This is a genomic window from Bradyrhizobium sp. IC4060 (genome assembly GCF_020193715.1).
Taxonomy (GTDB): Bacteria; Pseudomonadota; Alphaproteobacteria; order Rhizobiales; family Xanthobacteraceae; genus Bradyrhizobium; species Bradyrhizobium yuanmingense.
Window position 1 is genome coordinate 1 of the sequence record NZ_JADYVJ010000022.1, and the last position, 57671, is coordinate 57671.

At 59.6% G+C, this 57671-nt stretch carries 42 protein-coding genes and 2 pseudogenes; 27 read left to right on the plus strand and 17 right to left on the minus strand.

All coding sequences use genetic code 11. The features are described 5' to 3' along the window. Positions 1 to 1198: 1198 nt before the first annotated feature. Positions 1199 to 1402: a hypothetical protein gene (locus I6F16_RS34950; RefSeq protein ID WP_157784024.1), complete on the minus strand. Its 204-nt coding sequence runs from the start codon at positions 1400 to 1402 to the stop codon at positions 1199 to 1201. Positions 1403 to 1865: 463 nt separating this feature from the next. On the opposite strand from I6F16_RS34950, the gene I6F16_RS34955 reads away from it, so the two are divergent. Then, positions 1866 to 3122, plus strand: a complete 1257-nt coding sequence (locus I6F16_RS34955) for an aminotransferase class I/II-fold pyridoxal phosphate-dependent enzyme (protein ID WP_081494543.1) — start codon at positions 1866 to 1868, stop codon at positions 3120 to 3122. A gap of 715 nt (positions 3123 to 3837) precedes the next feature. On the opposite strand, the gene nodU is transcribed toward I6F16_RS34955, so the two are convergent. Then, a complete protein-coding gene (nodU, locus tag I6F16_RS34960; protein WP_225174453.1) occupies positions 3838 to 5550 on the minus strand; it encodes a nodulation protein NodU in 1713 nt (570 codons plus the stop codon). Between the two features lie 1363 nt (positions 5551 to 6913). After that, positions 6914 to 7313: pseudogene (locus I6F16_RS34965) on the minus strand (transposase); the annotation flags it as partial. Between the two features lie 970 nt (positions 7314 to 8283). On the opposite strand from I6F16_RS34965, the gene I6F16_RS34970 reads away from it, so the two are divergent. From I6F16_RS34970 to I6F16_RS35010, 9 genes are all read left to right on the plus strand, one after another. Then, positions 8284 to 8595, plus strand: a complete 312-nt coding sequence (locus I6F16_RS34970) for a hypothetical protein (RefSeq protein WP_036008294.1) — start codon at positions 8284 to 8286, stop codon at positions 8593 to 8595. 104 nt (positions 8596 to 8699) lie between these two features. After that, complete coding sequence (locus I6F16_RS34975) at positions 8700 to 10085, plus strand: sugar ABC transporter substrate-binding protein (RefSeq protein WP_225174454.1); 1386 nt, start codon at positions 8700 to 8702, stop codon at positions 10083 to 10085. Positions 10086 to 10169: 84 nt separating this feature from the next. Further along, the gene (locus tag I6F16_RS34980) at positions 10170 to 11105 is read left to right on the plus strand and encodes a sugar ABC transporter permease (protein WP_225174455.1); all 936 of its coding nucleotides are present in this window, start codon (positions 10170 to 10172) and stop codon (positions 11103 to 11105) included. Between the two features lie 45 nt (positions 11106 to 11150). Further along, on the plus strand, positions 11151 to 11978 hold the full coding sequence (locus I6F16_RS34985; RefSeq protein WP_225133364.1) for a carbohydrate ABC transporter permease: 828 nt from the start codon (positions 11151 to 11153) through the stop codon (positions 11976 to 11978). A gap of 14 nt (positions 11979 to 11992) precedes the next feature. Next, the gene (locus I6F16_RS34990) at positions 11993 to 12913 is read left to right on the plus strand and encodes a ribokinase (protein WP_225174480.1); all 921 of its coding nucleotides are present in this window, start codon (positions 11993 to 11995) and stop codon (positions 12911 to 12913) included. After that, entirely contained in the window at positions 12913 to 13683 is a 771-nt protein-coding gene (locus tag I6F16_RS34995; protein WP_036008286.1) for an SDR family oxidoreductase, read from the plus strand. The genes I6F16_RS34990 and I6F16_RS34995 overlap by 1 nt, the downstream gene beginning before the upstream one ends. Beyond that, on the plus strand, positions 13676 to 14503 hold the full coding sequence (locus tag I6F16_RS35000) for an HAD-IIA family hydrolase (protein WP_036008283.1): 828 nt from the start codon (positions 13676 to 13678) through the stop codon (positions 14501 to 14503). Before I6F16_RS34995 ends, I6F16_RS35000 begins: the two co-directional genes overlap by 8 nt. Then, positions 14503 to 15612: a sn-glycerol-3-phosphate ABC transporter ATP-binding protein UgpC gene (gene ugpC / locus I6F16_RS35005; protein ID WP_225174456.1), complete on the plus strand. Its 1110-nt coding sequence runs from the start codon at positions 14503 to 14505 to the stop codon at positions 15610 to 15612. The genes I6F16_RS35000 and ugpC overlap by 1 nt, the downstream gene beginning before the upstream one ends. 132 nt (positions 15613 to 15744) lie before the next feature. After that, entirely contained in the window at positions 15745 to 17424 is a 1680-nt protein-coding gene (locus tag I6F16_RS35010; protein ID WP_240538136.1) for a phosphoenolpyruvate hydrolase family protein, read from the plus strand. A gap of 11 nt (positions 17425 to 17435) precedes the next feature. Here I6F16_RS35010 and I6F16_RS35015 read toward each other — a convergent pair whose 3' ends face one another. Continuing rightward, positions 17436 to 17990, minus strand: coding sequence for a hypothetical protein (locus tag I6F16_RS35015; protein ID WP_162131165.1), 555 nt, complete (start codon positions 17988 to 17990; stop codon positions 17436 to 17438). A gap of 157 nt (positions 17991 to 18147) precedes the next feature. Between I6F16_RS35015 and I6F16_RS35020 the strand changes: the two genes are divergently transcribed. The 12 genes from I6F16_RS35020 (at position 18148) to I6F16_RS35070 (ending at position 32866) form a co-directional block, all read left to right on the plus strand. Next, positions 18148 to 19413 (plus strand): Tm-1-like ATP-binding domain-containing protein, encoded by a 1266-nt coding sequence (locus I6F16_RS35020; RefSeq protein ID WP_225174457.1) that lies wholly within the window; start codon positions 18148 to 18150, stop codon positions 19411 to 19413. Further along, positions 19400 to 20230 carry a phosphoenolpyruvate hydrolase family protein gene (locus tag I6F16_RS35025; protein WP_051056930.1) on the plus strand — a complete coding sequence of 277 codons (831 nt, stop codon included), beginning with the start codon at positions 19400 to 19402 and terminating at the stop codon, positions 20228 to 20230. The genes I6F16_RS35020 and I6F16_RS35025 overlap by 14 nt, the downstream gene beginning before the upstream one ends. A 29-nt stretch (positions 20231 to 20259) precedes the next feature. Then, entirely contained in the window at positions 20260 to 22029 is a 1770-nt protein-coding gene (locus tag I6F16_RS35030) for an FAD-dependent oxidoreductase (protein WP_225174458.1), read from the plus strand. 208 nt (positions 22030 to 22237) lie between these two features. Beyond that, positions 22238 to 23869 carry an NADP-dependent glyceraldehyde-3-phosphate dehydrogenase gene (locus I6F16_RS35035; RefSeq protein ID WP_225174459.1) on the plus strand — a complete coding sequence of 544 codons (1632 nt, stop codon included), beginning with the start codon at positions 22238 to 22240 and terminating at the stop codon, positions 23867 to 23869. Positions 23870 to 23883: 14 nt separating this feature from the next. Next, the gene (gene pyk / locus I6F16_RS35040) at positions 23884 to 25296 is read left to right on the plus strand and encodes a pyruvate kinase (protein ID WP_225174460.1); all 1413 of its coding nucleotides are present in this window, start codon (positions 23884 to 23886) and stop codon (positions 25294 to 25296) included. Between the two features lie 217 nt (positions 25297 to 25513). Beyond that, on the plus strand, positions 25514 to 25696 hold the full coding sequence (locus tag I6F16_RS38115) for a nuclear transport factor 2 family protein (RefSeq protein ID WP_276573577.1): 183 nt from the start codon (positions 25514 to 25516) through the stop codon (positions 25694 to 25696). 112 nt (positions 25697 to 25808) lie between these two features. Then, entirely contained in the window at positions 25809 to 25874 is a 66-nt protein-coding gene (locus I6F16_RS38280) for a hypothetical protein (protein WP_346730189.1), read from the plus strand. 503 nt (positions 25875 to 26377) lie between these two features. Next, positions 26378 to 27892, plus strand: coding sequence for an amidase (locus I6F16_RS35050; RefSeq protein ID WP_036008338.1), 1515 nt, complete (start codon positions 26378 to 26380; stop codon positions 27890 to 27892). 218 nt (positions 27893 to 28110) lie between these two features. Then, complete coding sequence (locus tag I6F16_RS35055; RefSeq protein ID WP_036008276.1) at positions 28111 to 29286, plus strand: sugar ABC transporter substrate-binding protein; 1176 nt, start codon at positions 28111 to 28113, stop codon at positions 29284 to 29286. Positions 29287 to 29353: 67 nt separating this feature from the next. Next, entirely contained in the window at positions 29354 to 30316 is a 963-nt protein-coding gene (locus I6F16_RS35060) for an ABC transporter permease (RefSeq protein WP_225174461.1), read from the plus strand. Then, positions 30313 to 31854, plus strand: coding sequence for a sugar ABC transporter ATP-binding protein (locus I6F16_RS35065; RefSeq protein ID WP_051056927.1), 1542 nt, complete (start codon positions 30313 to 30315; stop codon positions 31852 to 31854). Before I6F16_RS35060 ends, I6F16_RS35065 begins: the two co-directional genes overlap by 4 nt. A gap of 40 nt (positions 31855 to 31894) precedes the next feature. Next, positions 31895 to 32866 carry an ABC transporter permease gene (locus I6F16_RS35070; protein ID WP_225133353.1) on the plus strand — a complete coding sequence of 324 codons (972 nt, stop codon included), beginning with the start codon at positions 31895 to 31897 and terminating at the stop codon, positions 32864 to 32866. A 224-nt stretch (positions 32867 to 33090) separates the two neighbouring features. Here the strand turns inward: I6F16_RS35070 and I6F16_RS35075 are convergent, their stop codons facing one another. Together I6F16_RS35075 and I6F16_RS35080 are read right to left on the minus strand one after the other, a co-directional pair. Further along, positions 33091 to 33813, minus strand: coding sequence for an LrgB family protein (locus I6F16_RS35075; protein ID WP_225174462.1), 723 nt, complete (start codon positions 33811 to 33813; stop codon positions 33091 to 33093). Continuing rightward, positions 33810 to 34193: a CidA/LrgA family protein gene (locus I6F16_RS35080; protein WP_225174463.1), complete on the minus strand. Its 384-nt coding sequence runs from the start codon at positions 34191 to 34193 to the stop codon at positions 33810 to 33812. The genes I6F16_RS35075 and I6F16_RS35080 overlap by 4 nt, the downstream gene beginning before the upstream one ends. A 1017-nt stretch (positions 34194 to 35210) precedes the next feature. Here I6F16_RS35080 and I6F16_RS35085 point away from each other — a divergent pair. Together I6F16_RS35085 and I6F16_RS35095 are read left to right on the plus strand one after the other, a co-directional pair. Next, positions 35211 to 35656, plus strand: a pseudogene (locus I6F16_RS35085) (biotin synthase); the annotation flags it as partial. 628 nt (positions 35657 to 36284) lie between these two features. Continuing rightward, complete coding sequence (locus I6F16_RS35095; protein ID WP_225174465.1) at positions 36285 to 36764, plus strand: acyl-CoA dehydrogenase family protein; 480 nt, start codon at positions 36285 to 36287, stop codon at positions 36762 to 36764. 360 nt (positions 36765 to 37124) lie between these two features. Here the strand turns inward: I6F16_RS35095 and I6F16_RS35100 are convergent, their stop codons facing one another. Then, positions 37125 to 37766 (minus strand): hypothetical protein, encoded by a 642-nt coding sequence (locus I6F16_RS35100; protein WP_225174466.1) that lies wholly within the window; start codon positions 37764 to 37766, stop codon positions 37125 to 37127. Positions 37767 to 38605: 839 nt separating this feature from the next. Here I6F16_RS35100 and I6F16_RS35105 point away from each other — a divergent pair. After that, on the plus strand, positions 38606 to 38959 hold the full coding sequence (locus I6F16_RS35105; RefSeq protein ID WP_225174467.1) for a hypothetical protein: 354 nt from the start codon (positions 38606 to 38608) through the stop codon (positions 38957 to 38959). Here I6F16_RS35105 and I6F16_RS35110 read toward each other — a convergent pair. The 3 genes from I6F16_RS35110 to I6F16_RS35125 all read right to left on the minus strand — a co-directional run bounded on the left by I6F16_RS35110 (position 38926) and on the right by I6F16_RS35125 (position 43195). Continuing rightward, on the minus strand, positions 38926 to 40887 hold the full coding sequence (locus I6F16_RS35110) for an EAL domain-containing protein (protein WP_225174468.1): 1962 nt from the start codon (positions 40885 to 40887) through the stop codon (positions 38926 to 38928). The two genes, I6F16_RS35105 and I6F16_RS35110, sit on opposite strands and share 34 nt — an antisense overlap. 244 nt (positions 40888 to 41131) lie before the next feature. Then, entirely contained in the window at positions 41132 to 41557 is a 426-nt protein-coding gene (locus I6F16_RS35115; RefSeq protein ID WP_225174469.1) for a hypothetical protein, read from the minus strand. A 1482-nt stretch (positions 41558 to 43039) separates the two neighbouring features. Further along, positions 43040 to 43195, minus strand: coding sequence for a hypothetical protein (locus tag I6F16_RS35125; RefSeq protein ID WP_225174470.1), 156 nt, complete (start codon positions 43193 to 43195; stop codon positions 43040 to 43042). A 96-nt stretch (positions 43196 to 43291) separates the two neighbouring features. Between I6F16_RS35125 and I6F16_RS35130 the strand changes: the two genes are divergently transcribed. Next, positions 43292 to 43903 carry an N-acyl homoserine lactonase family protein gene (locus I6F16_RS35130; protein ID WP_225174471.1) on the plus strand — a complete coding sequence of 204 codons (612 nt, stop codon included), beginning with the start codon at positions 43292 to 43294 and terminating at the stop codon, positions 43901 to 43903. Between the two features lie 108 nt (positions 43904 to 44011). Here the strand turns inward: I6F16_RS35130 and I6F16_RS35135 are convergent, their stop codons facing one another. The 7 genes from I6F16_RS35135 to I6F16_RS35165 form a co-directional block, all read right to left on the minus strand. Then, positions 44012 to 44692 (minus strand): poly-gamma-glutamate hydrolase family protein, encoded by a 681-nt coding sequence (locus I6F16_RS35135; protein ID WP_225133344.1) that lies wholly within the window; start codon positions 44690 to 44692, stop codon positions 44012 to 44014. A gap of 218 nt (positions 44693 to 44910) precedes the next feature. Next, on the minus strand, positions 44911 to 49731 hold the full coding sequence (locus tag I6F16_RS35140; protein ID WP_225174472.1) for a peptidoglycan-binding protein: 4821 nt from the start codon (positions 49729 to 49731) through the stop codon (positions 44911 to 44913). A 21-nt stretch (positions 49732 to 49752) separates the two neighbouring features. Beyond that, a complete protein-coding gene (locus tag I6F16_RS35145; RefSeq protein WP_225133342.1) occupies positions 49753 to 50919 on the minus strand; it encodes a hypothetical protein in 1167 nt (388 codons plus the stop codon). 2 nt (positions 50920 to 50921) lie between these two features. Next, positions 50922 to 51362 carry a hypothetical protein gene (locus I6F16_RS35150; protein ID WP_225174473.1) on the minus strand — a complete coding sequence of 147 codons (441 nt, stop codon included), beginning with the start codon at positions 51360 to 51362 and terminating at the stop codon, positions 50922 to 50924. Positions 51363 to 51381: 19 nt separating this feature from the next. Further along, positions 51382 to 52641 (minus strand): hypothetical protein, encoded by a 1260-nt coding sequence (locus I6F16_RS35155; protein ID WP_225125295.1) that lies wholly within the window; start codon positions 52639 to 52641, stop codon positions 51382 to 51384. Next, positions 52638 to 55028: a hypothetical protein gene (locus tag I6F16_RS35160; RefSeq protein WP_225174474.1), complete on the minus strand. Its 2391-nt coding sequence runs from the start codon at positions 55026 to 55028 to the stop codon at positions 52638 to 52640. The genes I6F16_RS35155 and I6F16_RS35160 overlap by 4 nt, the downstream gene beginning before the upstream one ends. A gap of 238 nt (positions 55029 to 55266) precedes the next feature. Further along, positions 55267 to 55947: a BTAD domain-containing putative transcriptional regulator gene (locus I6F16_RS35165; protein WP_225156378.1), complete on the minus strand. Its 681-nt coding sequence runs from the start codon at positions 55945 to 55947 to the stop codon at positions 55267 to 55269. Between the two features lie 664 nt (positions 55948 to 56611). Between I6F16_RS35165 and I6F16_RS35170 the strand changes: the two genes are divergently transcribed. Beyond that, entirely contained in the window at positions 56612 to 57634 is a 1023-nt protein-coding gene (locus I6F16_RS35170; protein ID WP_225174475.1) for a hypothetical protein, read from the plus strand. The last annotated feature ends 37 nt before the right edge of the window (positions 57635 to 57671 follow it).

The following is a 57671-nucleotide window of genomic DNA, read 5'->3' on the forward strand; positions in this document are numbered from 1 at the left end:
TCAAGCCGTCGCACCGGCTCCGTGATAGCACTATGCACAGTGTCCATTCTAAGCCTAACGGTCCGAACAAACCGCAGACTCGCAGATCACCCCGTCATCCGGAAGGTGGCCGCTGAACAGCGCTTACTCTGATTTGCCACTTGTGCGTTCGATTTTGCAGTGAGCCGAGGCGGTCTTCACGCAAGACCCAGGATCAAAAATGGGAGTCACGACATCCCAGCAGGTCTTTAATGTCGGCGGCATTTCGTTTTTTTCGAGCAAGCATCGGCAGAGATGACGAGGAAAAGGTGCCGCCGTGTCTCGTCAATACCGAGCAAGAGCAGATCTAGACCGATGAAAGGCACCCAAGACGGTGTGCAGAGAAGGCTAGCGCATGTTCATGCCGTTCGCTCGAACGGTCCAAATGCATCTGGAGCGGTCTCTTCGCGTCACGAAAAGTCGGCCGCGCTCACGCTCACTATTTCGGTCGAACATCGGCTACGCTGGTGACGGGCGGGGGAAGGTCCGAAGGCTGGGACTATCACTGGCAGATGCTTGATGAGGGCTATCTGGTGGACGGAACGACGGCCCGATCAAGGGTGATTCCTGGTGCGCTTGCTTATGTCAAGCACCGTCTCCTACGAACCCTGAGCGAAGGCGACACCGTCAAGTCTCGATGTTCTCGGAAGCCACAAGTCGTCAGGCAGATGATCCAGGCTGCGACGGCAGGCTCTGGTACTTTCCGCTATACCCGCCAGACCTCAACCTGATCGAACAGGCATTCTCCAAAGACCAAACACTGTTTGCGGCAAGCGCAGAACCGCACCATCGAGGACACTTGACGCTACATCGGTCACCTCATCGAGGGTATTCTGTCTCGCGAATGCGCAAGCGACCTCGCCAACGCCGGTTATGCCTCCGTCAAAATGCGAGACACTCTAGAGCTTATCTTGCGCGATGTGGCGATAGCTTTCGGCGGGCGCAGTTAGGAATGGATCGTGTTAGCGGCTCCGGGGGATATCGGTTGAGAAGTCCAATTGCGGCACTGGTGATGTTCTTTTCTCGCATAGGTGAGAAATCGAGATAAGGCAGTCGGACTTGATATACACGAGCGCTGGTCTGAGCCGGGCGGTGGAATGTCGAGCAGATCGGCTTCGTTAATCTTTGGCGCGATGGAGTGAGACCATCCAACTCACGCCATTGTAAGTGTCGTTTCTATTCAACTCGAATATGGCATCTTTGCCATCACCACGACATAGTGTTTGATTGCATCGACCGAAGCGAGCCCTGGACGCACGTCGTCGACGCTGGCCGGATCAACTACTAATAATGGCGATTGATCAGCGGAATAGTGCATGGCATTTCTCAGTGAGACGCAAGACCAGGCACCGTCTACAAGCGTAGCATAGAAGGCGAGCTGCATTGTGTCATCCTCGACGGGCCCTGCCGAGGCGGGGCAGCGTAACCCTGGTAGTTACACAATCCACAAGGTGTTGATGCTGTGTAATCGTGCGCAATCTCATTTGCGCGAAAAGCTCAGCAACTTCGAGGAGGGCAGAACCTTGTTCCTTCGCGGGCGAAGACAGGCTGGCGCTTTGTGCAACGACAGTCGGATCAATGATCACACTATTTAGTGTTCGGCACAATTTGTCTCGCCTGCCTCGGAGAAGTCCGGTGCCGCCGCGGAAAGTTCGTCACGCTGTCTCTCATCTTATCGGACTGTGAGCCGCGACAACAAGGCTGCCGGTGATGGAGGAAAAATGTGCCGTTTTGCGTGAACCTTTCAACCGCACCGAGTGTGGCCGGTTTGCCAAACCACTAAGATAAAGGCGTTCGCGTGTCTTGGTTCACTCCCATCAGTTTCGACGACTGCAGGAGGTCACAGTATGCTGTCGCGCTCGACATCGTTCAGTTCTAGAAAGTATATGCCCGGTGACCAGTACGTGGTTACGGGGTCTGCCGCTATCGGAGGCCGATTCATCGATCTAGGGAATGACGAAATCGTCCAGCCACTCTTATCAGCGCGCGAAAAGACAATGGAGCCGGTCAATTCACGGCCGAGCGGCTACTTCGATCCTACCGGCCTCATGCCGCTCCGGAAAGCTGTCGCCAAAAGGCTCGCCGCCCAAACAGGCATTGAGTGGACAGCGGAAGAGATCGTAATCACTGCAGGTTCAAACAAAGCACTGCTCTATGCTGCCTTGGCCGTCCTGAAGGGGGGCGATGAGGTTATCATTATTCGCCCCTGGCAGCCGGAGGTCCCTCCCCTGATTCTTGCCCTTGGCGCAGTACCAGTATTCGTCGATGCTCAACGACCAAGATATACTCCTGATGTCAGCTCTATTCGAGCTGCTGTCACACCACGAACGAGAGCTATAATTATTCATTCCCCTAACAATCCGACTGGCGCAGTCTACAACCGAACAACACTGCACAATATCGGCGAGCTCGCTATCGAACTCCGGATATGGATCATTTCGGATGAGTGCTACTCTAGTTTCGTATTCACTGGTTTCCATCGCCACGAATCGATCGTCACCGTCCACCCTGGCGTACGGTCGCGGACAATCATCGTCAATCCACGTTCAAAGTGCCTAGCAATGGCTCGATTTCGCTTGGGTTATTTGGCGGCGTCCGCGCCTATCGCGCGAGCTGTGGGAAAGCTTCAGAGTCGTGCAGGGACAACTCCAAGTCCAGCCGTCCAGGAGGCTGCTCTTTACCACCTTAAAGTAACCGAGGGCCATGTTGAGCGGGAGACATACAACTGGCTGGTCAGCGCTCGCGACATTGGTCTTCACATTCTTTCTGATTTACGTGACGTAGCCCCGCCTCGCGCCGATGGTGCGTTCTTCTTCTACCTCGATCTGAATAGGCTTGCATCAGCTTTGCAGGCCGACGGTCGAATTGGAGCGACGAATGATATTGCGCGGCGGCTTCTGAAAGAAACTAACGTAGGATGCGTTGCCGGTGACACGTTTGGCGACGTCAACGGCCTGCGTCTCTCCTTCGGCAGTCCGCCTGAAGCAGTGGCTATCGGACTGAAGCGTATCGTCCAAGCGCTGAATAGCCTTAGGCTTGAAGAACCACAAGTCCGATCTCATCACACGGAAGACATCGATATGAATAACAGCCTCAGGCCATGAAATGGCGGCGTGGGTAGTGCCGGTGGCCTTAAGACCGAGAGTCGCTTGGATTGTGAAATTGAACCCGAGAGCCGCCGCAGCTTCTGGCGATCACGGCTCCTGATCGAGGCTCCAATGAAGCGATCGGTCAGAGATATGACTGGTTCCTGCCACGCGCCAGAGGGCCACTCGGCCATCCCTGTGATGGTCGCGCGTTGCGGACGCTATCGTCCGCACTGAAGTGCTTGCCCCCTCTGTCGATCGAGTGGGCGCATGTCGGCAATGGTAGGTCGGCCGCATTGCGCAAAACTCAAGCCGGGGTCTTCATCTCGGGCCAGATTCTGCATCATCAATCCAGAGCTGCGTCACGCTCCTCCATCATCATCAGGTCACCGGAGGCCGAGGTCATCCAGGCGCGGTTAGCTCAAATGACGCGCCGGCGAGGGTGCCAACGTGCTCCTCTCGGCTGTCCGCAACAACTTCCGCGGCGTTGACGCCTCTCAGAGAATTCCTGGCCGCGCCGTGGGACCCCTACGGCGACCGCATGTCCAGCCAAGCTCAATACGGCTTCTTAACGGACGACTGGCTAGTGCTCTCCAACGAGCGTGAATTCCCTTACTAACTGGCAGGAGCGCGCTTCTGCTGGAACGTCAACAACAATCCGCGTAGTAAGACTTCATGCGTCCGTAAGTCAACCGTTTGGCATGAACAACCTTGTTAGCTCCCAGTGACTCGCCTACGGGGCTTTCGTCCACATCGTACCATCGCACCATACGTGATCAACGCGCCCCCACTCGCAAGCCGCTGCGACACTTGGGAAGAATCCACGTCCATGGTGGTTGGCGCTTGTATTGCAAAGCAGCGGAATGCCAGTCAGCTTTTCGTATTCGATTAGAAGCTCGGCGACTTTGTGCTGAGAGGTTCTGCAAATCGTCTGTAGCCGCGCAGAGCCGTCGAGATGTACAATGGCCGGGATTCTGTCTCGCCACTCTGCTCTCGTCTCGTGATCAAAAAGCATGTAAGGGTCCCGCGTTCCAGGATCAAAGATATCGGGCGCACGATCCTCCAAGCAGATCGGCGCCACTGGTCTGAAGTGTTCGCGAAGTTTGATGTCGTTGAGATGATCTTTCATTCTCGATGATGTTGGGGCTGCGAGAATGCTTCGGCTGCCCAATGCGCGAGGTCCGAGCTCGGCGCGGCCGGAAAGAAAAACCACCGGCTTGTTGCTCGCGAGGATGGTAGCAAGTTCATGCAAGCTGCACGGCGTGGACCTCCATTCGAGTGGTACATCACAATGTTCCAAGGCCGGCCCACTATACACCGACCAATCTAAGGGTGCGAAACCTTTATCCGCCACCATCGCACAGCAAGCCGCACCGATTGCGGAGCCGCTGTCATTTGGGAACGGGGGCACCCAGATAGCATCGAACAGGCCTGCCGCTCGTAACGCGCTATTCCATTTGATATTGAGACCGCAGCCACCAGTAATGCACAGATTGCGTGCTGAAAAGTCCGAATGGCGCTGTATTGCATTCGACATCTCCTGGACGAGCAGACGTTCGAGGAAGCAATGAAAGGATGCGAGCACATCCTCGGGGGACGAAGTCTCCAAGCGACGCGCGCTAGCATCAAAGAACTCATGCGTGGTCGCAAGTGCGGACTCCATGCTCGGAACGTCCGTGCGGTAGCTGGCAAGGTTCGTCTCAGCCGCGAAGACCTTATGATAGAGATCTTGAAAGACCGCGACAATGTCTTCATTAACAGACCCGAGCGCGATATAGGCCATCAGTTTCCCGGCAACACCTAAATTGAGTTTGCCCGCACCGCCGGGGTCTAGCTTGCCGGGATCACCCAAGTCCCAGTTGGCGCGCTTCACCTGCTTGTATGGTCCAAAGTGAAGGCCCGCAGCGGCATAGACGTGCCCGATCATAGGGAAAAGACATTCGACGAATCGAGCGCTCCTGCGTTCTACGTGATAGAGACGTGGAAATGTGCCGCCATCCCATAAAAGGCAGAAAGCGGGCTGCCCAGCTTTGGCAAAGGGGCTGGTGCAATATGCGGCGGCCACGTGGCTCGTCACATGTGGAAAACTTATGTATGGATAGTCCGCGCCGTCGAGTCTAAGACCAAAGCCCTCATGTGAAGCAAGGACGCTCACTGCGTCCTTTTCAACATAGGGACCGCCTTTGAGGGCGATGGGTGCTGTCCCGCTGAGGACCCGGAATTGCGACTCGCGCTTGCCTACCCAGCCGTCGACGACGAACTGATCAACTTTCCCTGGATGCAGGCCGTGTTCCGCCAAGGCAAGGACGATTGCATCGAGATTGTCGATCGTTTGATACCGAGGGTTGTTGTTACGCTTTTCCTGCTCGATACAAAAGATAAGCCGTTCGTCCTCGACGAGAGCGACAGCTCCGTCATGCGTCAGCTTGATACCGCAGATGCGCATAGTGCCTCCATGATTTTGAAGTGATCAGAGCCGCTTCGGAAGTATGCGGGTACGTAGTCACCGCCCAAGGCACTGCTCGCGGGGACTTCCATCAACGCTCGAAACCCCAAGTTCACATCTGTTCCACCGTTAGGGGACGCTGATCTCATCGCAAAGAGCCGATTAGTAGGTGCCGCGCGAGGTGCAGAGCAAAATTGAGGCCAGTCGAGTTGGAGAATTGTTTGCGATTTCACGGCTGCATCGAGTGGTCACAGACAATTTGTAAGAGTTCTGACATCTGGGCGTATGTTTTCGGCGAGAGTTTGCAATACGTTTATCGAGAGGGAACGTTCTGGCACGCAAGGAGCGAGACCGCCGCCGGCATCCGATGTGCCCTCTCAAGTAGAAGCTGGAGAACGCAACGGTCGACTATCGAGAGCGACCGTAGGCTGATCATGGGAAGCGCGTCGCAGGCCATGGAAAACTGGCCCTCGGCATCACGAGAAATTGCCCCTGCTTGGATAGCGCGGGAGAGAGCGAAGGAACGAGAACGAACGACGGAAGGCTCGTCTCGGATTGATCCACCGGGGGAGCTGATGAAGACATCGAATGATGTGGTGGAGATGTTGCGCCAAGTGGCGTGCGGGTGGGGTCTGAAGCGGATTGCGCCACAGCTGGGCGACGGGCATTACGGTGAAGGACTACGTGGCGGCGGGCGGCGGTCGCCTGAGCGCCGGAAATGGCTCCATGGACTCGAGGGTAGGCTGCGCAAGAGGTTCATTCGGCACGGCGGCGATGCGGATCTGGTGCGCCAGGACCTGTTGGTCGGAAAAGGCGTGGCTGTCAGCCCGCGAACGTGGCAACCCTGCCGTGCAGCCCTATCGTTAGGTGCTGAAGGCCGAAGCGCTGGCGACGACGCGGTTTCGAGACGGGCAGCGGCAGATGGACGTCGGCGAGCGTCTAGTCGAGATCGGGGAGGTGTAGATCAAGGCATTCGTATCTGGCGACGCCTGGGCATTCGCGGCGGCTGCATGTCGGTGCGTTTCGAGCCGCGAAGAGTCGATTCAGTTTAGCCGCAAGTTCATCGCGCTCGCGAAGCATTGGGCTTCTGTCCTCGCGCCTGTGCGCCGTGTCGGGCGTACACGAAGGCCAGACGGAGAATGGCATCGGCGACTTGAAGAAGAACGCGCTCGCGGGCGTTCCTTCGCGGGCTAGGAGGCATTCGAGGCGCATCTCGCCAAGTGGGAACGTAAGGTGGCGAACGTGCGTACCTACGACACGACTTGGCGAGGCGCCGATCGCTCGTGTTGGGCGTGACCAGGCAGACCGGTTGAAGCCGCTCTGCGGGCAGCCGTCGCTGGATCGTTGCGCGAACTGACCGCCTGGCGCCGAGCTCTTCGTCGCCGCGGGATGTGGCGCTGGGAGAGCGGTTCAGCCAGGCATGGAAGCCCGAGCGCGAAACCCTCAGCGCATCGCGTAGCCGTTCCACCGGCCAGACCGCCCGGTGCTTTGCGATGAAAACGAACTTCATGTCGCTTCCTCCGCGAGAAGGCTGCGGGCCTTTTTTAGGATATCCCGCTTGGCCTTCAATTTGGCGACCTCACGGCGCAACCGATCGATCTCCTGCTGCCGGCTTCATCTGCCCGTGGCCGGGAAAGGCCTGCACTGGATCGGAGCCCAACGCCTTCACCCGCTCGCGCAGAACGCTCTCATGAACATCCAGGTCGCGCTCAGCCTGCGCCACCGAAACACCCACGCTCCCTGACCAGCTTCACCGCCTCGATCTTGAACTCACGATTGAAACTTCCGTCTTTTCACCGCCCATCTCCGGCTTCAGACACACCTAATCTCGGTGTCTATCCAACCGGCAGCAGCCCGGCATGATGGGCCTGTCGGAAGGAGACACCTGGATAGGCAGCGGCGGTCGCACCTCCCAAAGCCAGCAGGGCACCCCAGCCTGCGCCAACCAACGTGAGCAGCCGGTCGAGCGCCACATCATCGCGCAGCCCCAGGCATGCATCGGTACTCCCCAGTTTGCTGATGAGCAGCTTATAGAATTCCGATCCCGCTCCGTGCCGTGGCAACAAGAGCGTCTCAATCCTCAACTCCCCCCAATGAACCACATTGTGCGCCCTAAATGGATGGTTCTCGGGACAGCGGGGACAACGCGTTCGCTCCAGACCGATTGGATTGGGCTCTGCTACGAAAGCAATATCAATTGCAGGACTGATGAGATCGGAGATCAGTTGGACTCTCGCTCGGTCGACTAGATGAGAATCGAAATTAGCGCCGCCGGTGCTCGAGGAGCGTGGCCCGCAGATTGCCGGCCAAGAGGGAAGTGTGAACGCCGGTGATCAATCGGCCGTTCTCGCTGCGCGAATGGATATTGAGGCGAGCGGTCAGTGCTCCGGATCGTCGACGATACACCGGGCAGCATTGAGGAATTCCTGACCTTGGATAATTGGTCCCGTGCCGCCGTTGGTGCGCTCCAAGAGGGTGCTACCCACGTTGTGTTCGAAGTTGCGCAATCAGCGACTCAGCGTCCACTGTTGGATTCGGAGTGCCCTCGGCTTGGCGCAGGCTTCGATGCTGAGAAACGGTGATTGTCCAGCGTAGATCGCGAAATTCCACCGCCACTCTCGAAGAGCAACCCGAACTCGCGTGGTTCAGTCAAATGCTACCATTCCAAATCGGAGTTGGGTCAATCGCAAATTCAACTTGGCACTGGCATGTCCTTCCGAATTGATCGGAAGCATGTTTCAATCGATGAAAGGGGTAGAACCGGTCGGGAATATTCATTTTGGTGACGCCATCCTTCGCGAGCCTGCCTCAGGCCAGTCGCTTGCCAAACTGCTGTCCAGCGAGAGCGCGCGGCTGAAGGCCGAGGGCGGCGAGTCACTGACAGTTTATGAGCCAAAAGCAAAGGAAGATCTTGAATTATCGGGGCTCTTCCGTTCTTCCAACTATCTGAAGCTGGCGGGTGTCTGCCTTTGTCCCAATCGGCGGCTGCTTTTTAGTGAGGCCAATCTTTTGATCTTACTCAATCTTACCCAAACCTTTGAGTGAAAGGGACGCTCGGACGAAACAATGATGGCTAGCCTTCCCCTGCCGCGGCCTGGAACCGAAGGGGCACGTGGATTTCCGGGCCAAAGAGCCCAGAGGAGGGATTGATGCCAAGGAAGCTCGCCGCTCTTCGCGACCATTCGACGAATTTTGCCAGAAACGCTCTCATCTGCTCGACGCTTTTGGTCGGAGCGGTCGGAACACTCAGCCCAACCAAAGCCGACGACCTCAATTGGCGGCAGTTCGAAGGTACATCGATTGTTTGGGCATACGACATCCATCCATATGCGGATGCGGTCGCGGCCCAGTTGCCCGAATTCGAAAAGCTGACGGGCATCAAGGTGACACCGGAGCTTTATCCGGATGATGCGTACTGGAATAAGCTCACCATTCAACTGAGCACCAAGTCGCCGAGCTGGGATGTTGTGGGGACGGGGATTCAGCCCGCCTGGGATCTCGCACCAGGGCAGTTGCTTGAGCCGCTCGATCGCTATCTGAACGATCCAAACCTAACGGCGTCCAGCTACGACTACAAGGATTTCTTCCCTGCACTGCGGAATGCGCTCACCTGGAAAGTGAAGGAAGGCCAGATCGAGCCGGGAGGCGGTCAGGTATGGGGCATCCCGCATGGATTCGAGAACATCCAGCTATTTTACCGCAAGGACATCTTGGACAAATACGGGATCAAGGTTCCGACAACGCCGCCTGAGATGTCGGCCGCTTGCGAGAAGCTCAAGGCGTCCAATCCTGCCATCACGCCATTGGGCGTACGCGGCGTGCGCTTTTGGAGCAGCATCCACACAGCCGCAATCTCGATCGCCAAGTCCTACGGAGTCCACGATTTTATCCTCAAGGACGGAAAGCTGGAAACGGGTCTCGACTCGCCCGAGTCGATCGCCTTCCACAAAGACTATGTGGACATGATCAAGAAGTGTGCGGCTCCATCCTTCGCCAACGACAACTGGTACCAGGTGGTCGATGGCATCAGCTCCGGACGTACGGCGATGGCAATTGATTCCAATATGTTCGGGTTCTGGAACAACGTGGCTGGCAAGCCCGCTTCGGGCAAGATCGCATTCGCACCTCCATTGCACGCTCCGAACAGCAAGAACTTCGAATCGAACATCTGGATCTGGTCTTTGGCGATGAATGCTGCCTCCCAGAAGAAGGGTGCCGCCTGGCTGTTCATCCAGTGGGCAACGTCGAAGCAGGTAGAGTTGAACGGCGCGGTCGCCGGCAAGCTCGTCAACTCTCCGCGCGCCTCCACATGGAGCGACAAGGCTTGGCTGGAATATGCGGCAAAGCCCGAATTCAATAACTTTGTCGATACGTTCAAGAGCGTGCAGGACAGAGCAGCGCTCGCTTTCACGCCGCGGGTCGGATTCGCCGAAGCAATGAACGCCTGGGCCGTCGCCATGCAGAAGATGGTCAATGGCGCCGATGTGAAAACGACGCTGACCGATCTCGCCTCGGGAATCCGCTCGTCAATGTGAAGCCGAAAAGGGGCGGCAAGGTCAGTTGCAGCCGCCTCGCATCCTAGAGTTAGAGTGATGGATCCTCGAGGGATTAACGGGACCGTGACGCTACAGCCTACGGCCGGTCAACTTGCCTCGTCGAAGGACGAGCCGGTGAAAAGTGCCGGCGAGTGGCGTCTCGACTGGTGGAGCATTGCCGCGGTCGTACCCGCTATCGTCGTCCTGCTCGGCTTTCTTTTCCTGTTCTTCTACGGAATCTTTCAGTCTCTTACAGATTTCCGGTTTGGACGACCGCTGGTCCACTTAGTTGGGTTCAACAACTATGCAGCCCTGATCAAGACTGAAGATTTCTGGAGCAGCGTTCGCGCGACCCTCAGCTACGCGGGATTGGCTGTACTAGTAGAAGCCATATTTGGACTTGCGCTTGCAAAGCTATTCGCCACGGAGGTGTTCCTTGCACGTTTGATGCGGCCTGTCATTCTGCTGCCACTCGTCCTTCCGCCGATGAGCGTTGCTCTCATGTGGACGACGATGATGGACCCGCAAAACGGGATTCTGAATTATTTGCTCTCGCTTGTTGGGATCAGCCGCTTTGCATGGATTTCGGATCCAACGACGGCGATGTTCTCCCTGGTTCTCATCGACGTGTGGACCTACACGTCTTTCTTCGCACTGATCATCTTTGCCGGTCTACAGGGCATCAACGACGAGGTGAGGGAGGCCGCTCGGGTCAACGGCGCGAAAGGTTGGGCAACCTTCCGGTATATCGAGTTACCGCTCGTCGCTCCATATATTCTGATTGCCGCGGTATTTCGGCTGATCGAATCCCTCAACCAGTTCGACATCATTTTTGGGACCACGCAAGGAGGGCCGGGCGATAGCACCGCCGTGCTTTCGGTACGCGCCTACATTGTCGCCTTCCAGAATCTTGCCTTTGGGCGCGGTGCCGCGCTCATGGTAATCAATTGGTTGATAGTGCTCGTCGGAGCGTTTGCCATGGTCAAGCTGTGGCGCTTCGTTAGGCAGCGTGTAAGCTGAACGAGGTCGCCAATGCGTTTGAGACGATCAACCTCTACCAGTCTGATGCTGAATGTCCTGGTCGCTGCTTGCGCGCTGATCCTGACGTTTCCCCTCGTCTGGATCGTGATGATGTCGCTCAAACAGCAGTCCGAGGTCATGACGTGGCCGCCGACGTTCATATTCACGCCAACGCTGGAGAACTTTCGCGTCCTCTTTGACGTCGCCCAGGCCGGCGCGACCAGTTACGGTACCATCAAGGTTGATTTCCTGACACCGATCGCGAACAGCGTAGTGATTGCGTTTGGCGCCGTTACGATCTCTGTGCTCGTCGGAGTGCCCGCCGGATACGTGCTGGCGAGGCGCGACGTACCTTTCAAGGAAGATATCGCTTTCTTTATCCTGGGCTTCCGCTTTGCTCCGGCGTTGCTGGTCGTCATCCCGCTCTTTAGCGTTTTCCAGAGAATTGGGCTGTACGATACCTATTTCGGGATGATCTGGGTTTACCAGGTCGTCACCCTGCCGATGATCGTCTGGCTGAGCCGCTCCTATATCGAAGACATCCCGAAGGACATCGAGGAAGCGGCCGCCATGGATGGTGCAAAGCCGTTCCGCATCGTGCTGCACATCGTGCTGCCGCTCTTAAAGCCGGGTCTGATAGGCGCCTCATTGCTCATTTTTCTGCTCGCATGGCACAACTTCGCGCTCGGTCTGATCTTGAGCTCGACCAGGGCGCCGGTGACGGTAGCTCTTCTCAAGCTGCTCAATCCGGGCGTCCAATTCTACCCCGTCATGGCCGCCGGACTTGTGGTGACCATGGTCATTCCCGTCGTTCTGATCGTCCTCGGCCAGCGTCATCTTGAACGTGGTCTTACCTTCGGTGCCGTGAAATGAGCCCCAGGCCATTGATGTTCTTCGGAACGACCAATCTTGATCTCTGCTTCAATGTCGAGCGGCTTCCGACACCGGGCGAAAGCCTCATGGGAGCCTTGAACCGCAACCCCGGAGGCAAGGGCGCCAACCAGGCTGTTGCTGCTGCTCGGCTTGGACTGCGCCCACACTTTTACACGCGGCTCGGAGACGATGATGCCGGTCGATCGCTGTCGCTGTCCCTGCGGGATGCGGGCGTTCGCGCTGACGCTATCGAAGTGTGCCCAGGAGAAATATCGGGATCAGCTCTCGTTCTGGTCGGTGACGATGGCTCCAACATGATCGTCATAGATCCCGGCGCTAATCTGAACGTCACCCCTGCCATGATCGATAGAGCCGCGGAATTCATTGAGCACGACGCGATCGTTGTTGCCGAGATGGGCATGCCGATTCCCGCTCTTAATCGCCTCTTTGAGATGAAACGGGCAAAGGGATTTGAACTCATTTTCAATCCAGCGCCCGTTAGAGCCGGGCTTTCATCGGCGGCATGGAGAAACGTCAATTTCGTCACTCCGAACCAGACCGAAGCTTTTGAGTTAACCGGGGTCGAGGTGCACGACTTTGAGAGTGCCGCTCACGCCGCCGGAAAACTACTCGACCTCGGTCCAAACGCAGCGCTGATTACTCTCGGCGCGCAGGGGGCCTTTTACGCCGATGCGGAGCGGGCTTTTGCCCTGCGGGCATTTCCCGTGAAGGTCGTTGACACGACCGCTGCGGGCGATGCGTTCAATGGGGGCTTCGCAGCGTCACTCGCCCAGCGGCTGCCGTTGCGAGAAGCCGTCAAAAGGGCGCTGGCAGTGGCCGCATTGTGCGTGACACGACGCGGCGCCCAAAGCTCCATGCCGACCGGCGAGGCCGTCGACGAGTTCCTGAAATCCCAAACGATCTTGGAGTTGTAATGACCGAACAGTTCTCAGTTGCAGACAGGACCGTGCTCGTCACCGGGGCCGGCGGCGGCATAGGCTCCTCCATTGCCAATGCCTTCCGCCAAGGCGGAGCAAACGTCCTCGCGACAGACGCGAACCTGGAGAACCTCCGGGACATTCTGACGAGGTTACCTCACGGGAACGGCATACTGCCAATGGCGATGGATGTGGCGCGCGAGGAAGACGTTGCAAGGGTTCTCGACGAGATCGCCAGGCTGTTCGGCAGGCTTGACGTGTTGATCAACAACGCCGGCATAAAATCGGCCCAGCCGCTTCTCAGCGGCAATGCTGACAAGATAGAGCGCACCATACAGATCAACTCGGTCGCCGTGCTGCGCTGCTCGAAGCTGGTCATCGAGCGTTTTATGAACAGCAAAGGCGGTCGCATAGTCAATGTCGGCTCCTCACTGTCCTCGCAAGGCGCCGTTTTCAACTATCAGGCCGGCGGAGCCGACTATTGCTTGTCGAAGGCGATCGTTCACGACGTAACCAAGCTCCTCGCCTACGAATGCGCTCCTCTCAACATCAACGTCAACGCAATCGCGCCCGGCATCATCGATACACCCATGCACGGCCGTCCGCGGGAGGAGACCGAGGCACGGCATAGTGGCCGAATTCCTTTGGGGCGGGTCGGATTGCCCGAGGATATCGCTGGGCTTGCGGTCTTCCTCGCAAGTCCCGCAGCCTCCTACATGACCGGGCAGATCGTTCATGTGAACGGCGGGATGCTGATGAATGGCTAGCGCAGGCTCTCACCTCAGCTGGCCACCAATCCAAGGCATCATCTCGGATCTGGACGGGGTGGTCTATCGCGGGCACGCAGCGATCGCAGATGCGATAGGAGCATTCGCTCGGTGGCAGACAGCCGGCCTGCGATTTTGTTTCGTGACGAACAATTCGACGCACACGCCAGAGGACGTCGTCCGCAAGCTGGAAGGACACGGTCTTGCAATTGCGCCCGAGCAGGTGGTTACAAGCGCTGTCACGGCCGCGGAGCTCATCCGTGCGAAATACCCAGAATTGAGACGCGTCTATGTTATCGGTGCTCCCTCCCTCGTGAAGGCCTTGGTTGGCGCAGGACTCGAGGTCACCGAGCGAACACCCGAAGCCGTAGTGATGGGGCTCGATCGCGAGATCACGCACGAGAAGATGCGGATCGCGGTTGACGCGATCCTGAATGGAGCCGCTTTTATCGGCACCAATCCGGATCTTCTGCTGCCGACGGCGAGCGGATTCGAACCAGGAGCTGGTGCAGCGATCGCAGCTATTGCTGCTGCCACGCAAGTGAGACCGTTGATCGCCGGTAAGCCCGAACCGCATATGATCGAAACGGCACTTTCTCGGCTTGGTACCGCTCGCGATTCGACTATTCTAATCGGCGATCAAATTCAGACCGATATTCAGGCCGGAAAGAGGGCAGGTCTACCGAGCGTGCTTGTCACGACCGGTGTGCCGGCCCGAGAGGACCCGTCTTTGAAACCGCCCGATTTCATCGTGTCGAGCTTGGGCGAGATCGATGTGACCGCGACTCTCTCGGGGCCGTCACGACAGAGGAGGGTATGATGGCCGATGTGCGCCTGCAAGGCGTTAGGAAGGTGTATGGAACGATAGAAGTCCTGCGCAACATTGACCTGAAAATAGATCACGGCGAGTTCGTTGCCTTCGTCGGTCCATCTGGGTCGGGCAAGTCCACTTTGTTGCGCATGATAGGGGGGCTGGAGCCCATCAGCGGCGGGCGGCTCCTGATCGATAATGAGCTCGTCAACGATATCGACGCGGTGGACCGCAACATCGGAATGGTATTTCAAAGCTACGCTCTCTATCCGCATATGACCGTGAGAGAGAACCTTGCCTTCCCGCTGCGTATGGCCAAGGCTGCGAGGGGCGAGATCGCCACCAGGATAGGGGAGACTGCTTCGCTCTTGCAGGTGGATCATCTGCTGGACCGCAAGCCCCGACAACTCTCAGGGGGACAACGGCAGCGCGTCGCAATCGGGCGCGCAATCATGCGCGAACCAAAGGTGTTCCTGTTCGATGAGCCCCTCTCCAACCTGGACACGGAATTGCGGGTGCAGATGAGGGTTCAGATTGCCAAGCTTCATAAGCAGCTCGGCAACACGATGATCTATGTAACACACGACCAGGTCGAGGCGATGACCATGGCGGACAAGATCGTCGTGCTCAAGGACGGAAATATCGAGCAAGTCGGCAGCCCGCACGACCTCTACCACAATCCGGCATCGCGCTTCGTGGCAGGGTTCATTGGTTCGCCCAAAATGAACTTCCTGGGTGGCGAGGTCGAGGCGGCGCACCAGGGAGGTATGGACGTGCGCCTTCAGACCGGCACCAGCGTCTGCGTCCCGGTCCAACCAGACAAAGAATTGGTCGGCAAGGCGATCACGCTCGGAATTCGGCCCGACGATTTCTCCGCGTCCTCGCAGACGCAGCAGGATATCGCCATCGAGCTCGATGTCGATTTCGTCGAGCATCTCGGCAGCGTTACCTACATCTACGGCAACGCCGGAAACGAAGCTGTCGTCGCCAAGGCGCCAAAAGAGCCGCTCAAGAGGGCGGGGAAGCTTCGTCTTGCTGCTGCTCCCGCGGATTGCCACCTGTTCATGAGCAACGGCAGGGCGCTTCGGCGGTTGCATGCGCCGGCGAATTGGAGCTAGTCTTTCGCTCAAGCCGGGCGATGATGTCGGCCCAGTTTTGGATAGCGGACGGATGAGGTGAAGGGAGCCGGTATCAGGCAGTTCTTCCGAAATTCCCGCTCTTTTGTACTTGGGGCGGGAATCGGTTCAGGCATGACCGCACGAGCGGCCGAACGGGCGGGCGCAGATTTCGTACTTGCGCTCAATGCGGGCCGTTTTCGTGCGATGGGCGGCTCCTCGCCTGCATCCATTCTTCCAATCCGCAATTGCAACGAGTTCGTGGCCAGCTTTGGACGGACCGAAATCCTGCCTAGCACGAAACTGCCCGTATTCTTCGGTGCCTGCACGTTCGATCCGCAGCTCGATCTTGACCGCTGGCTCGATCGGATCATCAGATGGGGGTTTTCCGGAGTCACCAACTTTCCGTCAGTCATACACATCGATGACTACCGGAGGTCGTTGCTCGAGAAGTGCGGCCTTGGTTACGCTCGAGAGACCGAGCTTCTGGTGAAGGCCGCAAAACGCGGCCTGATGACCATCGCCTATACGCGCACCCAAGCCGAGGCCAGGCGCATGGTTGAAGCGGGTGCTGAGGCGATCTGCATCAACTTCAATCTAAACCGCGGTGTCGAGAGCACGTCGGACCCGTCGATCAGCCTGTCGGAGCTTGCAGCACGCACCAGTGCTGTTGCGCGCGTTGCTCAATCCATCGACAAGAGTGCCATTTGCCTGCTTGGCGGCGGACCGATTACAAAGCCCGACGAATTGTTGGATATCTGCCGAGAGACGGGTATCCAAGGTTTCATCGGAGGCTCTTCGCTGGACCGCGTGCCGTTGGAGATGTCCGTCCTTGAGGTGACCTCGGGCTTCAAAACCATCCACTTATTGCGGGAGAAGGTCGATCTGCTTGAACGGCAGCTCCAGCTGAGCGGATTCAGGCACGGGGTCATCGCGCAGGCGTCTTCGATGAAGCGCATCCTCGAGACGACAAAACGCTTGGCCGCCAACCCCAATCCAGTGCTTGTCTGGGGCGAAGCCGGCTCGGGGAAACGAAGAATAGCAGGTCTCGTACTCGCCTTTAGCGATCGCAAGCACGCCAAGGCGGCGCTGTTTCAGTGCCGGCCAGGCCCCGCGATCGATACGCTGGGAGCGTTGTTTGGCGCCGAGCGCGATGAGACCAGAAGGCGCCAATTGTCGCTCCTGGAAACGTCAAGCGATGGTGCGGTCTTGCTGCTGCATGTGGACCAGCTTTCGCGCGAGGGGCAGGAGCGTCTTGCCGATTACCTCGAGACTGGCGGTTTCACACCTTTGAACGGTATCGCGGTTGTCCGCTCCACGGCGCGGATCATCGCGACCGCCACCGTCTCCCGGGGGGCTGGCCTTGAAACTGTGTTATGTCCCCGGCTGCTCGCTTTGTTTGCGGGACTCGATATTGAGCTGCCTTCCTTGCCAGACCGGCTCGAGGATCTTCCGCAGCTGATTCAACACTTCACGGTCGAGGCGAAGGGAGATTCGAGGGCCCAGACGCTTGCAATTGAAAATTCAGCATTCCTGGCGCTCGCCGGTCATGACTGGCCGGGCAATTTGCGGGAATTGCGCCAGATCGTAAACCAGCTCGTGACCCTGCGGCAAACCCACATCACGGCCGATGTGCTAAGACCGCTTCTGGATGCCCAGTCACATGCCAAGCCCTCGGCTTCGCTGTCCGAACGCGAGTGGATCATTGAAGGCCTGAAAAGAAACCGGCTTCACCGAGGCAAGACCGCCCGCTCTCTCGGGCTTTCAAGAAAAACGCTATATAACAAGATCAAGAAGCTGCGGATCCTCGAATAGCGCTGCGCTTCTCACGTTGGAAGTGGCCGCCTTGAAGCGGTTGCCTCTAGGAGCGCGAACTTCGGTACCGGCGACCCCTGAGGTCCAAGGCTTACCAGCCCCATGTCGGTTCCAATCGTCAGAGCGAGCGCCTCCGGGGGCAAATAGACCACGCCATCGAGTTGCGAACCTAACCGCCGCTCCGCCGCCGTGACGTCCGACTCGTTGGCCGCCGCGAACAACGCCTTGAACCCGAGGCTTGCGAACCATTCCATGCGCCGAAGCTCGAGCTCCTGTCCGGTGTCGACGGGCACGCCTCCGCTCGACCGTTCAAGTATCGACGCAGGTGGAAAGTTTATGATCCCGGTGATCTCAGCATTTTTCAACAAGTCGGCGAAATCCTCCCAGCATGCAAAGGGATCGATCATGACGATCGCCGCATAAGCAGGAACGGGCGTCCTCTTTTTGATAATGTGCAAGTCCCGCAATAGGCAGTTGTTCCAGTCGATGACAGGAAGGGTCGCCATGACGAGCATAGCGTCCTCAGGAAGGCTGCGCAGCGACGGGGCATAGATCTGCAGGGACATGCCGCGGCGAACCAAGAGGTCTGTGGCAAGTTTGCCGATAATTGTCGCTCTCACGGCTTCTACCCAATCTTACCCACTTACGCGCTTCGTCGATCTTATACCCGGTTTGGGCCCGGTCTAGACCACCTGCTGTCACAAATGGTCCGGGAGGACAACCGTGTCTCACCATTGCGCGGACGGCGAGAGGTCGGTCCGGGATGGCCATCTATTCGAGCCAGCAACTGCGGCCTTGGGCGCGGTCGCGGTCGTGGCCACAATGGACACCAAGGGGAAGGAAGCCTCTTTCCTTGCGGATGTCATCAAGGGACAAGGCAGAAGTACCGTCCAGATCGATATTGGCACGTCCGCCAATCGGAATCTGGCGCGGCCAGCTGACGGTGCGGGAGCGCGCCTGGCGTCACCAGCCGAGCTCCTGAAAGAGATAGCCGCCACTACGCGCACGCGAGTTGCCGGGCTCCTGGCCTCCGGCGAGATCAGCGCGATCGTGGCGATTGCGGGAGGCAAGGGGAGCGCTGTTTTCGGCGAGATCGCGTCTGATTTGCCTTATGGCTTTCCGAAGCTGCTGGTGACGAGTGCGCGGCCAGCGCTCCTCGCTGAACTCGCGACCCATCACGACATCGTCCTGTACCCAACGCTGGTCGATCTCGTCGGTATCAACGCGTTCACGGCACGAGTGCTGGAGAATGCAGGGCGGGCTATTTCCGCCATGCATTATCAACCCAGCAAACGTGAACGCGAGAGGAAGGTCGTTGCGATCACGGCCTTCGGCGTGACGACGCCTGCAGCAAATCAGTGCGTGTCCCTGCTTGCCGATGCCGGCCTGCACGCGATCGTGTTTCCGGCCAACGGAGCCGGTGGCCGGAAAATGGAGCAGCTGATCGCTGCCGGCGAATTCGATGCCGTGATCGATCTGACTACAACGGAGTTGGCCGATGAACTCGTGGGAGGCACAGCCAGCGCCGGCCCCGATCGGCTCAAGGCGGCCTCGCACCAACAGATCCCGCAAGTCATCGCACCCGGCGCGGTTGACATGGTTAATTTCGGCCCGCCCTCCAGCGTACCCGATCAATTCCGAAACCGCCGGTTCTACTCCCATACTCCTTACACGACACTGATGCGTACGACGCCTGCCGAGAATGCCAGTATCGGCGAGCTTACGGCCGAGCGGCTGTCGCAGGCCCAGGGGCCTGCCATCGTGCTTTGGCCAGCCAAAGGCGTGTCGGACTACGACCGGGAGGGCGGCGTATTTCGTGACACGGAAGCCGACCAGGCCTGGCTGCAGGCAATCAAGACCAGTCTCCGGCCAGAGATCGCGGTCCGCGAACTCAGCTGCCACATCAACGACCCCGAATTTGCCGAGGCCGCCGTGACGTGGATCCTCGAGCACTTGGACCTGGGAGGTCTATTTCGTGCGAATATTTGATCGAGCGGAAATTGTTTCGAGGATCGCAAGCCAAGTCGCGGACCGAAAAGCGATTCTCGCCGCGGCCAGCAGCTGTGGGTTGGTCGCAAAATGTGCTGCGCTCGGAGGGGCCGATATGCTGGTGGTCTACAGCACAGGTCTCTCGCGGCTCATGGGCCTTCCCACCAGTCGCATCGGTGATTCCAATGACCGAACGTTGGAGCTCGCTGCGGAAATCCGCAACGTCGTATCTTCTGTGCCGGTGATTGGCGGCGTTGAAGCTTGGGATCCTCTCCGGCTTGATCTTGATGCTCTTCTGGACAAGTTCTCTGCTGCCGGCTTCTCCGGCGTGATCAACTACCCGACCATCTCCACCATGGGAGAAAAATGGCGTGACCGCCGCGGTCGTGTAGGGCTCGGCTTCGAGCGCGAGGTCGAGATGATTGCGACTGCCCGCAAGAAGAACATCTTCTCGCTCGCCTACGTAGCGAGCCCTGACGACGCCAAAGCCATGGCGAGTAGCGGAGCGGACTGCATTGTCCCTCATGTCGGCGCTACCCGAGGCGGGCTCGTGGGCCACGAGGAAGGACAGTCGATCCAGGAGGCGATCAGGCGCATCAACGAGATCAACGCGGCAGCTAAGGGGGTCCGATCGGATATCATTCTCCTCTGCCACGGTGGGGCAATCGCCGAGCCACAGGATACGTATGAAGTTTACCGCTCGACCGAATGTGTCGGCTTCGTTGGCGCCTCCTCCATCGAACGGATTCCAATCGAACGGGCAGTGAAGGCAGCGGCAGAGGAATTTAAAGCCGTTCCTCTGCCGCAGCAAAACTGATGTTCATCGCAAATAAAAAAGAGGCTGGAATGAACGAGCCAATCAGCCAATCAGGCAAGCAGAACAAGGTGACGCTCTCCCGAGCGGGCAGACCGGCGGATGATAGGGAAGCCGATGTTCTCGTGATCGGTAGCGGGGCAGCCGGTCTGTCAGCCGCCCTCTATGCGGCGAAGGCTGGACTTCGAGTGACCGTCTGTGAAAAATCTCCGCGACTTGGCGGAACGACGGCTCTCTCAAACGGCATGATCTGGATTCCCTGCTCGCCCCAGGCGCGGTCCGCAAAAATCGAGGACTCGTTTGCCAAGGCCCGGACCTATCTTCAGCATGAGCTGGGCAATTACTACCGGCCAGACCTCATCGAAGCCTATCTGGAGGACGGTCCATCCGCGCTTGCTTCGCTCGAGAACGGGACAGAGGTCAAGTTCACACTGGCCTCAGCGCCCGATTATCACTCGAGCCAAGTCGGCGGCGTAGACAAGGGCCGGGCACTCAGCCCTGCCCCCTACGATGCGCGCCTTCTCGGCAAAGACTTCAATCTCATCGGGGATCCCATTCGTGTTGTACTCGGAGGGATGATGATCTCGTCCGGCGAGGTCCGAAGCTTCCTGAATCCGTTTCAATCCTTCTCGTCCCTCAAGCACGTCCTGCGCCGCGTCAGCCGCTACGCACGGGATCGCTTGAGCTATAGGCGCGGCACGGAATTCAGTGGAGGCAACGCGTTGATCGCTCGCTTGCTGGTGAGCTTGCGCAAGCTCAATGTCGAAATATGGCCGGCGTCTACTCTTCTTGAACTCATCAAGGAGGATGGGCGCGTCACGGGGGCAATCATCAAACACGCCGATTCCGAGCTTCGCGTGCGTGCTTCCCATGGCGTCGTCCTCGCAACGGGCGGCTTCGCGCGCAACGCCCAGCTGAGAGCCGAGCTGAGCGGACCGCATCAGCATGACGACACCCTGGCTCATCCCGATGTCACCGGCGATGGCATTGAGCTTGCAACGAAGGTCGGAGCCGCAGTCGATAAGGATGTCGCGTCCGCAGGGTTCTGGACACCAGTATCGATCCTCAAGACCAGGAGCAGCTCACAAGTTGTCCCGTATGGCTGGCTCGATCGGGGGCGTCCCGGCGTCATCGCGGTCGCGCCGAACGGGCGCCGATTCGTAAATGAGTCCAACTCCTACCATGACATTTGCCTGGCGATGTTCGCAAACGGATACCCCGCAGACAAGCGGTTCTATTTCGTCTGTGATTACGATTTCGTTCGCCTCCGCGGCATGGGACATCTGTTGCCGTGGCCATGGACGCTGAGCATCCGGAAATACGCGCGGCTTGGATATATCAAGGTGGGGCGAACAATCCCAGAGCTTGCCAGGGAAATCGGACTCGACCCAGCCGAGCTCGAGAGAACGATCGAGGAGCACAACGCCCACGCCGCCACAGGGATCGATCCACTCTTCAAGCGCGGTGAGTCGGCCTTCAACCGCACGCTTGGGGATCCATCGGTCGGAGCAAAGAACCCAAATCTCGGACCGATCCGAAAGGGCCCCTTCATTGCGCTGCCGATCGTTCCGGCAACGCTCGGCACTGCGTCGGGCCTCGCAACCGATAGCTGCGGTAAAGTTCTGGACGCACAGCGCAAGCCGATCCCGGGTCTCTACGCCTGCGGCAACGACATGACTTCGCCAATGCGCGGAATCTACCCGGGAGCAGGGATCACAATCGGTCCCGCGATCGTCTTCAGCTACCGTGCTGTGGCGGATATCCTCGCCGCCTCCAATACCGAGAAACGAGTGGCTTCCTAAACGGAGGATTGAGATTGCCGCCCTGCGATCGCGGAAATTCTGCTGATGCTTGCGGTTCCGTTCGAGCGGGGCAGCGACGTGCCGAAGGGCGCTATAAGTGTGAGCCGATAGTATTGATGCTAGGCCGTCAGAAAAGGGGGAGGCCGTCGCGGCACTGTGATCTGCGCGACTTCGTTGTCTCTTCGGATACCAGTCCTTGTTGTGAATCATGATGATGAGCCGCGATAATCTCAGCTTGCTCTTTCCGACTGCCGATGACGCGGCTTTGCACGAGGCCGCCATTGCGCCCATTGAACAGCGGAGTGTTCTCGTTAACGGCGAAATGCGGGACTGGATAGGGCCGGTCAAGAACGTTCTGTCTCCCGTGATGGTCCGCGGAAGTAATGGCGGGTTGACGCAGATGCGGATCGGCAGCCATCCGTCCGGCGACGTCGCGACGGCGATAACCGCACTCGACGCTGCGGTCGCTGCATACGACAGCGGGCGCGGCGCGTGGCCCACCATGCGTGTTTCAGAGCGCATCCTGGCGATGCAAAGATTTCTCGCCGGCATGTGTGCGCGCCGCGCCGAAGTCACACGGCTTATCATGTGGGAGATTGGCAAAACGCTCGCGGATTCAGAAAAGGAATTTGACCGCACAGTGGACTACGTCCGGCAAACAATCGACGCGGTGCGCAATCTCGACAATGCCAACTCGCGGTTTGAAATCGTTGAAGGAGTGATTGCCCTGATACGCCGAACGCCACTCGGCGTTGTCCTCTGCATGGGGCCATACAACTATCCCCTGAATGAAACTTTCGCGACGCTCATTCCGGCGTTGATCATGGGCAATTGCGTCGTCTTCAAGCCGCCCCGACACGGCGTTCTCTTGTTCGAACCGCTGCTGGAGGTGTTCCGGGCCGCGTTCCCGCCTGGAGTAGTCAACTTCGCCTACGGTGAAGGCGCGGAAATCGTCCCGACACTTCTTGAGACCGGCCAAATCAATGTCCTTACGCTAATCGGCTCGAGCCGAGTGGCCGACCACCTTAAAAAACTCCACCCAAAAACCAACCGCCTGCGTGCCATTCTCGGTCTCGACGCAAAGAACGCGGCGATCGTTATGCCTGATGCTGATATCGCACTCGCAGCAAAGGAATGCCTACTAGGCGCGCTCTCGTTCAATGGACAGCGCTGTACGGCCCTGAAGATGCTGCTCGTGCACCGCGATGTCGCTGATTCGTTCATATCGGCGCTACAAGCGGAGCTCGCCCAACTAAAAATCGGTATGCCCTGGGCGCCAGACGTGACTCTGACGCCCTTGCCAAGTGTCGAGAAAGTAAACCAGATGAGCGCGCTTCTAGATGACGCCGTAACGAAGGGCGCCCGTATTCTCAACGCCGGCGGGGGTACGGCCGTAGGCACTCTTTTCTATCCCGCAGTCGTCTATCCTGTGGGGCCGTCCATGCGGCTCTTTCGGGAGGAGCAGTTCGGACCACTCATCCCCATGTCGAACTTCGAGGATGTCGACCTCGCGCTTGATTACGTGGCCACCTCTGAACATGGCCAGCAGGTAAGCCTGTTCGCCCGCGACCCCGACGTGATCGGTCGCATGTCGGATGTCCTGGTCAATCAAGTCTGCCGCGTCAACTTGAACTGTCAATGTGAACGTGGGCCGGACGTGTTTCCCTTCACGGGCAGGAAGGATGCAGCCGAAGGCACCTTGTCGGTCACGGATGCGCTACGTTCATTTTCCATTCGATCCATGGTGGCCGCGAAGTATACGAGCCCATCGCGCGAGATTCTGAATACCATCGTCGAGGAACGCCATTCCAATTTCGTTCACACTGGTTTCATCCTCTAACTAGGGGATCCAAGATGCGTCGCTCTCGCTTTGCCAAAATTGTCGCAACGGTGGGGCCGGCGACGGCCGCACCCGAGATGATCCGCTCTCTTTATTTTTCAGGTGCGGACACGTTCCGGCTCAATTTCAGTCACGGATCGCATGATGACCATGCGGGGGTTCTTGCGTCGATCCGGCGGCTTGAACACGAGGTCGGCACGCCAATCGGCGTGCTGCAGGATTTGCAAGGACCGAAGCTTCGCATCGGCTCATTAGATGGCGGCAAGCTGATGCTGAATGCGGGCGAAACGGTCCGCTTTTCGCTCGACGGAGGAGGGGACGGAAAACAATCCATTCCCCTGCCTCATCCCGAAATCTTCGCAGCCGTTCATCCCGGCCAGGACGTCCTGATCGATGACGGCCGAGTACGTCTAAGTGTTGTTAGTCCCGGCGACAAGGAGATCGTCGCGAAAGTTGTCGTGGGCGGCGTGATCCGTGACCACAAAGGGGTAAACCTCCCAGGTGCACTCCTTGATATATCCCCCTTGACCCATAAGGATCGCACCGACTTAGCCTTCGGCCTTGAACTTGGCGTCGACTGGGTCGCTCTGTCGTTCGTTCAAAGACCATCGGACCTCCTCGAAGCACGTTCCCTGATCGGTGAAGCTGCAGGTCTGATAGCCAAGATCGAGACGCCCATGGCGCTCGAATGTATCGGCGATATCATTGCCCTGTCGGACGGCATTATGGTCGCGCGCGGCGATCTTGGTGTTGAGATCCCGCTCGAGGAGGTGCCTCCGCGACAGAAGGAGCTCGTTCGCGCCTGTCGGCTTGCCGCCAAGCCCGTGATCGTCGCAACGCAGATGCTGGATTCGATGACGGCTATGCCGACGCCAACGCGCGCGGAAGCGTCCGATGTCGCGACCGCCATCTACGATGGTGCCGACGCTGTCATGCTTTCTGCTGAATCGGCGAGCGGAGCCTATCCGATCGAGGCGGTTACCATGATGGACAGAATCATCAAAAGCACCGAGCGGCATCATCTCTATCGGTCGCTTCTCGACGCCTCGCAGGTCGGTGAGGAAATCACGCCTCCTCATGCGGTTGCGGCCGCGGGCGCGGATCTGGCCGCCGCGATTGATGCGAGAGCGATCATCGGGTTCACCGCAAGCGGGACCACCGCCGCTCGTATCGCGCGTAGAAGGCCGCTGGTCCCGATTCTCGCTCTTACGCCAGACGAGAGGGTCGCGGGGCGCATGAGCTTGCTGTGGGGGGTACACAGCATTGTTGCAGCCGACCCCTCCAGCTCCGATGACATCACGCAAATAGCGGCCGCGACGGCGCGCAAGGAAGGCTACGCCGAGCCGGGTGATTTAGCGATCGTGATCTCCGGAGTGCCATTTGGACTGAGGGGCGCGACCAACAATCTCCGTGTTGCGGCTTGCTAAGGTCACGTAATGCGATCCGCCGGCAGGCCGGCTTGTCTGCTTCCTCCCTAGACTAAGCCGCTGTTGGAGAAATCCAGCAGCGGCGATCTTTTGAGGCGGCAATCTCAATTGTCGATCGCCAGGAAGTGTCAAAAGCGACTCATCTCGTGTTTTACAGTGTTCCAGCAAGATGTCTTCATCATTTAAGTGGGTATCTAATTTTAATCGAGACGATATGATGCCGGACGTGCGCGCGTTCCTGGTGCTCTGGGCGCAAGCCTTCAACGCTCACGACGTCGACAAGCTGGCGGCCTTGTACGCACGTGACGCGCTACTGTACGGTACATCGAGCTCGAAGCTCTATTCGGGTGCTGAAGAGATTCGAACCTATTTCCGTCGGGCGCATACAGTGGGAATTTGAAGCTTGGCGTTCTGCGAGATTGGCCGCCAACCTCGTTCTGGTGGTGGGCAATTATGTCTTTTCCCAATCTTCCACGGATCACATAGCGGCGACACCGGCTCGTTTCACCTTCGTGCTGAGCCACAAAGACGATGCGTGGCAGATCTTGCATCATCATTCGTCCGCAGCCCCTGACTAGTCGATCTGTAAAATTTGCCCGCGACGAGGATGTGTTCGAACAACACATCCAATCCGCTTTGCGTCATCTCGCCTCGCTTGACGTGCGGGAGTGAACCTCCAGGCAGCAACTTTGGACTCTGCATCAGGGCTACCGCAATCCACGGCTCTTGAGCGAGCGTGGTTGGCTACCTGTCGCGGTGATCTTGGATCGCTTCTATTCCGACAGCTTCTGGATTGTAAACGCGAGAGCCAAATCTCGGTGCCACCAGTTCGCTGTGTTAGTACACAAATGATCTATTCCCCGGTAGGACTAATGATTGTCGCGCTGAATGCGCATTATTCCCGCATAAATTGCTTCTTTTTTCGGCGATTTTTGTAGGATGAATTACTCAAAATTACCCAGTTCTGAGCGCGGGCTCGGTGACTCGGCTGCACCAAGCATATTTTCTTGAAATGTTAGTGACGAGCCACCGCAGAGCGGCCTCACACATACGAATAGCCCACCTCGAGGAGGAAAGCCCAGTGTCAATCGTCCCGCCTACACCAGCGCAGTTGCGAGATGTCGCAGGGCAATGCGGTCTTTCACTTTCCGATGAAGACCTTGTCTCCTTCCGCGGCCTTATCAAGGGGGCGCTTGAAGCCTACAACTATGTCGACGCCGTTCCCGACGAATTGCCTGCGGTGAAGTATCCTCGCACGCCGGGATATCAGCCGAGAGCCGAGGAGAACCCGCACAACGCCTGGTATCGAAAGACGAGGGTGCTGGGGGCGCCTAGTGGGAAGCTCAAGGGAAAGACAGTCGCGCTGAAAGACAACATCATGCTCGCCGGGGTGCCCATGATGAACGGCTCGGCGACGCTCGAAGGATTTGTTCCTGATATCGATGCGACCATTGTCAGTCGGATGTTGGACGCGGGCGCCGAAATTGCAGGCAAAGTCCACTGCGAATGCTTTTGCACATCCGGCGGCAGCCATACCGGTGCGCTCGGACCCGTGCACAATCCTCACAAGATGGGCTACTCCGCAGGAGGCTCGTCTTCGGGCTCCGGGGTTGTCGTTGCCCTTGGCGAAGTCGATATGGCGATCGGCGGCGATCAGGGCGGTTCAATACGCATGCCCTCGTCCTTTTGCGGAATCTACGGCATGAAGCCGACTTGGGGCTTGGTCCCCTATACCGGCATCATGCCCAATGAAATGACGCTGGATCACACCGGTCCGATGACCGCAACAGTCGCCGACAACGCATTGTTGCTTGAAGTGATTGCTGGAGACGACGGTTACGATCCGCGCATCAAGGCGCCGAAGGTCGAAGACTACACCAAAGCGCTCGGCCAAAGTATCAGTGGATTGAAGATCGGCGTTCTGAAGGAGGGCTTTGAGCAACCCGGAGCGGAGGCGACTGTCAACAGAAGCGTTCGTGAAGCGGCCAAGCGCTTCAAAGATCTCGGCGCCTCGGTAGAGACAGTGTCAGTGCCGATGCACCTCCAGGGAGCCGCAATCTGGACGCCGATCGGTACCGAGGGCGCGACACAGACCATGATGTTCGGCGACGGCTATGGTACCAGCCGATCGGACCTCTTTTCACTGTCGCTCATGGACTTTCATCGCGGCTGGCGGCGGAAAGCGAATTCCCTGTCCGAGCAGGCGAAGCTGTTCCTGATGCTCGGCACATTCATCAATAACAATTATGGGCCGCGATTTTACGGCAAGGCGGTCAACATATCTCGCCGCCTGAGGGCGGCATACGACAACACGCTTAAGGATTACGATCTTCTTCTAATGCCAACGACGCCGATGAAGGCGACCCAGCTTCCTCCGCAGGATGTCAGCCGAGAGGACTATATCGCGCGCGCGACTGAGATGTTCACCAATACCGCTCCGTTCAACTTCACGCACCATCCCGCTATGTCGCTGCCCTGCGGAATGGTGGATGGCCTGCCAGTGGGTTTGATGCTTGTTGGTCGTCACTTCGAGGAGACGACCATCTATAGGGCGGCGCATGCGTTCGAGCAGATTGGCGACTGGAAACAAATGTAGAAGCAATGGGACGGGTGACGCCGAAGCTGTCCCGCCATGATCAATACCACAACCTTAGATGTGACGAGGGAAAGTCGCGCGTGCGAGCACGCGGCGTAAGAGATGACTCGTCAATTTTCTCACGCCAAACGCGATATCGAGAGATGACGGCGCCTGCACGCGGATTGCGGACTCTTTGAGAGACGATCGAGGTTTGAAACGAGTAGAGGAGGGAACTAATGCGCAACTTGTCTGCCTACGTTTTTGCAACAGCCGCTCTGTTGGCGTCGTTTACAGCCGCAAGGGCCGAGGATGTCCTGTCCGAGGTCTCCACGCTGGAGAACGAGTATTTCAACAACTGGTCGCAAGGTGCCGAGCAGGCGGCGAAAGCGCTCGGTTTGAATTACCGCATCCTTTCGGGAAAGGGTGATGCCGCCAAGCAAATCGAAATCTACGAAGCTCAGTTCGCGGCGGGCGTCAAAATTACATTCGGCGAGAATCTGGTCGCTGCAAACATCAAGCCCATCGTCGAGATGGCGAAAAAGGCAGGAGCAGTGCACGTTGCTGTCTGGGAATCTCTGCCGGGCTTTCATCCTTTGGACGGTGGGACCGACAACTATGCCTTCGCGACCTTCTTCACGCCGGACGACGTCGACAACAGCTATAGAATAGCAAAGCTGCTTTTCGACAAGATCGGCGGAAAAGGCAACGTCGTTCATATCACAGGCTTTCCCGGGGTCGATGCGGACATCGCCAGAACCGCAGGCTTCGAAAAGGCCCTCGCTGGATACCCGAACATCAAGGTCGTCGCCCGCCAGCCAGGAAAATGGAACCAGGTCGACTCCCGCAAGGTCATGGAAGACCTGCTGGTGGCACATTCCAAGATCGATGCGGTATTCGGTCAGAACGACTCGATCGCACTCGGAGCCATGCAGGCCGTTGAAGATGCTGGTATGCACATCCCGATCACAGGGCTTGACGGCAACGGCGAAACCCTGAAGCTGGTGAAGGAGGGCCGAATTCTTGCTACCATGGGCTTTACGCCACAGTGGCAGGCCGGTTTCGCACTTGTGCGGGCGTACGACGCCTCCAAGGGGTTCAAGCCGAGTCCGTGCGAACGCATGATGTACACGGGGGCGACGCTGATTACGGCTGCGAATGTCGACAAGTATCAGGCGTTTCTTGCAGGGGAAAAGCTGCCCTTCGACTGGAAGAAAATGTCGCGCGCGCTCCATCCCAACGATTGGGACCCTCAAAACTACGTCTGGCCGATCGACGTGAAGACCTATTGGGGAAGCCGTATGCCCGCCGGTTACAACCTTCCGAAGCCATATCAGGAAGCCTTCGACGCGGGTTGTGTGGGGAAGCTGACGGCGGAGTATAAGGACCACTACAAGCAGCGAATTCCCGAGTAAAATGCGCCTGGATGCCTCCCTTCTCGAGGGAGGCATCCCTCCAAGAAATGCTCAATCGGATCGCAAAATGTTGCAGGCATGGCAGGTCGGGCGTGGGGATGGCGAGCTAGCGCGGCGCATCGTAACCATTTCGGTGTTTGCTGTCGCATGCGCGGCCATCGGCTTGGCGGCCCCCTCATTTTTGACCGTGGGAAACCTGAGGGCGATTGAGCTATCCAGTTCTGTCCTCTTGGTTGCATCGGTCGGTGCGACTTTCGTCATTTTGATGGGCTCCATTGACCTTTCGATCGGAGCGATCGCGAGCTTCTGTGGCATGCTGGTTGCGCGGATGGCGCCGGACTTCGGTTTCTGGGCAATTCCCATTGTTTGTCTGGTGGGCCTGTCCTGTGGTGTGATCAACGGGCTCGTCTACGTCTACCTCAGGATCCCCTCCATCCTGGTGACGCTTGCAACCGCAACGACTCTCTCGGGTGCCGTCCTCTTTGTCTCTGATGGCCGTTCGCTGACGGTAACTGATGCCGCCGTGATCGACATCGCTCAGGGCGCATGGCTGAATGTGATTCCCAATGCGGTCCTGATTTCCCTCGTCATCTATATGGCTGCAGTCGTTCTAGGGGCGCGCACTCGGTTTGGCCGTATGACGCTTGCACTTGGAAGTGACGAGCAAACAGCCGCTCTTGTTGGAGTGAAGGTCAATACGATCAAAATACAGGCGTTTGCGTTGTCCGGCCTCCTGGGGGGGGTTGCCGGAGCGTTATTGGCCGCGCGTCTTGGATCCGCCACAGCGACAATGGGCAGCTTCATGACTCTGGACACCATTACCGCGGTGGTCGTCGGCGGTACTGCGATCACCGGAGGATTCGGCAACGTGCGCCTGACGATTCTTGGGGTGCTTTTCACGACGACTCTTTCGAATGGTCTGAACACGCTTGCGCTCGCGCCTCATCTGCAGGCGATCATCCAGGGGGTCGTCATACTGTTCGCTGTTCTCCTCAACACGAAGCGTGTGAGCGCGGAGGACGTGAGATGACGGCAGTACGCAATCCAATCTTCGCGATGCGAGGCGGATCCAAGAGCTTTAACGGCAATTGGGTCGTGGAAGGAGTTGATCTTCAGATTTTTCCAAACGAGATTGTCGGCATCGCAGGTGAAAATGGGGCGGGAAAATCCACGACCCTCAAAATGATCGCTGGCATCCATTCCCCGAATGGGGGCGAGATGGAGTTATTCGGTAAACCGTTCAAGCCCCTCCGTTACACCCAGGCCGTCGAGGCCGGGATCTCGATGGTGTTCCAGGAGCAGGCCCTTATTCCCAGCCTTTCCGTCTATGAAAATATCTTTCTGTCGCTCGAAGTCAATTTTACCAACCGGCTGGCCCTCGTTGATCGAAAAGCGATGATTGCCCACAGCGAACGGCATCTGAAAGACTTGGGTCTTGCGCACATCGACCCACGTCGGCGGACGAGTGACTACGCCTTCCACGACCGGCAGATGATCGAGATTGCCAAAGCCTTTGCATTGGCTGAGTACTTCCACATTGACCACCCTATCATCCTGCTTGACGAACCGACCGCGGCCATCGGTGAGCGCGAAGTCAGGCTTCTCTTCGACTCGATCCGCCAATTCCGTGCGCGCGCATCCTTCGTTCTTATCACTCACAGGCTTTCCGAATACATAGAGCTGTGCGATCGCATCTATGTTTTCAAAGATGGTCGAAACGTGGGTGAGTTTGCCGGAGAACGGATTTCCGAGCAGAACCTCCACATGGCGATGGTGGGGCGAATCCGGGATGAGGAGTACTTCAAGGAAAAGCGCCAGCTGGACGTCACCGAAGCGCCGATTGTGATTTCGGCGAATGGGCTTGAGGGCGATAACGTCAGGAACGTCAGTTTCGATGTTCGAAAAGGCGAGATCGTCGGACTTGGCGGACTGGTTGGATGCGGCAAAGAGGCCGTTGGAAGGGCAGTTGTCGGATTTGATCCGTTTCCGGCAGCCGGCACCGTCGAGGTGAACGGAAAAGTCCTGCCCCTTCGGAGGCGTGGCAAGGCCGCCATCGCAAATGGCGTAGGCTTCGTCCCCAAGGAACGAAAGACCGAAGGCATCGTACCTTACATGTCAGTCGAAGCGAACATTTCTCTGGCTTCGCTGCCCCTCGTCTCCCGGCTGACTGGAATCATATCGGCAGCGCGAGAACGGTCTTTAGCGCAGAAGCACGTCAATGGCTTACGGATTCGATGCAGCGGGCCGACGCAACTCTGCCAATTCCTCTCCGGCGGAAACCAGCAGAAGGTCGTGCTGGCAAAATGGCTGGCGCGAGGGGTACAGGTTCTGGTGCTCGACAATCCTACCCGTGGTGTTGATGTCGGCGCAAAAGAGGAGATCTACAGTGTCCTCAGGGATCTGACGGACCAGGGAGCAGCCATTCTTCTGATATCGGACGATTTGCTCGAGCTCATCGGTCTGTCAAACCGGATTCTGGTGATGCGCGATGGCGAGATCCAGTTCGAGCGGGACGCGCCTGCCAATGATAAACCGACGGAGCAGGAACTTGTCAGGCACATGGTCTGAGACAAAGGCGCGTAGATCGAGATTGCGACTCGAGGCTACAATGGAGATCGCGAGGCAGTTTGTTCAGCGTCACCGCGCGATCATAAATCCAGGTGGCCCCGCGCTTCTGCTGCTGACGATGGTCATCGTTTTCACAGCCATCAATCCTCGCTTCCTGAGCTGGATAAACCTTTTCAATCTGATGAGACAGTCCTCCATCCTGCTCATCGTGGCGACCGGCATCACCTTTGTCATTCTCATGGGAGCAATCGACCTTTCCGTCGGCGCGATCGTGACCTTCGTGGCAATCTCCTCGGCAGTTCTGATCCGGGATTTCGGGTTCAGCGCCGCTGCGATCCTGTTTGCTGCTTCCGTCATCGGGGCGCTTTGCGGCCTTTTCAACGCCATTTTGGTGCTGCGCCTGCGGATCCCGTCCTTTGTCGCCACCCTCAGCACCATGACCATCATTGGGGGCATTTCCACCTGGATCAGTGGCGGTGTGAACGTGTTTTTTCGCAGTCCGGATCTCACATGGGTCGCATCCGGTGCAATGATCGGGCGCATTCCAAACTCGGGAATTCTGGCGCTTCTGATATTTGCGGTCGCCTCTTTTATCGGTGCGAGAAGCCATTTCGGGCGATCTCTGTTTGCAATTGGCGGGGGAGGAGTGACGGCTCGGCTTTCGGGCATCGATGTTCTTCGCACGAAAGCAATCGCGTTCGTCGCATCCGGAATGCTCTGCGGAATTGCAGGCTTGCTGCTTGTCGCGCGAACCTCGACCGGAACCGCCCGGATGGGGGATGACCTTTTGCTTCAGGCGATCGCAGCTGTGGTCATGGGCGGCACCGCTCTTTCAGGCGGTTCAGGAGGCGTGCATCGAACGCTAATCGGGGTGTTGGTGATTGCCGTTCTGCAAAATGGCTTAAACATCGCAGGGGTGCATACCTACATCCAGATCATGGTGACGGGCCTTATCGTCATCCTGGCCGTGACAGTCACGCTCGATCGATCACGGCTTGCCTTCATCAAGTAGACGGGATCTGTTCCGGTATTGAGCGAGTCAATTGGGCGGCTTCCTTGCACAGGCTTCCCTTTCAGGCTTTATCTTGTTTTATGGGAATGCGAGTGGTGTCCGAACAGCGCCCATGGACATCTCGGAACGTAAACGATGGCTATGAAGGTGCTACTGGCGAAGCGGTTCGTCTCTGGACATTCTTCGTCGATGCAGAGTCCAATAGCGGCGAGAGGTCTCGCGCATCATTTTATCAATACCGTTACTGCGAACGGCACCAGGAAGGATGTCACAAGGGCATTCAGGCCCATGCCAAGGCTTGAGAACACACCAGCGATCTCATCAACCTGGAAAGCGCGTGCGGTGCCGATGCCGTGCGCCGCGATGCCTGCGGCAAAGCCTCGAGCCCGAAAATCGATGATGCCTGTCCAGTTCATCAAGGGGGTCACGATGATGGCGCCCATGATACCAGTGAGAATGACTGCGACAGCAGTCACCGACGGATCCGCATGTAGCGATTCGCTGATTCCCATTGCAACGCCGGCCGTGAGTGACTTCGGCGCAAGAGACAGGATAGTTTCGAGGGGAAGCCCGGCGGCCTCGGCAAGAAGGACCACAGATGTGACAGCTGTAACGGAGCCGGCAACCAGGGCGGCCAGCATCGGAACGATCGCCGCGGTGACCAGCTTGCGATTTTCATAGAGAGGCACGGCGAGCGCGACGGTTGCAGGCCCCAGCAGAAAATGTACGAACTGCGCACCAGCGAAGTAGGTTGTGTAGGAGGTACCCGTCAGAAGCAGAAACAAGCCGATGATCCACATCGCATGCAACACAGGGTTGCCGAGTGGATGACGGCGCGTTGCAACTGATACCGCGTCGGTTATTGCGTAGACCAGCAAAGTGATTGTCAGCCAAAGTAAGGGGGATTGCGACAGATAGACCCAGAGCGAAAACGGATCTTCCTTCATCGAGCGTCCTCTCGGCTTGTGAAGCGACTGACAATCTGGAACGTCAGCACGGTCGCGAGCAAGGTCACAGTCACCGACACCATAAGAATGCAAATGATGCCTATGCCATGCGCAGCGAGCAGATCAAGTTTCTGCACGACCCCAACGCCGGCTGGCACAAAAAGGAGCGACAGGTGAGTCAACAGTCCCTTGCTGACATTCTCCACGCTATTATCCCGAAACGGTCCTCGGGCCATCATCACGAAGCGGTCGCGGGCAAGCAGCGTGATCAGCAAGAGGAGGAGACCAAGCACAGGCCCTGGCAACGGTAAGCTCAGACCTTGCACAATGACCTCGCCGATGAGTTGGCAGAGGAGGACAACAGTGAGACTCGCGATCATGAACGACCCTTACGATAAATCGCATCAAGTCGTTGAGGACCTGACGCATAATCCACAGCCTCCGGCAAAGCGCGATGCATCGTGGCGAAAGACGAAGCGACTCTAGTAATCAGTCCTTATCCTCGTCGGAATTATCGCGCACGCTCCTCTCCCTGTGAGAGAGCTTGCTAGGCAGGCAGCATTGCCTCGTCGATTTTCGATCTACGGTGACCGCAATACGTATTTCAAAAATCAGGAGGTCTCAAGTTTTCTGTGCATGGTTTGGCAAGCACAACTGGTGCTCATCTCGTGAGCCTCTGATCTCTCTATCTCCGTTGTTTGGCCGTTGGTCAGAAAACGCACGATAATTGCAAATTGTGTCTCACATTTTTCGGATGCTGGGATCGAATTTTTTTATTTGCTGGTTGACAAGCCAAGTGTCCGGCCTCGATAGGTTGAAACCGTTATCTGCGTAGGCCGCGAGGTTCTCACGATCTTCGTCCGGTCGCCTCTCGAGGTCGCCTGGTCTATTTACCCAAGGTTACCCCGATGCTGCGTCGTGCCCCAATGACCCAGGCGAGTTCATTTGGAAGAATGGCGATTGGAAGCAGGACTTCACTCCGTATCTCGAACCGTTTGATGACGTTCCAATGCGCAAAGTCGAAGTCGAATCGTTCCGCAATGCGAGCGGAAAGAGGTCGGCAGTGTCAATGGGCGACCACGATTGAGATTCTGTTTTGTTGCTCGGCTCCGCTGGCAGACCGGCTCGTCTGCTTTCTCCCAAGACTTAGGCCGCTGTTGGAGAAATCCGGCAGCGGCATTTTTTGGAAGGCTGCCGGTTGTCTCATTCATTGATGCGCACCCAAGAAGGATGTCGCTGGATAGTGTTGTTGTCAAAGCAGGGCTCGCCAGATGGCTGCCACGCCCGTCAGGTGGTGCGGCACCAGCCCGTGGGGGTGCCTGAGGAGGGAGGCGCGGTGTAGTTGCGGACCGCGAACTTCTGATACTGCCTGCACAACATCCATTCCCGTGATTGCACAGGACCGCATCGACACGCTGGACCGCGTGTCGCGCAGCCGGCATCAAGGTCTGCTGTAGCGGCATCATCGGAATGGGCGAGCAGGCTACCGACCGGCTCCGCATGCTAGTGCTGCTCGCCAACATGACCGTTCACCCGGAGAGTGTTTCCATCAATCTTTGGAATGAAGTCAAGGGGCGTCCCGGTCAACGTAACCGCGGAACGGCCGGATCCCATCGATGTGGTGCGCCTCGTTGCGGTGGCGCGCATCATGATGCCACAAAGCGTGGTCCGGCTCTCTGCCGCACGTCAGTACATGACTGATGAATTGCAGGCACTCTGCTTCCTTGCCGATGCCAACTCGATGTTTATCAGGGACGTGCTGCTGACCACGCCCAACCCGCAGCGCGACCGCGACGCCGAGCTGCTGGGACGGCCAAACCGACATGGATACTGGCGACGGTAGCCAGCTTGCTTCAAACACTAGCTTTGGCATTTTGGCCAATCGACAACAGGGGCAGGCGACCGTCCTGAAGCTCGCGCTTAGCGATTTTAACCGCCATATGCTGCTCAGCAATTTTCGGCTCCCGCTCGCGCAGGTAACTGAAAGGCCGCACGATAACGCATGGGGCTAGTACCGATTCTCTGTCTGAAATGATGTCTCAGCGCCTCAGCCGAGCCGAAGCCGGTCTCGACCGCGATACCCTCGATTGGGAGCTGCGTCGCCTCGAGGAGTTCGCGGGCCCGCGACACGCGTGCCTGCGTCAACCAATCACCGGGCGACATGCCGGTTGCCTCCTCGAATCGCCGGATGAAAGTGCGGCGGCTCATTCCAGCGCGGGAAGCGAGGAGGTCGTCGCCAGGTCTTGATCCAAGTGGTGTTGCGCCCACGCAAATATGGATGCCAAGGCATTGCCGTCAACTTTGTGCCACTGGTCAACCCGGCATCGCTTGGCGCAACTTTGGCTGTCATGGAGGACCGGCGATCATCCGAGTAGCGACCTGCGAATTTCCCGATCATCGCGACAGCGATGTGAAGCCGGCTGGAAAGTGAGCTCGCTAAGGCGCCGGTTGATCTGCTCGTCCTTCCCGAGTTGGCGGGCGTCGACATTTCTTGGAAAAGCCCAGTCTTCAGCGAGGTCGTTTGGCGTCAGGCCGTCACCACGCACGCCACGAATTTCGTGCACAAGGACCGAAACAAGAGCCTGTCGGACTATCAGGCGATCCGGCAGGAACTCGGTGCAGCCAAGGTGTTGGTCGAGACCTTGCGGCCGTGGCGCGTGGAACTCGCGGCAAGGCTGGATGAGCTCTGGCGAGCCGTCAAGCCGCAGAGCGAAATCCTCATTTCTCGGACCGAGTTCAAGGTGCATGCAGCCGAGGTTGCGAACAAGGTCGCGGCGGCGGCGCTCACGGTTACGGGAGGTTACGGCTATCACCAAGGACCCATCGAGCGCTCCTTCCGCGACTCACGGGCAGCCATAGCCATGGGACCCTCGAATGTGATTGCTCGCGACTGGATCGGCAAGGCGCTGGTCGGGCTGCCGCTCGAGCTGTTCTACGAAGAGGGAGAATAGACCGAAATTCGCCGGGCCGGCGGGGCGCTAGCCCTCGCTCGCTCCGGCCTCAGCGGCACGCGCTTCGACAGTGCGACTTCGTACCGTTCTGGAATCCTGCGCCACACGTGTGGGCTGCGCTATTGAAAGTGCATTTGGACGCCGGAGCCCACTGAGCAGCGAGCGTTCGCTTTCCCCGAAGAGTCCAAATCATCCTATGAGCAGATTGTCTGCGGAGACTTTGCCGCAGCTGTCTATCTTGCCCTCTGCAAGCCCGCTCTAGCCGCCCTTCTCAGCTAGACCCGGACAATATCCGCAAGGCGGCCCGTCCTCGGAAGAATAAATCTCAACAACGTAGCGCGGCATTTCCAACATGCGAGACTAACTTGCTCGCTGTTCGCAGGCGTCCGTATCTGGGAAGAGGAACCAGGGTTTGATGCTGATCCCTTTGCGAAGCGAATACATGTAGAAAATTGGAAGGTTTGGGGGGAAAAGCCCTCGAAATTCGCTTCCATTGAAGGTGATAAAGATTGAGTCAGGAAATGCACGTTCGACCGCGCGTTTTTCGATCATGTTCATCCGGTAATATTTTATTGCGCCCTCCTCACAACTTCCATTTCCACGATACCATTTCATCGCGCTGGCAAGCAGCCGCTGGAACGTCGGCTCCGGTACGATCTCATCGATTAAAGGACTTTTGCTATCCGCTTCTGCGGCCCTTGTGAGGTCGCCCAACCAACAGCTCTCGAAACCGCGTTCGCGGGCGCCATCCGCAACCTCATCAAAGTACTGGCGTATGTTCAGTGATGAATGTCCGTTCAATTCCGCATGGGTATCGGTGAAAATCAGCCTTAATGCCGCCCCCGGTGCATATGTTGTGCTGATTCGGCGGGTGAAGCCAGCCAAATAGTTGAGACAATCGAAGTCTGGCTTGTCGATGTTGGACCGCGGACCTTTGCCCCAATAGAGCACAAACGGAACGGGATTTCTGACCGCAATTGATTTGGAAATGCTCTGCAACATTGCAGCAGAGTTGTCAGGTTGGCCGCGCGACTATCGCTTGCGAGCCACTAGCAAGACTTAGTCTCGCTCAGCTTAAGTATTAAGAAAGCGTTATGGGTAACAGAAACAATTCTTGGTTAATTTTTGAAACATGGCGGGGTCCAATTGCAGAACAGCCCAGCCAAACACGCCCTTGCCTGGCCGCGTGCCCCAGGTAATTGCCGAGCAAATGCCTAAAAGTGTTCTTTTTCTTCCAACCAAATCTGGAGCCATTCAGGATAGGTTGCCGAAATCGAAATCAGAATTGGGTGGGAGCGAAAGACGTGAAAGTTGGGCCTAACGACCCGCCTTCTGGCAACGGATGTAAAAGTCTCGTCTCTTCACCCTTGATATGCTTGGACGGAACGTGGTGGGCAATCGATGTCAACGATCCAGATCTAGAAGTTTATTTGAAGCGGTCGGCTCGCTGCGGCCTTGTGCCGGCAGCTCTGCGTGAACGGAAGACCATTAGTGGACCCGAACTGCCGCGCAAGGGGCGCCAGCGTCGATCGGCTCAAGACCGCGATGGTAGAGGAGCAGAACCACGATGCGGCCGAGATCGTGCAACAGGCGTTGATGCCGACCGTCGCCGCGCACCAGGCGAGCTCGGCGAACAGTCGCGGTAGGCCCTTATAGAGCATGGAACGATTGTCGCGGCAGGGCTTATTTGCCGAACCTGAGGTGAGCCGGTAGGACGCCGCCCGCCCTTCCGGCCTCTGGCTCAAATGGCCTTTTTAACTGTGGCACGCATCGCGAGTCACGCGCCTTGGTCTACTCGACGAGGTCAGAAGTCGCGCAACGCCAGCGGTTGAAGCGGGTTGATGACATTGATGCTGCTATCCGTACCAAAGCAGCGCGCAAATTATCATCGTGAAAGTGGTTCGTTATTTGCGGGATGCCCTGCTGCGGCAGGGCGGCGCCTTCGGGGCTCCGATGTACCTACCGATAGACCTTCGACCTATTTGATCGATATCGGTATTACCCTTGGCGCCGAACAACAAGACGATGTGACGGACTTGGATGCCGTAGGGTCATATCGCAAGGTCGGTCACATACCGATCTTGTCGTTGATTCCGCTAGCATTGCCAGCGCCGCACGCGGCTTCGCGCGGCATGATGGTCGGTCGGTTCGTACAGGCGTTTCAAGCGGCAGGTGTCGACCATTGCTTATTTTGATCGAGTAGGGCGAAGATGCGGTCGGCTGATACCGGCCGACCGATGAGATATCCTTGGACTTCATCACAGCTCGTTTGGCGCAAACGCCCGAGCTGCTCGGCGGTCTCGACGCCTTCCGCTACCACGCCAATGTGCAGATCCTGCGCCAGCGTGATTATTGATTTTACGATCGCCGCGCTATCCGGCCGTGTCAGCATGTCGCGTATAAAGGACTGATCGATTTTGATGCGGGTGTAAGGCAATTTGAGCAAATAGGTCAGCGACGAAAATCCTGTTCCGAAATCGTCGAGCGCCACCGTCACCCCCAGTTGCAGGAGTGAATTCAGGATCGATGATGCCGGCCCGTATTTTGAAATCAGCATCGACTCCGTTATTTCGATTTCAAGTCGGCTAGGGGCAACTCTGGCCTCTGTCAAGGCCTGCACGATTGTTTGCAGGATGCTGGTGTTATGGAATTGAGCTGCCGAGAAATTCACGGCGACCCTGAGATCGGAGGGCCAGTTCGAAAGCGTCGAGCAGGCGCGTCGGATCACCCACTCGCCGATCGGGTGGATCAAGCCGGTTTCTTCGGCAATTGGAATGAACTCAGCCGGCGAAATGACTCCCCGGACAGGGTGTTGCCAGCGCAGCAAGGCCTCAAAGCCGGTTACTCGGTTCTCGCGAATATCAAAGAACGGTTGGTAGACCAGAAAAAGCTCGTCTTTCCCGATCGCCTCCTCCAGATCCCGTTGCAGCGCCCTGCGATCGCGCGCTGATTTGTCGTCGCTGACCTCAAAGAAGCGAACCGTTCCGGGCCCCGCTTTTTTGGCGCGATAGAGCGCAAGGTCGACATTTTTCAAGAGCTCATGGGGCGTATTGCCGTCGCGCGGGGCCAACACGATCCCGACGCTCGTCGCGCCCGCGATCTCGCATCGTTCGATCAGGAATGGTTCGCCGAAAGCCCCGACGAAGCGCTCGGCGATTTCCAACGCGTCTTCGACTTTGGCCAGATTGGTCACGATCAGCGCAAATTCGTCCCCGCCGATCCGCGCGACAGTATCGGTCTCACGCGCGCATCGTTGCAGTCTCGCCGCGGCCTGAACGAGGAACTCATCTCCAGCGGGGTGGCCGAACTTGTCGTTCACTTCCTTAAAGCGATCGAGATCAAGCAGAAAAACCGCGAATTCCTCTCCCGAGCGAGCCAACCGATTGAGGGCGGCTTCGAGGCTTTCGTTGAAGGCGAAACGGTTCGGCAAGTGGGTAAGGGGATCCCGCCGGACCCTCCGTTCGGCTTCCAATTGAGCAATGGTGCGTTTCGTGAATTCGAAAGAATAGGCGAAAACGCCGCGCAGAAGCACGAAGCCATAGGCCACAACAAGAATAGCGACCAGCAGATAGACGAAATCGCCATTTCTGCCGAGGCAGATTGCCGTACCCACAAAAATCGGAGCCGTGAATGCAACCGCCGCCACGGGAATCGTAGCGAAGGCGAATGCTCCGCCCGCGAGCATCCCGGAGCAAAGACATGTGATCACGAGTTGGCCGCCATTTGAGGCGTCGGCGAAGAAAGCGACCGGAACGACCGCCCAGGCTGTTCCAAGAACGAGCGCATTTCGCACCAGCCGATGCATGGCCTGTCGGGAGACGAACTGCGGCTTCGTAATCCGTCGTGATAAACGCGCCTTCAGGCCTATCGATAACGCGCCGCAAACCACGGCAGCTGCCCAGATCAGGGCATAGTTTCTGTTGGGCGAGTGCCAGAGGGCAATTGCAAGCACCGTCGCATTGCAGGCGTTGGCCAGCATTATGCCTAGGGAATAGCCGAGCACGAGGGAGATCTGCTCCGCCCGAATGTGCCCTGCGACCGCTTCATCTGTCGCAGGGCCGCCGAAAGCCGCCAGATCCCCCGCGAATAGCTTCGAGACGTACGAGCTCAGATATGTCCTCATCTCGGACCCCGCAGGACTGGCTCTAACGTTGCCGCCAGTGCTGGAAGGTCGCGGCAAACATTTGAGAAAAGATAAATTCTTGAAGTTCGCCACGTTCGGCGGCATGCGTGGCCGAACTCATTATTTAGCGGGGGCGAAGGCGGGGCCGGGCGGGCTGACTTTCGTGTCCTCTATCACCGCAAATCGGGGCACAGTTCTGTACATTACGTACAGACCTGTGCCTGTAATCGATCGCCGAATTCAGCTAACCGACCATGACGGCAGCTTGTGCACTAACCTGAATTAAACGGTGGGTCGGTACGAGATCGACAGAAGATGAGATGCGCACGCGTCGGAAGCTACGCCCGCTTGCGCCGACGACTTTCTCTAGATCAGTGCCGATCGTGACGCCCGACATCTCGCCGCTTTCCTGCGACATGTCCGATAGAACGAAGCAATGCTGCGCGTTCACCTTAAGAAACGCGCGATGCGAACGCAAGGCCAGGTCGAATATCGCCCAGGCCAACGAGGTGATGTGTGGGCGTTTGGTGATCACCGCGTTCGTCCACGCCAGAGCCTCAGTCGCGTATCCGCAGCTGAGGATGACGAAGTCGTCGGCGTACGCGACAACGTCCGCACGGAACGCTTCCCCACGCGCCGTCAGCCGCCAATGCTTCAGGAACCAATTCATAAAGATGTTGGCAAGCAGTGGACGACGATCTCCGCATCCCTCTAGCCGGTGTCCCATTGCCCCGACCTAGTTCGAGCGCTGGCGGCAGAAGGCGCTTGAGGCGGTGGCCGGTTGTTTTCTCGTCGAGCCAAGGCGGGACTGCTGCCCTCGCTCCTACGGAGCGATCGTGGGTGTTTCATGCGCAATCGTGACCTTGTCTCCGACAGCTTCCTGACACTGACAGCGGTCGGTCTGGTGGTGCTCTGCTCGAGCCTGCTCGCCTTTGCGTTCACTTGAAGCGAACGCGCTCGCTGCGTTTCGCGCCTTGACCAAGCTAAGTGCTTGGCGGCTCGCAAGCCCAGCAGCACGGTGCCTGACACTGAACGCCGGTTGCCGTCCGCCTCGGTAAGGCCGATCGAGGTGTTTCGAGACCAGCCCCTCAGAACAGGTCTGGCCCGCGTTGGGATCAATTTTAAAGACATTGTCGAGGTTAACACTAACTCCGCCTCGTCGGCGCGCGCACAACGCCATTCTTGTTAGAGCGATCCAGAAGATGGATTGCAGTGCGGCTCGCACTCAAACTGGAAGTGAAATGCGACAATTATCCTAGCGCTGCTAGGGAGCGCAATCAGCGCCCCAAGAAGGTGGAGGGCGCTTTTTAGTGCAGGCTAGTGCAATACTCGAGCGGCTTCGGCGAGCCGGACCTTTTCTCTCAGCTCATCAAGGTCTTCGATCTCGTCGAGCAATCTCACGAGCTTCCGAGCGATATGTGTCAAATCGGGCTTTGGGCGCCGGATAATGCGACTACGCTGTCCCACGGTGCACGCCTCCATGCTGCGGGACGTGCAATTGGCAAGGAGCGTGCCACCCCATGAAGGGGATGGATGCGACGCGCCGCGGAAGGCCGGGGCGGAAGCTGCCGCTTAGATGGGCTCGCGGGCTCGAGCGAGCTCGCATACAGTTGAGCTGCGGGCCGGCACCCCCGGTTGCAATCTACAGTCCAAACCAACTCACCCGCCGGCTCACGCTGGCGGGCTTCTCTCTCGCGGCTCTCTCAGACGACCCGTTTAATGGGTTGATAACTGGGAGGATCGCAATGCACAAAATGATCGCGGCGGGAGTTCTGACTGCCGCGCTCATCCTTGCGGCCTGTGGCAGAGAGCCTGGACCTAAAGGTGATCCAGGGCCGCAGGGGCCGACCGGCCCGCAGGGGGCCCAAGGGATTCAGGGGGTGCCGGGACCACAGGGCCCAGCCGGTGCGCAAGGACCACAAGGACCGCAGGGGCCAAAAGGTGAGAAGGGAGACAAGGGCGATCCGGGGACGGTCAACATCCGCGCAGTGCAAGCTGATGGCGCCGTCAATTGCAACAACAGCGAAACGCTAGTGTCGGTGTTCTGTCCAAGCGGAGGCGCCGCCGACGGAGCGAAATGCGGGACGTCGCCGACAGTCGGGCTTTGTTTGAAGAAGTGAGTGCTCAGGCCCGCCGGTTCACGCTGGCGGGCCTAGCCGGTTGGGAGAACCGTCACTGTCGGCGCGAACCGTTCTGAGAATGTTGCGGCCTTTGCATCCCGTGCTGCGGAAAGGGCGGCCGAAATAAACGCGGAACATCCGATGGTTGCCAGCGCCAGGAGAGCCGCACCGAAAATCAGGCTACGCATTCCACCCTCCTCAATGGGCGTTACGATCACAGGTTCGGATTGCATTGTTTCAGTTTCGCTTCGTTGGGCGCCTAAAATGGCTTCGTACACGCGGCCGTGAATACGCTGAACCAGAAGCCTTCGATCGCCTCGTTCGACATCGACCTCGCCGCCGTCAAGGATGTGATCCTGACGCATTTGCATTACGACCATGCCGGCAATTTCGACCGGTTTTCAAATGCGCGGTTTCATCTTCAGGAGCGCGAGCTCGCCTACGCCAGCGGGCGTTACGTGCAATATCCACGGCTGTCGCATTCCTTCGAGGTCGAGGATGTCTGCGGGATCGTGCGGCTGAACTATGCGCGCAGGGTGCTGTTCTACGACGGCGACGCGGAGATTGCGCCGGGATTGACGGTCCATGCCGCGGGCGGACATTCCGCCGGCCTTCAGTTCGTCCGGGTCAACACGCGCCGCGGCCCTGTCGTGCTCGCCTCCGACGTCAGTCATTTCACCGAGAACATGACCAGCGAGCGCCCGTTCACGACCGCCCTTCATGTCGGCGACATGCTGGCGGGTTTCGACAAGCTCCGCGCTGTCGCACCCGACGGGGACCACATCGTGCCCGGTCACGATCCGCTCGTCATGAAGCTCTATCCGGCACGGAGCCCGGACCTCAGCGGTGTCGCCGTCCGCCTCGACGTCGCGCCGTCCGTGGGTGTTCATTCCTGAGACGGCCGGTGGGCGACGGCGTAACCTGGGCTTGAAATATCGATTTTCTAAGCCGTCGTGCCCGGTTCGAACAAGCCTGCTGGCTATTCCGTCCGGGTAGGGAACGGCTCATACGCGGCTCATGGATTTACGCAAAGCGTCGACCAGTAGCCAAAATTGAGCGTTCGTCGTGTTTTTCCGCTGTCGCCTTGTGTTGATCCCGAACAAGCTTCTACGATAGCTCGTTCCCATCTCGAGTTGGGCGCAGCCGCCAATTCTTGTCTTGTTTGCGATGTTGCTTGGGAGACTGCCGTCAAGCATTGGGTTGCTGGTAACCTCGGCCGGGATTCCTGCAGCATCCAATTCTTCCAGAACGATATCGCGCAACTCGTCGTCCAGTCCGCCGAGCTGAATTCTTCCATTCGCCTGGGTGTCCGTACAGCCGTGCAAGCTGATACAACGTTGAGCGTTTTCAACCAACTTCGTGGCTATTGGCTCATCGTAGTGGGAAGCCGTCACATGCAGGTCGCCGTTGCTGGAAGGCAACAACCCTTCAAACAGCCAGAGGTCATGCAATCCAAGACCATCAACTGCGGTCGCCAGCGTAGCCGGATGATAGCCGGCCGTAGCTAGAGCGATCTCGCTTGTGCCGGTCTCAATGCCACCTCCGTGGAGGGCCATGATGATCTTTTGTGTTTCCGTGTTGTCCGTAACCTGTTCTTCCACCAGTTGCCGCCACTCATGACGTAGCCATCTTTTTCCATATGCCATCCCTTCGACGTTGTTCGGATCATCGTACAGAGCAGTCATGGAATCATATTTGTCAGGTCCTCGTGGCATATCACCGATCTCCGTGCAGTCGGCTTGAATGATCGAGAGCCAGTCGCGGCGTGCGGCTCTTGCTGGCGAATGGTGGACCTCCGGACACGATAAGGCTGCCGCCCTGACTTCTTCGAGAACGCGTCGGCCCAGACCCGACCGGCGATCCGGATCGGACCATTTAGGTTGCAGGTTTCAGTTCGACATTCTTACCCGCCACCCGCCTTCTCGATCAGGCGCATGACGGCATGGAGCTCCCTCTCGTAAGTCGGTCCGGTGGCGTAGCCCGCGCGAGCGACTTCGGTTGCGAAGGCGTATGGGTCGTGGGTGACTGTGAACGCCTTGGCGTACCGCTTGTTGCGCGTCAGAAATGAGCCGTGCTCGCTGAACGCGGTGGCAGCGTCGGGATAGACGCGGAACCAGTCGCGCACGACATAGTCGTACTTGCCGTCGGGCCGCGGCGTCACCGAGATCACTTCGGGGAATTTGGCGTCGGGCCGCGACATGACCTCCTTGGTCTTCAGCAACTGCCGCATGTTTTCGGGCATGCTGGCTTTTGCCTTGATACCGAAAAAATTGAAGCCGGGCGCATGCGCACCCCAGCCGGATTCCAGCGCTGCCTGGCCGAGCGTTACCAGGGCGGGTACGCGGCTCGCCGCCTGCGAAGCCCTGGCTGACTCGCCGAACGTGGCGACGAACGCTTTCGGCGCGAGCTTCTTGCCCGGCACGTAGGGCAAGGGCGTCGGCGCAGGAGGCGTAGGAGCGGGGGCGGGCGGCAGCGAGCGGCCACCCAGCGCGGCGCCAATCGCGGCTTTGGTCGCCGCGCCGACGACGCCGTCGGCCTCCAGCCCGCTGCGCGACTGAAACCCACGCACCGCGCGTTCGGTGTTCGAACCAAAATCACCGTCCACTGCCAAATCGTAACCGAGCCCGACAAGGGCGCGCTGCAGGCTGCTCACGCCGTCGCCTTTGCTGCCCCGGCGCAGCGTCGGTCCGAGCATGAATTCGGCGACGCCTTTGAGGCGGTCCACCAGCCCCGGATCGCCTCCCGCTTCGCCCGCGAGCAGGGCTTCCAGGGTGAGGGTCTCGTCGGCTGGAGATTCGCCCTCGCAGGCGGCGCGCACGTCCTCACCGTCGCTGAAATTCTCCTGCCAGTTCTCCTGCCAGTTCTCCTGCCAGTTCTCCTGCCAAGTCTCCTGCCAAGTCTCCTGCCATCCCTCGTCCTCGGCTTCGCTCTGCGCGCCCGGCAGCGGCGCGAGGTCGAGGTGGAAGTGGATGATTAGGGGATGCGGTCCATGCCAGTTGAGCCCCGTCACGCGCTTGTTCTTGTCTTTGCGCGTCGTGCCGACGAAGATCACGTTGCGCTTGCCGGTCTCCCGGTTGATCTCGTCGGCGACCGCGAAATCGTTGTAGATGATCCGCCATTTGGCCGGCATCGCCTTCGCGGTCTCGTTCACCGCGCGCAGCAACCTCAAGGCATCGTCGCGGAGATAGAAACCGCGAGCGTCGCGCCTGTTCAGGAACAGATCGAGCGAATAGCCGCGGTCGTTGAAGCTCCCGCCGCCATGTCCGCGATACGTGCCCGCTCCGAGGCCTGCGCCGTAGCGGCGGCGCAGCTCGGCAAAGAAGCGGACCATGATCGGCGCGACAGGCGCCTTGCCGCTTCCGTCGATCGACGCGTGACTGACCAGCTCCACCCGCTGCGCCGGCGGCCCGAAATCGCCGAGCGAGCCGCCCGATGGCTCGGTGCGGAAGCGCATCTCTTCCTCGCGGCTGATCATCCAGGCGCGGCGGAGAACGTCGTCGGCGTACTTCGTCCCGAAGCGCATGCGGGCGCCCTTCAGCGTATCCTCGTAGTCGCCGCGCAGCGCCGCGCTTCGTTCGTCGGCCGAAGGCTTTCCGCCCGTCCGCCGCGACCACTCCGCAGCCAATCTGGCAATGAAGGCATCGAGATCCTCGTCGACAGGAAGCGGCGCAGGCGGGGTCGGTGCCGGCGGGATGGGAGCAGGTGGAGTAGGTAGCGGCGCGATCTTGCCCCCGAGCGCTGCGGCGATAGCCGCCTTGGTGCGCGGGCCGACCACGCCGTCGGCGGCGAGGCCTGCGCGGGACTGAAAGGCGCGGACCGCTTTTTCCGTTGCAGCGCCAAATCGTCCGTCGATTTCGCCCGCCGAATGGCCGAGTTGCGCCAGCGCGCGCTGCAGCGCTTCGACACCGGCGCCGCCGTTGCCGCGGCGAAGCGTCGGTCCGACCACAAGAGCCGAGGCGCCCTGCAAGAGGTCGGCAGCTCCACCGGCCTCGGTGTCGAATGCGCGCACGCCGACGCCTGCAGGCCATCCTGCATCATCCGATTCCGGTTCGAACCACTCGGCCTCGAATGTTCGGGGCGCCGAGTGGGCGCCGCACCCGCATCCGCACCCTTTGTGCTCGATTTCGTCCTCGGACGATTCAGGCCAGCGCGTGTCGGATAAGTCTTCGTCGAGCTTGTCGCCAGGAAGGCCTGCTTCCACGTCCAGCCAAGCCAACGATTCCTCGTCGGCGCTCTCGAAAAGTGTTTCCGCGCTCGACATCGCATCGAGATTCTCGAAGGCATCGCCATCCGGCGCTGTGCCGAGCTCGCTCAACAAGGTCGGGAGCAGTTTACCGGGCAGCGCGCAATGGGTGATCGAATTTGGCACGGGGCGCAGCGCCACCGCGCCCGCAGTGGCGCGGCCGTCGAATTTGTCGGTCGGAGATTTGGCGCGGTAAACGATGTCCACGCCCAAACCCGGCCGGGCTGCGGCGAGCGCCTTGAACGCCGCGATCGGCGGGCTTCCGTAGGTGGCGTCAAGCACCCACACCTTGACGAGCTTCGCAAGCGCGCCGGTGCCGAGCGCCGTGGATTTGTCCGCGTTGGCGAGCGGATAGAGCACGCCGTAGGCGCGCGAGTGCCCGGAAATGACGAGCCGGCCGATTTGCGTGCCGCTCCGCTCGAGGCGGCGGTCCGTCTCGCCCAGCACTTCGGCAAACAGCGCATTGAGCTGCGCAGGCCGGTCGAGGCCGCGTGCACTCCAGCCTGCGTCGCTCCCAATCTGGAGCTGCGGCACGATCAGCAGCATCGGCCGGCCGCTGTCGGTCACGATCTTGCCGAGCCGGAAGGTCGCCTCCGTCACGATGCCCGCAGGCATGGCTCGCGGCACGCCGCAAGGACTGAGCAGCCCGTGGATGTAGAGCAACATGTCGACCGGCCCGCTGCCTCGAACGGCCGCGGCCGACGCGAATACGGCGATCTTCGTGCCGGTGACGCGGGAGCGGTAGATCCATAACGCGCCGTCAAGATACGGCTTCGTGGACCGAACGACGGCTTCGTTTTCGAACTCGCTCGTGATCGTCGGCTTGCGGCGAAACTCCCAGTGCCATTCCTCGGTCGGCAACTGCTCGAAGCCGTAAGCCGCCGCGTTCTGCTTCAGCCATCCATAGAACCAGCTCCTGCGCCAGGCCGCTCGCGCTGCGTCACTGCTACTGTTGGCAACCTCGAATCCCGCTTTTCTGTTCTGATAGAAGTCGACGGCGATGCCGTTCTGGTGATTGCTGTAGCCTGGCGCCGCAATCCGGCCACCCAGGCCAAAGCCGCCGAAGGCCTTCGACTTCAGCATGTAGGCGGCTGCTGCCTTCGAATGCGGACCTTCGGCAAGAGCTTCGCGGTGCGCGCGTGTCCGGTTGTAGTAGCCCTTGAAATACCTGAGCCACAGCGAGTGCTGGTGCTCGCTGCCGCGATAGCCGCTTGCTGCCGTCAATCGTTTCGTTCGCAGCGCATCTGCATCACCCGCAATCTGAGCCTTCTGCAGATCTGCATTTGCAGCGGCGAGCAGGCGGCCTGCGGCCCGCGCGGTCTCCGGCCGCGTCTTGACGCTGGTGCCGGGGATCGTCTCGACCTGAGTGCTGCTCAGGTCGGGCAGGGGAGCACCCCTGGCCTTGCGGCTGCGGGCGATATGCTCGGCGAGCACATTGTTGCGAAAGGCGATCTGCTCCGCTGTTGCGGTCCACGCCTCGGACTCGAGATATTCGTCCTCACCTTCGTGTTCGTCTTCGGCGCAGCGGCTGGCTCCGGATTCCAGCTCGCGAGCCTCCTCGAGCTCGCGCGCCCAAGGCTCCGAGCTTTCGTCTCGCGCGGCATCGTTGTCCGCGGAAAAGCCATGCGAATCCCATGCCTGGGCTTCAAGCCCGGTAAACGACGTTTCATCGTAATCTTCCGACAGCGAGCCTTCCACCTCCGGCTCGAAGCTCTCGCTCAGCAGGGTCATGCCCTCGACGGCGAAGAAGGCGTAGCTATCCGCGTTGTCCAGAGCCTGCTTCGGGGACAGGGTCAAATATTTCGGTTCGTGCTCGTAGGCCTGGTCCTTGATGCCGACATAGCGATGCGCGACCTCGTGGATGAGGGTCACCTCCTGCGTGTCGGGCGCCAGCGCGCTGAAGTTGCAGTGCCTCGGCCGCGTGTCGAAGCAGATGTGGACCTTGCCGAAACCGCCGAACAACTGCGTCGTCAGGGCATAACCGCAGACGGCTCCCTTGCCGTCCGTGGCGCAGTCGGTCTCGCCGCGGAACTTGATTCCATCCTTCAGCGCCTTTTCGATCCGCATCAGCCGTGTGACGATGTGACGGAGATCGTCGTGCTTCGTGGTGTGAAAATGCCGCAGCAGCAGCTGCCGCGTGGCTGCGCCCATCCGATCCGGCCGTCCGTACGCGCTGCCGACGAACGAGGCCGCATGCCGCACTGCGCGCAGACACCGTTCGGTGACGTCAAGCAGCAGGTGCTTCTGCGTCGACGTACAGTTCGCGAAGGAGTGGGGCGAGCCCAGTTCTTCCTCCTCGAGGGACTGGGATTCACCCGCACCAGTCCACTCCGCTTCGCCCGAAAAGGCCACGAACGGGTTGTCCTCGAGCGTGGCGAACGCTCCAATTCCGCTGTGGTTCTCCGGCTCGGACGTCTCCGCGAACGGAGCGTCGAGGCCGAGCGGGTCGAGCGATTGGAAATCCTGCGTGGACCCGTGCATCGTCTGCCTCCTGCGTTGACCTCAACGTGCGCCGACGAGCAGCGGCGGCCGGGTCGGCGGCCGCATCTCGATCGGCTTTGCGCGTGTCTTCAGATCCTTGCCAGTTGCGGATGCCCACTCAGTGATGACCCGCCTGCTCGAAGCTCCGATCGGCGAAGCTGCGCCCGGCGGCGAACCGACCGGCGGCTGCTCGAGGTAGAGAACCCACGCCAGTTCAGGTCCGGACACGACGCCGGACTCGACGATGCGCAGGAACCGGGAAAGATCGCCAGCCATCGAGAACAGAGCCGACGACCTGCTGTGCGGTGCGAGCCCAACGCGCTCGCCGATCATCCGCAGACGCTCGTAGGGGCTCGTGGCGTTGGCAACCAGATCCTCGACCACCGGCGTGTTGGCGCTTAGCGTCAATTCGGCCCAGCCGAGGGCCGTTGCCGCGACCAGCTCCTCCCGGCTGAGCAACTGATTTTGCCGCCGGGCGCGCAGTGCAAATCGCAGCGCTTCGGCGATCCTGAAAATCCGATCGTCGTCTGAGGCGTTCACGCCGGATGTGTTGCGAACGTTGGTGATCGCCTGCCACAGTTCAAAAAGGAGTTCCTCGAACACCTGGATGAATGACGCGTTCGCGTGCGTGGCCTTGTCGTAGGTGGGCGGCCGGTTGTCGTCGGTGCCGAATGCCAGGTCGAGGCCGAAGAGCCGCCAGTATGCGTTGCGCCGTACCGCCTCGGGATCGGGACGGATGACACTGGTGGACAGCCACGGGGCAAGCGGATTGGCGGCACCAAACAGCAGCACCTCGGTGATCTCGAGCCAACGCTGGGTCGCGATTGACGGGATGCCCAATCCCTCGCCGGAGCGATACTCCCGGACGACGCGGCGCAGGATCTGGATGGCGCGTGTGTTCTCCAGAACGTAGCTGTAGCCGAGGTGGTCCCATTGCGGGACACCGGCCAACGACGGATCCGGGATGAATGGCGCGAATGCGCCGATGTCGTAGCGGAGGAAGGCCAGCCGGGCCGGGCTGGCCGGCTGCGGATTCGGCGGCGGTCCCCATACGCGAAAGGCGTTCCAGACCTGTTCCATGTGGAGCAACAGATCGAACGGATCGCACATGAGCACTATTGCGGCCGCCGCATCGCGCGACATGTTGGACGGCGGCGCCATCATGCGGTCAATCAGCTGCTGGATCATGACTAATACCTTTCGTAGTCGCGTGGGCGCGGAACGACCTCGCCGATGAATGGAACGGGACGCGTTGGTATCGGCACGGTCGATGCTCCGGACCAGCTCGGCCGCGCCGTGGCTTCGATCATGCTTGCGAGACGCGCGTTCACAGCGCCATCCGTGATCGGAACGCGATGAGGTCCGATCTCCGCCAGCGGTGCGAGCTTGGTGGACAGTTCCTCAAATCCGTTGGTCAGGATGCATTCGATCGCGCTCATCTGCGACAACCGGCTCAGCGCCTGATTCAAGTGGCACAGCTCCTGCTCGCGCTTCGCATCGCGCTCGTGCAGTTCGTTGATGGTCTGCTTGAGGAGGTCGATCTCCTCGTTGCGCGGGTGCCCGTCCGATTGGCGTTTGGCAAGCTCCAGCACGGAGTCGGATCCCGCCGAAGATGAAGGCTTCTTGGCCATGTCGTATTCCTTTCTCAATTCACGCCGCTTCGGCTTGGTTGACGAACCAGCTGCGTGCGCGTTCAATCCACATCGGTGCAGTCTCCGGACATTCGGCCTCGCGCAGGCCGGCGAGTGCGACGATCCGTATTCCCTCGCGCTGCCGCCACGCCGGCGACGTCCAGAGCGCTGCGCCAGCGGTGTGTTCGAGCTCGGCAAGCGCCTGGGGCGAGACGCGTTTTGGATCGACCAGGTCGGTCATCGGCCGGCCGCCGAGCCCCGGTACGGGCGCTGAGAGACACGCTTCTGCGATCCTTGGCATCGCGGCCTTCGAGCGGGCGAGCAGGGGCTGCAGCGTCTCTTCGGCGAGGGCGATCGGATAATGCGCTTCCATGGCCCGTTGCAGGGCATTCCATGGGCCCTTATCGCCGAAGCAGAGGCGTGACATTGCGCAACCGAGGACTGTGCGAAGCCACCCGATCGGGTGCGGGTCGCCCACCGGCCATTGCAGGATGGTGTCGGCATTGCCGACGACGTCGTAGAGCGCCGCCGTCGAGGCATAGCCGGTGTGAAGAAAGGCAAAGACGTCGGCACCGATCTCGGAGGCCCAGGGTGTCCACATCGCCTGAAGCTTTTCATCGTCCTTCAGCGCGCGCGCTATGGCCGCTCGCACGGAGGGCGTCCAGCCGGTGAGGTGAGCGACCTGATGGCCAGTCTCGTGAAAGAGCGAGGTGGGGCGATAGAGATTGTGGCGCACGATCTTGATGGCGGCGACCGGCATGATGGCCCCGGGCGCCCAGAGGCGGACGCCCGCGCGCAGGATCGATGCGCCGGTTCCCTTGTCCTGGTACACCAGCACTCTTGGCACCGGCTTCCTCGCCCGCTCGAGCACGCCCTGCATGCTCGTGACCGCAAGCCGGTCGAGCGTCGTGAGCGCCTCGCGCAGAGGCGCACTCGTTCGCGAGTTCACGGCATCTCCGAGGAAATCGAGTGTGGTGTCGACCTGGACGTAGCGGCGACGGAAACGCTGGACACCGGTCGAGGCGGCTGGAATGCGGGCCGGATTCTTCCGCGCCTCGGCAACGACCCGCTGCGTCGCCTCACCGAGCTCGATGAGTTCCTCGACGACCGCGTTAATCTGCTGGCGCAGCGGCGCACCGGTGTCGCGTTCGACCGACTTCCAGGCCTCGATCGAAGCAAACTCCTCGGCATCGCGAAACGTGCGAGCGGCCGCCAGCCAGTGGGCGACCTGCCGCTGGAGGTCCGAGGTGACGAGATGCTGGTCGATGTCACGCGTCACTTGCCGCCCCGCCCAGGTGTGACGGAGATGGCGATGCTCGGTGTGCCGCGCAGCGCGGCGCCGGCCGGCGCGGACGCACCGCCGCGCAGCATCCTGCGGATCGCGTCGAGCCCGGGGACCGCGGTGAGGCGGATGCGAACCGTTACACCGGGATCGGGATGTCCGGCTGCGCGCACGAACGCTTCCGCATTGGCTCGCGCCCATTTCGTCAACGCCGGCATCACCCAGGCGCGCAGGCGCTGGCGCAGCTGTGCGGTCAGACCGGGCGGCAGCAGCTTGCCCCTTTGGGCAGCGAAGTCCTCGAAAGTCTCGCCGTCCTCACCATCCTCGCGCAACATCCGGAGAGGAGCCTGGCCGCCGGCGGAGAGTCGCTCCATGTCCTGGTAGGTCCTGGTGAGCGCCTGCAGCAGCGCAAGGCTTCCCTGGCCCTTGCGGATCGCCGCGACGATCTTCTGCGTCTCCGCCTCCGACAAGTAGATGCCGACGGTGATGCGTGCCTGGCGCATATTCACCGACGCCCAGGCACGGCTTGCGCGCATACGCCTGGCCGCGGCCTGTCCCGCCGGGCCCGCGGGCAAAGTTGGCGGCGCGCCGGCGCCGACCGGCTCCAGAATGTAGAAGCGCTGGCCCGCGGCGATCCGCTGTCGCGAGCGGAGATATGCGGCGGGCACCGCGACGCCGAGCTTCGGTTCACGCAGTAGAACGCCGGCCGCCGCCGGCGTCAGCGGATGGACGTTGGCGGTGTTGATGTAGCCGCGGCCTGCGCCTGCGCCCGACCGGTCGGTGCGCACCATGCGCTGGAGCGTGGTGCCGGGCGCAGACTGATAGATGTGCATGCGCGCGCGGATCGGAAACTGCGCGCCCGCCGCCCGCATCGCCGCGCCGACCGTCGATCCGCCGAAGGTGGGCAGCGTGTCCGCAATCTGCGACGTCAACTGGATATCGGGCGTGCGGTTGTACTTGCGATAGGGCCGGAGGCTACGCGGGCGGCGGCTCACGAAGGTTCCGCCGAGCGACGGGGCCTGCTGCAGCGACGCACGAACGAAGCGAGGCGGGAAATGCGTTGCAACGGCTTGGCTAAACGCTTCTGCGGTCGCGAGCTGGGTCAGCTCTTCGTCCTCGAACACGTAGTCCTCGTTCTCGGCGAACTGGCGGACCGTATCCTCGACGACGCTGGCGAGCGCGACCGGCGCCACCTCGTCGCTGCGCTCGAGCTGCGCCCGGTCCTCGGCCTCGAGCGAGATGAGCCTCAGACCGGTATCTACGATGGCGTTCGACAGAGGCCCTTTGAGCTGCGGTCCTACCCATTTGCCGATCAGCTGGCCGAGATAATTGGCGAGAAAGCCCACCACCTTCGGTCGACCGACGAGGTTGATTCCGAGCCGCAGCGCGCCGAGCAGGGCGGGAACGAATTGCTCGATCGCCGGCGCGAGATCTTCGTCCTCGTCGGCGTCGCGCAGCCGTTCGATCAGTGCGCCGCGGGCTTCGGCGAGCACCTCGAGTTCCCGAGTCTCGATCTCGCTCTCGTCCGTCGCACCGAACGCCTCGCCTTCGAACTCGGCTGCCGCATCGCCCGCCAGTGCCTCCGCGATGGCCGCGTCGAAGGATTCGGCGAGCGATTCCATGTCGGTCAGGTTCGCCGGTGACACCTGAGCTTCGTCGATGCTCTCCTCCGCAGCCTCGGACGTGAATCGGGCGGCGAGCGCGCGTGCGTGCGGCTGCAGAGGTGCCGGCAACCGGCCGATGGCGAAGGACAGGACGCGCCGGAGCAGGGGATTGATCAGGCCGCGCAGCTTGTTCAGAACCGGCCCGAGCAGCGACCCCGCGACCTTGCCGACGCTCTTTGCCACATTGGCGACGGTCTTGACGACGCCCTTGGCTTTCTTGATGAGCTTGCCGATGAACTCCTCGCCGGCCGGCGTCAGCTCTCCGATCAATGGGTCGAATCTCTCCAGCACCTCATCGAGCTGTTGCTCTGAAAGGGAGCCGACGTCCAGGCCGGCCATCCCTGCTTCCAGCGCCTGCAGATACTGTCGCGCCTCGAAGCGCACCGGGGCAAGGTGCGCGTCGGCATAGCGCTCGCGCTCCTGTGCGGACGCCGGCGTCTCGCCGACGAACCGCTCGTCGAGTGCCTGCTCGGTCTCCTCGGCCAGAAACGCAAGCGCTTCGTCGAACGCTTCGTCGCGAAGCTCGGCATAGACTTCGGCCACCAGGCGGTCGGTCTCGGACTGGCTTGCGCCGCCATCGAGCGTCGCTGCGAATGGCGTGAGATTCTCGCTCCACGGAGCGAAGCCGATCGCCGCGCCGTTGCCGGTTTCGGCGAAGGCTTCAGCGAACGGATTTTCCTGCGCGGCGAAGAGATGGGATGACTCTTGTTGATTCAGCATCGCGCGACTCCGGCCTCCTGAACATCTGCGGTGCAGTTGAGCATGACCGCCGTCCGCCGCTGTGTGTGGCGCCGTCGCCTTGCCGTCTTGTTCGCGCGCTCAGTGCGGATTGCTGCCGTGGCCGCGGCGCTTTCCGAGGCGTCCACGCAGCGTCGCAGGATCGTCCGCGGGCAGACGACGGCCGTCCCTGCAGACTCCGGAAGAGGAAGAGACAGAAGGGAAGGAAGGGAAGGGGAAGCTAGTGCGCGGTGCGTGAGGCGGGACAAATGCCGGCCACGCGCTTCGCCAGCGCCTCATCCGGGGCGACGCCCAGCTCGCAGGCAAGGCGCTTTGCCAGCGAACGGTAGCACTGGACCGCCTGGTAGCGATTGCGCTGGGCGAGATATGCATCGATCAGCGCTTCGGCCGCCGATTCGCGCAGCGGCTCGGCGGCGAGCGCGGCGACTCCCGCCTGTGCTGCCAGCGCGAGATCCCCACACGTCGTCATCATCCGGCAGGCCGCCTCGAGCGCCTCTACCCGCAGCAGGCGAAACGCCTCCTGCGCGGCGATCAGCCACTCCTCATGCCAGCCGGGCAGAACGTCGTTCGATAGCAATACGATGTCCTCGAAGGTAAGCGCTTCGCCCTTGAGGGCACGGGCCGCGATGGCCTGCGCGCGCGAGAAATCGACGTCCGCCGACAGCACCAGCTCGTCGCCCATGGTCTCGATCCAGCCGCGCGGAACGTGCCAAAGCGCGCGGCGGAGGTTGGCTCGGCCCGCGTCTTCGGCGAGATCCAGCCAGAGATTGCTGGCGGCTGCGGTGCGCGAGACCGGCCCGCCTTGAAGCGCGAGAAAGGCGAGAAGCCGGCGCGCCGGGAGCGAGAGGCGAACCATCGGGTAGACGCCAAGCCGCCCGAGAATGGCGACCTTGCGCTCCACTATCCTCTCACTGGTGCCCCCCGTCATGAAGAGCCTTCCTGGTCGCGAGATTATGAACAGTTCGACCGAGCTCTGGCCGGCCGAGTAAAATCTTCTGTTAGGCCGTTCGTATTCCGGCCGGTCCTTAAATTCTCGACACTAGGCTGACAACCGGCGTGGAATGGTACGCCCGCCGCCCATCCTGGGCAACAAATCGGGCTGGAGCCCGAGGCCGGGACTTAGCGACAGATTTAATCGCGTTTTACTGTTCAATGGCGCGGATGCGTGCGTATGCCGAAAACCGTGGTCGAACACTGTGGCGAACACGAGGCCTGTTGGCAGTTCGCCGCGCGCGCAGAATTTGCCGCAGATATCGCACATGGGCGTGCCCAGTCCTGTGCACATGTGGACCTCACCACAACTCCGACACGCGTTGATCGAAATCAGGCTCGACGGATTTGCAGCCAGAGCATCCTATGCTCGCGTGAGGGATGCGCGAGGCGGACCAAGAACCCAGACCGAATTCCGACCCGGACAGTCGTCCGATGCAGATGCTTTATCTCTCGATCAGTTCGTACCGTAGCGGTGTTTTCTATCCCGATAGTATGAACTAGTTCATTCTTGAGCCGCAACCAGAAGCTCCACGTCGAGCATAGCGGGTTCAATGCAAGGTTCGGTTGCAAAAATGAAGCGGCGCACGCATCTGACAAGCGTCAACACTGAATGGATTGCCCTGCGGGCGCGAGTTGAGGAGATCACCGGGCAAGTCCAACAGGCTGAGAAGAAGGCTATCCAGGCGGAAGCCGATCGGGACGAAAAACGTCGTCCTTACGAAGCCGATCCGCTATTCATGTATCTCTGGCGCCGGAAGTTCGGGACCGCCGCCTACCGAGCCAACCCGTTCACCCGCTACATGGATCGAATGGTGGCCGGCGTCGTGGGTTATGACAGGTTACGAGTCAACTATGCCCTGCTCAACGAAATCCCCGTGCGGCTACGCGAGCACTCCAAGCGAATTGCTGAAAGGTTGCGCGAGGAACGATCCGATCTAAAAGTTTTGGAGCGCAACGCACTTGTCCAGTCCGGCTTTGAGGCCGCCGAAACTGAAGTTGCCAAGGGAAGGGATGCGGTAGCACATCGCGAAGCCCATCTCCAACAGGCGCGGGAAGCTCTCGCTGCTCAGGACCGAAGTTTCGATGCATCGATCCTCCAGGGGGATGCCCCTTATCGTGATGCGGTCGACCTGCTGGCAGCCGCCGATCAGCGCGAAGATCTGCAGGAACTCTACAGGGAGGCTGTTCAAACTCCGACGCCCAAGGATGAGGAGATCGTCAGGCGTATCCAATCTACGGACGAGCTAATGAATTCAGCGTTACGCCAAGCAGCAGACTCCCACCAGCGGCTCAAGGAACTCGCCCGGCGCCGCGAGACGGTCGAACAGGAATGGGAGCAACTACGGCATCAAGGCTACGACACCCCTTACGGCACGTTCGGTAACGAGGCGTCACTCGGAAACGTGCTTGGCGGCATCCTGACTGGGGTTATTGGGAGTGCGGTGCTGGGGCAAGTTCTACGTGATGGCTTCCATCGTGGGCCCAGCCCATGGGACTCGGGTTTCGGGGGAGGGTTGCCGATTCCGCCTCCAGACGGTTTCGGGACCGGAGGATCCTTCGGGGGCGGAGACTTCAGAACGGGTGGATCATTCTGATCCCCCTATGCAGACTCTACCTGTATAAACAAGCATA

Bases quoted from the DNA above. Each gene is read 5' to 3' on its own strand.
- I6F16_RS34950 (WP_157784024.1), bottom strand. From the start codon at position 1,402: ATGCAGCTCGCCTTCTATGCTACGCTTGTAGACGGTGCCTGGTCTTGC.
- I6F16_RS34955 (WP_081494543.1), top strand. From the start codon at position 1,866: ATGCTGTCGCGCTCGACATCGTTCAGTTCTAGAAAGTATATGCCCGGT.
- nodU (WP_225174453.1), bottom strand. From the start codon at position 5,550: ATGCGCATCTGCGGTATCAAGCTGACGCATGACGGAGCTGTCGCTCTC.
- I6F16_RS34970 (WP_036008294.1), top strand. From the start codon at position 8,284: ATGTTTCAATCGATGAAAGGGGTAGAACCGGTCGGGAATATTCATTTT.
- I6F16_RS34975 (WP_225174454.1), top strand. From the start codon at position 8,700: ATGCCAAGGAAGCTCGCCGCTCTTCGCGACCATTCGACGAATTTTGCC.
- I6F16_RS34985 (WP_225133364.1), top strand. From the start codon at position 11,151: ATGCTGAATGTCCTGGTCGCTGCTTGCGCGCTGATCCTGACGTTTCCC.
- I6F16_RS34990 (WP_225174480.1), top strand. From the start codon at position 11,993: ATGTTCTTCGGAACGACCAATCTTGATCTCTGCTTCAATGTCGAGCGG.
- I6F16_RS34995 (WP_036008286.1), top strand. From the start codon at position 12,913: ATGACCGAACAGTTCTCAGTTGCAGACAGGACCGTGCTCGTCACCGGG.
- I6F16_RS35000 (WP_036008283.1), top strand. From the start codon at position 13,676: ATGGCTAGCGCAGGCTCTCACCTCAGCTGGCCACCAATCCAAGGCATC.
- ugpC (WP_225174456.1), top strand. From the start codon at position 14,503: ATGGCCGATGTGCGCCTGCAAGGCGTTAGGAAGGTGTATGGAACGATA.
- I6F16_RS35010 (WP_240538136.1), top strand. From the start codon at position 15,745: ATGACCGCACGAGCGGCCGAACGGGCGGGCGCAGATTTCGTACTTGCG.
- I6F16_RS35015 (WP_162131165.1), bottom strand. From the start codon at position 17,990: ATGTCCCTGCAGATCTATGCCCCGTCGCTGCGCAGCCTTCCTGAGGAC.
- I6F16_RS35030 (WP_225174458.1), top strand. From the start codon at position 20,260: ATGAACGAGCCAATCAGCCAATCAGGCAAGCAGAACAAGGTGACGCTC.
- I6F16_RS35035 (WP_225174459.1), top strand. From the start codon at position 22,238: ATGATGATGAGCCGCGATAATCTCAGCTTGCTCTTTCCGACTGCCGAT.
- pyk (WP_225174460.1), top strand. From the start codon at position 23,884: ATGCGTCGCTCTCGCTTTGCCAAAATTGTCGCAACGGTGGGGCCGGCG.
- I6F16_RS38115 (WP_276573577.1), top strand. From the start codon at position 25,514: ATGCCGGACGTGCGCGCGTTCCTGGTGCTCTGGGCGCAAGCCTTCAAC.
- I6F16_RS35055 (WP_036008276.1), top strand. From the start codon at position 28,111: ATGCGCAACTTGTCTGCCTACGTTTTTGCAACAGCCGCTCTGTTGGCG.
- I6F16_RS35060 (WP_225174461.1), top strand. From the start codon at position 29,354: ATGTTGCAGGCATGGCAGGTCGGGCGTGGGGATGGCGAGCTAGCGCGG.
- I6F16_RS35065 (WP_051056927.1), top strand. From the start codon at position 30,313: ATGACGGCAGTACGCAATCCAATCTTCGCGATGCGAGGCGGATCCAAG.
- I6F16_RS35070 (WP_225133353.1), top strand. From the start codon at position 31,895: ATGGAGATCGCGAGGCAGTTTGTTCAGCGTCACCGCGCGATCATAAAT.
- I6F16_RS35075 (WP_225174462.1), bottom strand. From the start codon at position 33,813: ATGAAGGAAGATCCGTTTTCGCTCTGGGTCTATCTGTCGCAATCCCCC.
- I6F16_RS35080 (WP_225174463.1), bottom strand. From the start codon at position 34,193: ATGATCGCGAGTCTCACTGTTGTCCTCCTCTGCCAACTCATCGGCGAG.
- I6F16_RS35100 (WP_225174466.1), bottom strand. From the start codon at position 37,766: ATGTTGCAGAGCATTTCCAAATCAATTGCGGTCAGAAATCCCGTTCCG.
- I6F16_RS35105 (WP_225174467.1), top strand. From the start codon at position 38,606: ATGACATTGATGCTGCTATCCGTACCAAAGCAGCGCGCAAATTATCAT.
- I6F16_RS35110 (WP_225174468.1), bottom strand. From the start codon at position 40,887: ATGAGGACATATCTGAGCTCGTACGTCTCGAAGCTATTCGCGGGGGAT.
- I6F16_RS35115 (WP_225174469.1), bottom strand. From the start codon at position 41,557: ATGAATTGGTTCCTGAAGCATTGGCGGCTGACGGCGCGTGGGGAAGCG.
- I6F16_RS35125 (WP_225174470.1), bottom strand. From the start codon at position 43,195: ATGCGTAGCCTGATTTTCGGTGCGGCTCTCCTGGCGCTGGCAACCATC.
- I6F16_RS35135 (WP_225133344.1), bottom strand. From the start codon at position 44,692: ATGACTGCTCTGTACGATGATCCGAACAACGTCGAAGGGATGGCATAT.
- I6F16_RS35140 (WP_225174472.1), bottom strand. From the start codon at position 49,731: ATGCACGGGTCCACGCAGGATTTCCAATCGCTCGACCCGCTCGGCCTC.
- I6F16_RS35145 (WP_225133342.1), bottom strand. From the start codon at position 50,919: ATGATCCAGCAGCTGATTGACCGCATGATGGCGCCGCCGTCCAACATG.
- I6F16_RS35150 (WP_225174473.1), bottom strand. From the start codon at position 51,362: ATGGCCAAGAAGCCTTCATCTTCGGCGGGATCCGACTCCGTGCTGGAG.
- I6F16_RS35160 (WP_225174474.1), bottom strand. From the start codon at position 55,028: ATGCTGAATCAACAAGAGTCATCCCATCTCTTCGCCGCGCAGGAAAAT.
- I6F16_RS35170 (WP_225174475.1), top strand. From the start codon at position 56,612: ATGAAGCGGCGCACGCATCTGACAAGCGTCAACACTGAATGGATTGCC.